The sequence below is a fragment of the Lichenifustis flavocetrariae genome (assembly GCF_026130545.1).
Classification (GTDB): Bacteria; Pseudomonadota; Alphaproteobacteria; order Rhizobiales; family Beijerinckiaceae; genus Lichenihabitans; species Lichenihabitans flavocetrariae.
In genome coordinates this window covers 57,185-113,279 of the sequence record NZ_JAMOIM010000007.1, presented here as the reverse complement: position 1 = coordinate 113,279, position 56,095 = coordinate 57,185, and the positions used below count along the sequence as shown (strand labels likewise).

Genomic DNA, 56,095 nt, shown 5'->3' with positions numbered 1-56,095 from the left:
GCTTCGATGGGACAGGGGGTGGCTTCCGTGAGAAAGAACCAATTTCCTCCCCAGGCGATGTCGCCGGTCACGGCGCCGAAGCCCTCGACCTCCACGCTCACACGATCCCGATAGAGGAAGCTCGGCACGTTGGCGACCGTGACTGTGTTGCGGTCAAGCAGGTCCACGGTCACGATGCCGACGGGGGTCTCGAACCGATGGGTCCCCGGCCTGAGCCGTCCCATATGGGCGAGCGTGGCCGCGGCCCCGATCGTGCCGTGCCCGCACATGCCGAGATAGCCGGCGTTGTTGAAGAAGATCAGCCCGGCCGCGCAATCGGGTGCTGAAGGCGCGCAGAGCAGCGCACCGACCATCGCGTCGAAGCCACGCGGCTCGTTGAGCGCAAAGGTGCGCAAGCCGTCGTGCCGCTCGGCCAGGATCCGGCGCCGCTCGAAGAGCGGGCCCGACCCGAGATCCGGGCCGCCCGCCACGATGAGCCGGGTCGGCTCGCCTTCGGTATGGGAGTCGATGATGTGCATGGAGCCTCAGGCCGCCTTGCCGAGCGCCCGGGGTGCCGCGGTTTCCTGCGACCATTCGGCGTACCAGGTCTCGAACAGTTCGAGTTGCGCCTTGGCGTATTGCGCCTGGGCGGTCGAGAGTGCGTCGCTTTCGTTGAAGTGCAGCGTATATTCGGCGTTGCCGCGCAGCACCATCAGGTACTTGTAGTGGAGCACGAGGTCCGTGCCCTCGTCGAAGGAGGACAGGGTCCCGAGCGCCTGCTCCAGCTCGACCGCCCGGCGCCGCGCCGCCACATCGCCCTTGGAGGCCCGCGCGCAGAGGTCGACGAAATGCAGCACCTCGCGGGGCAGCACGTTACCGATGCCCGTGATGGCGCCGGTGGCGCCGCAATTGACGAAGCCGTTGACCACCTGGGTGTCGACGCCGACCATCAGGGTCAGCGACGGATCCTTGCCGGTGATGTATTCGGCCGCGTAGCGGAGCGAGGCGGCCCCGCCGAATTCCTTGAAGCCCACGAGGTGAGGATGGCGCGACCGGATGTCGAAGAACAGCTCCGCGCCCGTCTCATAGCCGTAGTAGGGAGAGTTGTAGATGACCGACGGCAGGTCGACGGACGCTTCGAGCACGGCGTCGAAATGGGCGCGCTGCGCCGCCGCCGACGAGCCGCGTGACAACACCCGCGGGATGATCATCAGACCCGCGGCGCCGCAGCGCTTGGCGTGAGCCGCCAGCGCCGCCGCGCGGCGCGTATTCTGAGCTCCCGTGCCGACGATGACCGGCACGCCGGCCGAGACCAGCTTCTCCACGCCCGTCATGCGCTCCTCGTCGTCGAGCAGCGGCCAATCACCCATCGAGCCACAATAGACGACAGCCGACATCCCGAGGCCGACGAGTTCGGTGCCCTTGCGGACGAGGGCGTCGAAGTCGGGCTTGCGCTCGGGCGTGCAGGGAGTCATCAGCGCCGGGATCGTGCCGGTGAATGGATTGTTGATCATGGGCACCTTGCTTCTCGTCAAAGGGGGTGTGGGAATGTCATGTCTCACCATCATGGTCGCATCGGCGGTCCCGATCGTCTTGGCCGAAAAGCCAGTACGGACCACGGATTCGGCAAGGATGTGCGGAGGCTCGATCGATGGAGCCGCTTGAAGGTCTCGTCGCGCTGCTCGATCGGCCGTTGGTGTGCGGCGACCTCTTCGACGGAGTGCCTGACACGATCTTCTTCGTGAAGGATGCGGCCGGGCGCTACGTCGCGGCCAACCAGGTGCTGGCCGAGCGCACCGGTTTCGGCCGGAAGGAGGCCTTGATCGGCCTGACCGCGGACCAGGTCTTTCCCGGCGCCCTCGGCCGCCGCATCGCGTCGCAAGATCGTGCGATCCTCGACAGCGCTCGCTCGCTCAAGGGAGAGTTGGAGTTGCACCTCTACCCGGGCGGCGAGGAAGGCTGGTGCCTGACCTGGAAGGAGCCGCTCTTCGATCAACGCCGCAAGGTCGTCGGTCTCGTGGGCCTTTCGCGCGATCTGCGCCCCGCCAATGCGGTGCCTGACGAGACCGCCGCCCTGTCACGCGCCTTGCAGAGCGCCCAACGTCGTCCGGACGCCAGCCTGAAGGTGAGCGACCTCGCCGAGCTGGCGAACCTCTCCACGTTTCAGTTGGACCAGAGGATCCGGGCGATGTTCGGGCTCTCTGCGGGGCAGTACCTGACTCGCCTCCGGATCGATCAAGCGAGCGAGCTCTTGCGGCAAAGCCGTGAGCCGATCAGCCAGATCGCCCTCGATTGCGGTTACGCCGACCAGACGGCCTTCACGCGACAGTTCACAAAGCTCGTGGGATTATCGCCCGGTGCCTATCGGAAGTCGCAGGCGCATTCATTTAGACAGTAATCCGATCAAACAGCGAGTGTCTGGCATGAACATGTGGTGCGGCGGCTCCGATAGCGATCACGAACTGGCGAGTTTCGCCGATCGGACGGCGGGCGTCCTGCCGATCGGACCGGCCGAGTACCTTGCGCGCCGGGCCGGCCTCGTCGAAGCAATGCGACGTACCGGGGTCGCGACGGTCTACCTCGATGCGACCCATAACCTGACCTATTTCACCGGGGTGAAGTGGTCCCCCAGCGAGCGCCTTTGCGGTGCCGTTCTGACTGCCTCCGGGGCGCATATTTTCGTGGTTCCGGCCTTCGAGCGGGGCACCTTCACCGGCCTTGCCGGAGCCGAGGCCCCGATCCTTACCTGGGAGGAGCACGACGCGCCCGAGCGCGCCCTGGTCGATTGGCTTGCCGGACACGGAACGGGTGACATGCGTCTCGCGCTTGACCCCGAGACTCCCTTCTTCCGGGCCGAGCGCCTGAGGGCCGCCCTGCCGGACCGCTCGACGATCGAGTCGGCGGGGCCGTTGATAGAACCCTTGCGGGGTCGGAAATCGCCGGCCGAGATCGCGTTGATGCAGCGCGCCTTCGACATCACGCTCGAGGTTCACCGGGCCGCGGCGGCGATCCTGCGGCCCGGGATCACGCCACGCGAGGTCTCAACCTTCGTGGACAGAGCCCATCAGGCGTGTGGCGTCACGTCCGGCTCCTCGTTCTGCATCGTCCTGTTCGGTCCCGACACGGCCTTTCCGCACGGCGTCGATGTGCCGAAGCCGCTCGATCCGGGCGACATGGTGCTCATCGACACGGGATGCATCCTGCACGGTTATCATTCCGACCTCACGCGGACCTATGTGTTCGGCGCGCCAACGGCGCGCCAGCGTGAGGTGTGGCAACACGAGCGGGCGGCCCAGGACGTCGCGTTCGAGGCCGCTCGTCTCGGCCAGCCCTGCGCCGCCGTCGACGAAGCCGTCCGCGGCTTCCTTGCGGCCGAGGGGTATGGACCGGGCTATAGATTGCCGGGCCTGGGGCATCGCACCGGCCATGGTCTGGGCCTCGCCATCCACGAGCCGCCCTATTTCGTTCGCGGCGACGAGACTCCGCTCGCCGAGGGCATGTGCCTCAGCATCGAGCCGATGCTGTGCCTGCCCGGCGAATTCGGTGTACGTCTGGAGGATCATATCCATATGACCGTGCAGGGACCGGCCTGGTTCACGCGGCCGGCGATCTCCCTGGACGAGCCGTTCTAAATGGCTGCGAAGCCCTCGCGCCCGTAGCCAATCCGGGAGGGATCACGCTCCTGCCCCTTCGTCTGGCGCCCTCGATTGAATACCAGTGGGAGGCACGTCTCTCGCGCTGCGCGCCCCGCAATCGCCCTTCGCTATACCTAAGACGAGCGGCTGCGGCTGCATCGCGCCGTCCGGAACGGGGCACTCCGCCCGAGGTCCGTCGCACCATCCTGGAGGCTTTTCTCACACGGAGTGAGGGACAACGCGCTGTAGGCGCCCAACCGTTTACGCGTTCCCGGTCACCGGCTTTGCTTGGTTCATGCGGCCAGGAACCGCCTATAGTCGGTGGTCGAAGCGCGTGAGGCCGAGCCCCTGCGCTTAGCCTCGGCAGAAGTTCCGCACAGTCCCGTCTTACGCAGGCCAAGCCTGCCTCGTGCTCTCCAAGAACCTCCGGAAGGTCACGCCATGGTATCCCCGATCCTCCCGCCGAGCGGAACGACACCAGCGGCCAAGACCGCGATCGATGCGTTGATCGCCAGGGGCAAGGTGGATCCCACGGCCGTTCGCACGTTACGCTGTCGGACGGTTGCCGAGGGACGGTTCCGTCAGCTCAACTACATCCGGGACCTCCCGCCGCAAGCCGTGATGGAATCCGAGACCGGCAGCCTGCTGAGCGAGACCCTGGCGCCGAACGCCTCCGAGGCCTTGCTGGCGGCCTTCGGATCCTGCCTGGCGGTCGGCATTCACGCCAATGCGATCGCGCAGCGGATCCCGATCAAAACCTTGGAGGTGGAGCTCGCGGCCGACATCAACACCACGGCGGTGTGGGGGGCAGGTGATCTCAACCCGAAGACGATCGGATTCGAAACCATCCAGGTTCTGGTGCGGATCGAGGCCGATGCGCCCCGCGCGCTCCTTGAAGCGCTCGTGGCTCACGCGAGCCTCTGGTCGCCGGTCGCCAATACCCTGCACAATCCCGTGCATCTCGACGTGTCCCTGGCGTAAGCGCCTAGCGGCTCGTGCCGGGACAACCTATCGGCTGACGCGCCATCGGTGCGGGAGAGAAGGAATGGAGATGCGATCGCGGAGGCCGCTGGGAGGACCGATGACGAACATCACGATCCCACAGGTCGATGTCGATGACCGGAACGCCATCGGGCCGACGTCGGATCGCGCGGTCTTGACCAAGGCGGATCAGCCGCAGGGTATCGCCGAGACGTGTGAACCCAGGGCCGGGGTGACGGATCCCGCCAAGGCGATGGCGCTCTTCGTGATGATCGTTGCGATCCTGTATTTCGGACGGGAGATGCTGGTTCCGATCGTGCTCGCCTTGTTGCTGGCGTTCATCCTGGCCCCGCTTGTCGCCTTCCTGCGCCGGCTCCACCTCGGCCATGTGCCGTCTGTCTTTTTCGGCCTCGTTCTTGCCCTCGCAGTGATCCTGACGATCGGCACGGTGATCGGCTCGCAGGTGGCGCAGCTTTCGGACAACCTGCCTCAATATATCGACACCATCGAGACCAAGGTCGATGGTGTCCGCGCCTTTACGGTCGGCCGACTGTCGGACATGGCGGCGCGGGTCGGTTCGCAACGCGCCAAAATCGCTGGCCATGATGCCGCGGCAGCGGCGCCGGAGGTCGCGGCAAGTGCATTGCCTGCCCCATTTTCTTCGATGCCGCCCGCGACCGGTTCTGCTCTTCTGGAACTCGCCCAGCGCTATATTTCGCCCGTCCTGTCACCCCTCGTGACGCTCGGCCTCATTTTCGTCGTCGCTATCTTTGCCCTTCTGCAACAAGAGGATCTGCGGGACCGGCTGATCCGCCTGTTCGGCGCCGACGATCCTGGCCGTACAACATTCATCATCGATGATGTCACACGGCGGCTGAGCAAATATTTCCGCACTCAGCTCAGCGTGAACACGGCGTTCGGACTCGTGGTCGGAACGGGTTTGCTGGTGATCGGCGTGCCGAATCCCGTTCTGTTCGGGATCCTATCGGCGTTGCTGCGGTTTGTTCCTTACATCGGGTCGCTGGTTGCCGCCCTGCTGCCGATGGCCCTCGGGGCGGCGGTCGACCCGGGATGGTCTCTCGTGCTCTGGACCGCGTTGCTCTACCTCGTGGTCGAGAGTGCGACGGGTCAGGTCATCGAACCCTTGATCTATGCCCACAGTACGGGGCTCTCGCCCTTCTCGGTCGTGGTTGCGGCCATCGTCTGGTCGTGGCTGTGGGGACCGATCGGGTTGATCCTGTCGATCCCCCTGACGATGGGCCTAGTCGTGATCGGACAACATGTCGCTCGGCTGAAGTTTCTCGACACCCTCCTCGGCGATCGACCGAAATGAGCCGATGTCGCGCAGGGTGGAAGGAGATTGTCCCAGATAGACAGAGTCATGAAGAGGCGTCGAATTCTCTGCGAGGCGCTAGCCGCGCGTTTTCGGATGAAGAACCATCTCGAGCAAGCCAAGCAGACGCACGTGGAAAACCTACCGAGCGCCCCTGCGGCTCATTCGACAAAGAAAGCATAGCCCTCGTTGCGGATCGTGCGGATCGGGTCCGGTCTTCCTTCGTGACGCAGTGCGCTCCTCAGCCGGGCGACGCGGACATCAATCGCTCGGCCTGTTGCATGCGCATCTGGAGATCCCAGACATTCGGCCAATCGTGCCCGCGTGACGGGCCGACCAGCTCGTTCCATCAAACATTCAAGCATCAGAACGTCCGTGGACGCCACCCTCATTTCGTGCCCGTCGCGCCAGACACGCTTTGTGTCGCGATCGAGCGAAATATCCCCGACCTTCAAGACGACGCTGGACGATCCGCGAAATTCCGCCCGTCGCAGACATGCCCGGACGCGCGCAATGAATTCAAAGCCGGAAAGTGGCCTGACCATATAGTCGTCGGCGCCTGCATCCAATCCTCTGACGCGGTCATCTTCGTGATCGCGGGATGAGACGATGATGATTGGAACCGTGCGGGTGCTCTCTTGTGCACGGATGTTTTTGCAAAGCAAAAGTCCCAGCTCTCTCGGCGGAGGAAGATCCAAGATGATGAGATCGGGGCAGGCCAGGACCAACCGAGCCTCTACGTCTTTGCTCCCGCCGATGATATCGGTCGTGAATTCCTGGGTCTGCAACAAACCCGTCAGGTCGTGTGCCGCCGGTCCCTCAGCTGTGACCACCACGACGTGCGGCATCGGAAGCCTCGCTGATCGGCATCAGCCAGCCTTCACAAATGAAGGCGACATGCTCGTGACGTCGGCTCCATGTTGAGAAGAATACGGCCACCCAGGCCTGATGAGAATCCAGAGGGGCGCCTTGCGCCGCCCGGCGAAAGCGCCCAGCGTGGGTTACCAGCCTCAGTAACTCCAGTCCCTTGGCCGATTGATCAACAAGACGTCGCTGGCCACCTTCGTCTCATCGATCCAGGCTCGAGCCGCGGCGGTGAGCTTTTGCACCTTGTCGGCCTTGAAGCGCTTGCTGGTCCTTTCAAGATCCAAGGTCGTGATGACGACGAGAATGTCGTGCGGTGCTCCTTGAAGCCCCGCCAATGGCCAGACCTTCGCCTCACGGGCGAGCGGATGAGTGAATTCGGCCATCATGTCCTCACCAGGCTGCGACAATCCAGCCTAACCTGCTCGTTTTTTTATGACAACCGCCGGCCGGTCGCCGTTTGATGAGGTCATGGCTGACATGTCGGCGTCCCGGCGCGCCAAATCTTTCGACCGAAACGCACCAGGAGACTGCGTGACGTAAAGTCTCACGCAGTCTCCTGGTCGGGGCAAATGGGCGGCGAACCGACATTGCTGGATGATGTGGCCCAGGTGTCAGGCGTTCCTTGCGCCGCGTCGTGCAAATGCCGCAAAACCAAGCCCGATCAGGGCCGCACCGAACATCGGCAGGCCAGAAGGCAGCGGCACGGTGGAGACCGTCTGCGAGATGGAGCTTGGTACGAAATTCCCGAACGTTCCATCGGCAAGTTCGAAATGAGTGAATCCCGTGTCGGCCGAAGACGATTTGTAGGTGAAGTTGCCGAAAACGGAGTCGAGTGGCGCTCCGTCGGCAATCGTCAACGTACTATTGGCGTAGTCGCTACCGGCTTGTCCAGCTTCATGATCCTGAAAACCAGAACCCAAAACTGCATCCCGGCTCTCGGTAATCACACCATAGTCAGCACCACTGAAGGAAACACTCTTCCCGTTGATCGTGACCGTGGCACTGACTGCTGGAGACTGAGGCGGAGCAAATATGCCCCCACCTGAGTAATTCACAAAGCCAGATGAACTCGCCGTCGTGTCCGGCGTGTTAAACAGGTAGCTGACCGTGACATCTGACCCAGCAAGCGATGTCCCAGTAACAGGTGTAATCGCTCCAGTTGTGAAGTCATTACCCTGGTCGAAGCCATTTCCGGCATCTATTTTGCCAGAATATTTGACATTCACTATAGTTGTAGCGTCTGCCTCTGTTGCGAACGCCGCAGCACTGAGAAAAATACTTACAACAGCCAGCTTAAGCATGAACTACTCCCCTATGAGCGTCAGGTTAATGATCTTTAATCATCTGTGAGTGACGGTCATATAACAGCGTCGTTTTTCGCGGATCGGCTCCCTTCCGAAAGGGATGACGGAATTTTGGCGGCCTTCGACCGTGAACCCCTTCGCGGTTCGAATGCGAGGCACATAGATGCCGTCATCAGAGGTTCACACGCTCTTGCGTAAACGACTTATGAACCGCGACCGCACATCACTCCTTGGAGCATTCGGACATCTGAAGACCTACCTTTTCAAGGGGCTCGCGGCAGTGTCGCGCGCCGGAGCCCGCCCTTGAAGCGCGGGCTCATCCTAATGCTCATGAGCTGCGTCGGCATATCGGGTTGTGTGATCACGGAACCGCAGGTTCAGAGGCTTCCGTCGACCCAGATGGACCTGCGGGTCGACACGAGCGCGCGTCGTCCACAGGCGATGAGACCGGCCGCGAACCCGGCCGTGCCGGTCGACCCCAAGGATGATGCGCCAGGCCGCCGGTTCGACATGGGGCCGCAGTCCGGTCTCGTGCCGCCACGACCGACCGATCTTGCGTTGTTCGGCCGCCTGCCAGCCAATGCCGGCGCCTATGTGGCGCTCGACACGAACAGCCAGGATGCACCAACGGCTGCTCCCGACCCGGAGAACACCTACCGGCTGAATTTCGAGGATGCGGACGTCCGCGACGTGCTCCAGGCGGTTCTCGGCAAGGTGCTGAAGCTGAACTACACGGTGGCGCCCAATGCCACGGGGCGGATCACGATCGCGTCCACCAACCCTCAGGACAAGTCCGAACTTCTTTCCACGCTCGAAACCGCCTTGGCCACGCAGGGCCTCTCCATGATCCGGTCCGGATCGACCTACAACATCACGGCGGCGGGTGTCGGTGGTGGCGCCGTCGATGGCGAGAAGCCGGGCCACGGCTATGGCATTTCGGTCGTTCCGCTTCATTATACCTCGGCCGCCACGATGTCGAAGCTTCTGGGCGGCCTCGTCACCGAGACCGACAGCGTCCGGGTCGACACTGCGCTCAATGCCATGGTGGTGCGCGGCCCCGCCCCGCGGCGGGCCGACATCGTTCTCGCCATCAAGAGCTTCGACATCGACTGGATGCACCGGCAGTCGACCAGCGTCTTCGAATTGCGACGGGCGAAACCCGAAGAGGTCGCGGCGGAGCTTGCGCATATTTTCGACACCGAAAACAACGGCGCCAATACCGGATTGGTCGATATCAAACCCGTGCCGCGCCTGCGTGCGGTGATCGTGACGTCGCAAAATCCCGCCCTGATCCGCCGCGCGGCCCTCTGGATCCGCCGTCTCGACAGCGCGGACGAGAAGGTCTCGCACAACGTCTATGTGTTCCGGCCGAAATATCGCGACGCCCGCGAACTCGTGAAGCTCGTGAAGGGTCTTTTCGGTGGCGGAAGCGACGGCGATGGGACACAGGACGCGGCGCAGGACACGCTCGCGCAGCCGGGCTTGAGCGCCGCTCCGCAATCGGGCGAGATGGCGGCCTCCACCGTGGCCGGCACGTCACAAACCACCAACCAGCCTGGCGCGGGCACAGCGGCACCATCGTCGTTCGGCAGCTTGACGGGAGGTCCCGCGCGAGCGGCCACTTCAGCCGGCGGCACGACCACGGAGCCCATCGATGCCGGGCAGCAGCCGGGGGCAGGCGGCGGCAACAAGCTGTCGCTGACCGCCGATGCCGCCAACAACAGCATCGTGGCCTACACCGACGGGACCACCTACGCGAAAGTGTTGAGCGTGATGCGCCAGCTCGACGTGCCGCCGCTGCAGGTCGCCGTGAATGTCGTGATCGCCGAGGTGCAGCTCAACGATGAGTTGAAGTATGGCGTGCAGTTCTTCCTCACCCATAACAACAAGACCGCGGGATTGAGCGGCTCGCCCACCAGCACGGCCGATGCGCCGTCCTATCTCTCCTCGGCGCTCCAGGGTTTCAACTTCCTGTTGGGTAAGAGGCTGGCCCCGGATCTTGTGATTTCCGCCCTCGACAGCGTGTCCCATGTGGAGATTTTGTCGTCGCCCTCGATCGTCGTCATGGAGAACAAGCCCGCGACCCTGCAGGTCGGCGACCAAGTGCCGGTGACCACGCGGACGGCGCAAAGCAACCTCACGGCCGATGCGCCGACGGTCAATTCCGTCGACTACAAGGATACGGGCATCATCCTGAAGATCCAGCCCCGGGTCGGGCAGGACGGATCGGTCGCCATGGAGATCGACCAGGAAATCTCGTCCGTCTCGAACGGTTCGAGCACGCTGACGCCGACCATTTCGAAACGGCGGATCGCCAGCGACATCTCGGTCCTGAGCGGCCAGACCGTCCTGCTCGCCGGACTGATCAGCGACCGGTTGCAGAAACAGAAAGGCGCCGTTCCGTTCCTCAGCCAGACGCCTCTGGTCGGTCCGTTGTTCGACACCAAGGACGATCAGGCGGCGCGCACCGAACTCGTCGTTTTCATCCGCCCGGTGGTGATCCGCAACAGCAGCGGCGCCGAAGCCGTCGCGGAGGATTTCAAGAGCCATCTTAAGGCCGTCCGGGTCCGGCCGCCGCCGGTGTACAAGCCATGACGGCTCTTGTCGGATCGCCGTTCCGGACCCGTTGGCGTGGCGGCCTCGCGGCCGTCTTCGTGGCGGGGTTGATCGGGCTCACAGGCACCCCGTCCGCCATCGCGGTCGCGCTCATGGTGATCGTGGCCTGGATCGTCTGGCGCGACGTGGAACGTTTCACGATCCCCGATGCGGCGAGCGCCTCCCTTCTGACTCTCGCAGTCACGAGCCGTTTGGCGTCTGCCGAGACGGGCCTTCTGGGCGAGACTGTCTTGTCGGTCGCCGTCGATGCGGCGCTGCCGGGTCTCTGTCTATGGTTGTTCAGGGAGCTCTATTTCCGCCGCAAGGGTTTTGACGGGATCGGGCTCGGTGACGTGAAACTCGCCTTCGCGGGTGGGGCGCTTGTGGGGCTGCTTGGTTTCGCCGATGCGCTTTTTGGCGCGAGCGCGGCGGGGCTCCTGTTCGTGGGCCTTAAGCGAGGCTGCGAGCCGGTCGACCGAATAGCCTTCGGGGCAGTGCTAGCGCCGGCGCTCGGGCTGGTTTGGGCGTGGCAGCAGGCGTCCAGCCTCCTGCCGTATGGGCCGGGGTAGGGCGGTGCCGAGCTTCAACTACGAGGCCCTCGATGGCGCCGGGCGTCGCCTGACGGGCACGATGGACGGCGACACGCACGCGGCCGTGTTGAGCGAACTCGACCGCGCGGGGCTCCTGCCGATCCGGGCCGTCGAAGCCAAGCCGCGCAAGACACGGACCTGGCGTCAGATCCTCACGCCGGAACCCAAAGCCGAAGACATCACGGCCATGACGCTCGACATCGTCATGCTGCTGAAGGGAGGCGTGACGCTGAGCGAGGCCTTGACGCTGTTGACCCAGATGGGAGGCAGCCGCTGGCGCACCCACGTGCTCGACGACCTGCGGCTCGCCCTCTCGGTCGGCAAGCCGTTCTCTCGGGCACTCGCCGAACATCCCCGCCTGTTCCCGCCCATGTATCTCAAGATGGTCGAGGTGGCCGAAGCGACGGGGCGGCTCGAAGACGCGCTGACGAGCCTCGCCGAAGAGCGGCAGCGCGTCGAGCGTCTACGCAAGCGGCTGATCGGCGCGATCTCCTATCCGGCTTTCCTGATCGTGTCGGCCCTCAGCGCCACCGTCTTCATCTTCCTCTACATCATCCCGCAATTCGAGAACGCGCTGGAAGGCTTCCGCGACAAGGTCGACCCAACAGCTCTGATGGTCTTCAACGCCTCGGCTTTCCTGCGCAGCCATCTGCACACGATCGGTATGACGCTCGGCGCGGCGGTTGTCGGCTTATTTCTGGTGAGTAAACTCGCCGAGGGCCGTTGCCTCTGGGTGGGGCTTGCCGGGCGTCTGCCGGTCGTCAAGACCGTTCTCACTCACGACACGACCCTCAAATTTTGCCGCACCCTGTCGGTTCTGCTCGCCAACGATGTCGACATCTCCAGCGCGCTGCGGCTGCTACGCACGATCATCCGGGTGCCGGCAGCCGCGCGGGCGATCGATGGCGTCATCGCGGACGTGCGGAAAGGCCGCCGGCTGAGCGAGGCGCTCGAGAGTCATCCGTTCCTTCCGAAGCACGTCACCCAGATGCTGCGGGTCGGGGAAGAGAGCGGGCGACTCGCCGATAGCGCGAGCCGCGTGTCGGTCTTCTACGAAGCCAGGCTCGACACAGCCTATTCCCGGCTGATCGCCGTGATAGGGCCCGCCACCATGATGCTCGTCAGCATGCTTATCGCCTGGCTCATCATTTCGGTCATGACGGCGCTGATGAGCGTCAACGACCTGCTGAAATAGGACTTTGCCATGACGCTCCGCGACATTGCACGATCACGCCGCTCGGCCCAAAGCAGCCGCGCCACCGAGGGCGGCTTCACGCTCGTCGAATTGCTTGTCGTGTTGGTCATCCTCGGCCTCGTCATGGGCCTCGTGGGGCCGCGCGTGCTCGGCTACCTGTCGAGCTCGCGCGAGCGAACCATGCGGCTGCAGGTCGAATCCTTCGCCTCCGCGCTCGACCTCTATTATCTCGACATGGGCCGCTACCCGACCAATGCGGAGGGGCTCGACGCGCTGATCAAGCCGCCGGCCGGCGCCGCGGGCCGCTGGGCCGGACCCTATCTGAAGCAACCCAAAGTCCCCGAGGATCCGTGGGGAAACCCCTACACGTATCACGTGCCCGGTAAATCCACCCCCTATGCGATCGTCTCGCTGGGGCCGGACGGCAAGGGCGGCGCCACGACCGACCAAGCCGACAGCCGGAGCCCCTAGACCGTCATGGAGGTCCTGCACCTAGCGCTCTCATGGCGTTGTGCGAAAGCGCTCATGCCCGTGCTTGAGCCGAGACTGAATGCGGGTGGTTCCCGACACGACCACGATGGGAAAAACGCGGGCTTCACGCTCTTCGAAGTCCTGCTCGGGCTACTGCTGATGGCGCTGATCGCCGCCCTCGTCCTACCGGGTCCGCAGCGGCCCACCGGGCCGGCCGCCCTCCGGACTGCGGCAAACGAGGTTTCGGCCCTGCTGCGCAACACGCGCACCGCGGCGATCGGCTCCGGGCGGCCGACGCGTGCGTCGATCGAGCCTGCGAGCAACCGCGTGCAGTCGCCGGTACTGGGGACGCAGGTCGAGGTGCCGGCCGGGGTCTCGGTCGCATTGCTCGATCGATCGAACCAGATCATCGACTTCGCGCCAAACGGGACCTCGTCGGGAGGCAACATCTTGTTGCAGGGTCCGGTCTCGCGGGTTGTGATCGCGATCAACGCCGACACGGGAGCGATCCGCCTTGCGCTGCCGTGACCGAGATGGCGATCGCCAGGATGGGTTCACCCTGATCGAAGTGCTGATCGCCATGACGGTCCTGGCGATGCTGTCTGCGGTGCTGCTGCACGGGGCCGTCGATCTGCGGGCGAATGCCGCCTGGTTCGACGATCGGACGGCCGCCACCCTCGTGGCCACGACCCTTCTCGACGAGACGCTGGCGGATCGTCGCCTGCACGACGGGACCTATCGCGGTACGCGGGATGGGCGTTCCTGGACCGTGACGGCGTCGTCCGTCGACCTCGCGAGCCAATTGCCGAAGAATCCTGCCCCCGGCCCCGACACAGCAACAGCGCCGACGGCACCGGTCTGGCGGCCCCAGCGCGTCACCGTGATTGTCGAGGCGCGGAGCCATCCTCTCACGGTCGAGACCCTCAGATTGGTCGCGTCCCCATGAGGATGCCACGCCGAGGAGAGGCCGGATTTCTCCTGGCCGACATGCTGGCAACCTTCACGATCAGCGCTTTCGTGCTCATCGGCTTGACGGCGATCGGCGCGGTGCTGCTCCGCACCGCCGACCGAAGTGTCGCCCGCGTCGCGGCGACGGACGATCTCGGCCGCAACCTCATCACTTTGGCTCAGTCGATCCGATCTGCGGCGCGCGCGCGCTTCGCCGGGGTCGAGCCGCAATCCTTTGTGTTCAATGGCGACAGCCATCGGCTCACGTTTGCTCTCCCGGATACGACGCCCGGCCATCCGCAGATCACCCGTGTGGTCACGCTGCGGAGCGAAGCCGATGGACGATTGCTTCGCGCCGATGCCCCGCTGCCGGCCAGCGCAACGGCGCTCGCAGACCTGCATTTCAGCACGCCGCATCTGACTTACGCGGGTCCGATCCGCTTCCGGTTCGGCTATGCGGGTCCACGAGTCGGCGCCGCGCCGGCGGTGCGCTCCTCGGTCTGGCCCGTCGGACCGCAGATGCCCGGCTCCGTGTCCATTGAGGCCGTCGACCCGGCCACGAACCATGTCGTGGCCAGTGTACAGGTGTCGCTCGTTGCCAATGCCGAGGTCGGTTGTCTCAATGGCGGCTTCTGCGGTCGTTCCGACATGCCCTCAAAATCCCCTGCCTCTCCAGGGCCGGCCGCTGCCGCGCCGATCGCGAGGCAATTGTGAAACGGCGGGCCACCAGCGACGGCTATGTCCTGGTCGCCGTTCTGAGCGTCCTGCTGGTTCTCGCGGGGCTGATCGCATCCTCGTCTCTGGTGGCGCAATCGGCCCTGCGCAGCGCACGCGTCGACGCGGATCGGACGTCGCTTGACGGTCTTCTGCGCGGCGGCCTCGAGATGACGGCCTACCAACTCTTTACCCTCAAGCTGCCGGCTGCCCTCGTAACGGGACGACCCCTTCGGTTTGGCGAGGGATCGGTCGTGCCTCGGCTGACCGACGAAGGCGGCAAGATCGACGTCAACGCTTCCGCGTCGGCTGTGCTGGCTGGCGCCTTCCGCGAAGCCGGAGTGGAGGCAAGCCGCGCGGCGGAACTCGCGGCGCGGATCACGGCACTGCGGGGTTCGGCCCCAGCGGACAACGCGGGCTTTGCACCCCCCGACGCCGTGTCGCCAGCACCAGCCACTGGGTCCGGCACGCCTCCGTCACCCAGCGGCCCGCGCCGGACGGGCTTCCGCTCCGTGGCGGATTTCATCGCCTTCACGGGCGTCGATCATGAGGAGGCTGCCGCTTTGAACGGGATGCTGACCGTCGCGAACCCGGATGGCAAAGTCGATGTGCTGACGGCCAGTCGGCATATCCTCATGGCGTTGCCGGATATGTCCGATGCCTTGGCCGACAGCCTTATCGCCGATCGCGGCGCTTCGACCTCCGACGATGCGGGACGCCTGAAAGGCACGCTCGACCGGCAGTTGGACTTTATCAAGTTCGAGCCTGGCCCCTGCTACAGCGTCAAACTCGACGCTCGGAGCGCATCGGGACATATGGCTTCGGCCGGCGCCGTGATCGCGGCTGCGAAAACGCCTGACGAACCCTTCTACATTCTGCAATGGGAGTGAGTCGTGTCCGCCACATCTCGCTTCAAGGGGAAGAGCCCCGCGCCGCACGTGACGGAGCGTTTGCATGAGCCGGCATGAAAGCCAGCCTTCCCTCCGTGTAAACTTTCACAAGATGCATGGCTGCTCCGCGTATGGTCAGACCACTTATGACGACCTTTTCGGCGCGTCTCTCACGGCTGCCACCTGTGAAGACGGGCTCGCCAAACTGGCGGCAGGGCCGACCTCCGTCGGCGAAGTGCAGCGGGGGGTGAGTTGATGGCACGCCGCGCGCTTTTCACCCAATGGTTGTCGCGGCTGGTCGGACTGGCAGTCACGTGGTTCGACAAGGCAGCATCCAGTTTCGGTGCCTGGGGCCGGCGCCAGCCGCAACTGCGCGCCGTCCTTTCGGTCTGGTCCCGGCTGCTCGACGAGGCATGCGGATTGATCGACCCGTTGGTGCAACGGATCACGCCCGATCGGCGGCTCGTCGCGGTCATCAATCAGGGAGGCGGGCTCGACTTCTACGCGGCGGTTCGCGGAACCGCGCAATCGATCCCTGACCCGGCGTCCCTCGCGAATGCCAAAGATCGGACGTTGTGGCGCACCGTTGAACTGCGCTTGCGGGCCGACCAACTGCTCCAACGTAACCTGACGCTGCCGGCGGCCAGCCGTGACTATCTTGCTCCGATCATCGAACACCGGCTCGATCGCCTGACACCTTGGCATCGAGACAAGGTGCTGCATGGATTCCGCGTCATCGGGGCCACTGAGAGCGCGGGTTCGATCGAAGTGGCTCTGCTCCTGACGTCGGCAGATCTCATCGCGGCCCCGCTCGCGGTGCTGCGCGAGCGGGGCCTCGCGCCAACGGCGATCGGCGGCCAAGCCGATTCCCCCGCGGAGCCGCTGCGGATCGATCTGCAGCGCGGTTCTGTCGAACCCTTGCGGCCTGCCTTGCACCGCACCCTCGGCCGCCTGTGGCTTGCCGCCACCACCGCGCTCGCGGGGCTCGCCGTCGTCGCGCTCCTCTGGTCTTCGGCGGCGGAAAACCGTCGCGCCGACGCCGACCGCCACCTCGTCAAGGCACGGCGCCTCATCCGCGAAGTGGCCGGCCAGGATGGCAGCAGCCGCGAGCAGGTGCTGATTGCCGAGAAACAGCCGGACAAAGCGATGGTGGTGCTGATCGACAAGCTCGCGACCGTCATCCCGGCGAACAGCTTTCTCCATGAAATGGCTATTTCCCCCACCGAAGTGCGGCTTCTCGGCACATCGAGCGATGCCGCCGCCCTGATCCCGCTCCTGGAAGGCGCCGGCTTCTTCAACGTTCGTTTCACGGCGCCGGTGACGCGTGACAACGACCGGATGGATGGATTCGAGATCACGGCCGACCGCGTGGCCGTCAACCCCGAGGCGCAATGATGACGATCATCGCGGCCGCAAGACCATCAAGATCGGCCGGCCAGGGATGGCGGTTGGCGGCGATCGGGCTCTTCCTCGGATTGCCACTGCTGCTCGCCGTCGTCGCGGGCTTGAACCTTGCGGCCGCCTCCGATGCGTCCGAGTCGGCGGACAGGGCCGAGGCCACGGCGCGGACGATCGTGCGCCAAGTGGAACGCGCCCGGACGGGCCCGGAAAACGCCTCGGACCTCTCGTCGATCTATCTCGCGAGCCCGAACGTCAGCCTCGCCCGCGCTGAACTGCAGGCCATGACGGCGAAGCTTGTCGAGACCGCCGGGGCCCACCTGATCGAAACGCAGTCCGTTGAGGCGACGGAGCAGACTGCGGCGGGTCGCATCTCGGTGCAGTTGACGCTCGACATTTCCAATCCGGGCCTGCTCGATCTCCTCTATGCCATCGAGACCAGCGTGCCGCTGCTGACGGTCCCGGATCTCAATGCACGCGCCGAAGCCGATCCCGAAAGCAAGGCGGACGGGAGCGGTCTTCTGCGCGTAACCATGACGGTGCAAGGCGCCTGGAAGGCCTTGGCGCCATGAGTGCCGGACGTCGGATCGCTGCGGCTGTCGTTCTGGTCCTGGTGTTCCGCGATGTCGTCCCACCGGCGCGGGCCGAGGGGGATCTGAACGGATCGGCCAACCCGATGAGGGCGATCTCCAAGGACCATCTCTCCGGGTTCCGGCAACGGCCTTTGTTCAATCCGGCGCGAGCCGAACCGCCTGCACCGGCTGCCGTGCCGGAGCCGGTCGCCCCGGCCTCCGCGCCACCGCCCCCACAAGAACCGCCGCCGCCGATCCACTTGGTTGGGATCATCAACGGCGCGCAGAATCTGGCGATCATCCGCTTGGAGACCGGGGGCAAAACCTCCGTTGTGAGCACGGGTGACCGGATCGGCGCCTGGACCGTGACCGTGTTGCCGACCGGCCTTCGCCTGCGGAACGATCAGCGCAACGCCGACTTCGCACTTTTCGCCCATGCGGCGAAACCGCCGGGCGATCCGCCGCCGTGAGCCTGGGCGGCGGTCGACGTGTCAGTCTTTATGCGCCACGAAGAGGGAGCCGCCTTCGGCCGGTGCCGCATTCAAGCCCGTGGGCAGGTCGAACGGCGATCGATCGCCCAGCGACCGCTGGAACGCCAAGGAATAGCTGCCCACGGTCTTGACGACCTGCATCTGCCAGTCCGGAGCGAGACCGAGGCCCGCTCCGTCGACCGGCATCGCCCGGAGGCCGTTCGCGTGATAGCGCGACTCCTTGGCGTCGGCGTTCTTCAACGTATCGATGGTCCAGGCCACGATGGCGGCCCACTGGGAATCGCTCTTGATCGGAGTCGCGGCGACGATCGGGAAGATGGAGAGATGCTCGGGCAGCAGGCGGCTCCTCAAATGATTGATGCCGCCATCGAGGGCAGCCTCGGCCAGGGTGGTCGACTCACCTGCGACAGCCTGGCAGTTCTGCACCGCATAGCCGTCGTACATCTCGCCGTCTTCCTGGTAGCCGTGCCGGATGATCGGGATATGGCGGTCCTCGAACCAGGCGTCCACGCTCTCGTTGGCGGGACTCTCGTTCATGAAGCAGATCCCTTTGCCGGAGAGATCGGCGGGACCACGGGCCGGAGAGTCAGCGGCGACGAGAAGATCGTGGCTTTCGAGGAAGACCGTCGGGCCCGGCAGCAGTTTATCGGTCAACGACTGCGCGGCCATTTCGGAGAAGGTCACGAAGGAGACCTGATCGGTGCCCTGCCGGGCCGCGTCGAAATCCTTGTCGGATCCATATTCGTGGTAGGCGAAGCGTCCGGTCGGCCCGAACACCGCGACCGCGATCGCTCGGCACATTTCGACTTCGAGACCGGACCATTGTCCTTTGTCGTCGGCCTTGGCGAGCCCCGGGCGCTCGACGCTGCCGCACTGCACGAAACCTTGGGCCTTGACGGCATCGAGCGTGCTCTGCGCCGCGGCGGGCTGGCAGAAGGCAAACAGGCCGCCGCATGCGGCGGTGGCGAGAAAACGGTGATGTTGGCGCAACGCGCACTCTCCTCTGTGAGCCGTTCGGGCTCGGAACCAGCTTGATCACGAAAAGACCCGCGGGCAGTTGGCGCGCGGGTCTTCGTTGGTCCTAGCTTCGGGTGTTCAGGTTCGTGCCGTGATCAGGGCGACGGGATGTTGTACTGTGGCAGCGTCGACGCCATCGTGTTGAAGTTGGTCGGCGGGTTTGCCGTGATGCCCTGGCGGCGGTCTTCCGTCGTGATGCCGATGGCCGAGCAGCCGTTGCCGTTATAGTGCGGCAGCGTGTTCACGACATTGTCCGGGATCATGGCGTAGGAGCCCGGCAGGATCGGCGCGAGGCCGCGCAGGCGCTTCGGGTCGAAGGCCGACAGGAGGCTGTCGGTGATCGGCGAGTTCGTATCACGCGGGCCAAGGTACTTCTGCTGGAAACCAGCCGGACCGAATTGATTGAAGGCCGCTGAGTTGCCGGCCGCCAGCGCATCGGCTTCGTCCGGCAGGCTCGACAGGGCCGGCAGGTTGAAGATGGCGTTGATGGTCTCGATCACCGCATTGTGGTCGCCTTCCGCATGCGACACCGTATGGGCGCGAGCATAGGGCGAGATCACGAGGAGCGGCACCCGGACACCGCGTGACAGCGGCAGGCTGTCAGGGCCGTAGGACAGGATGCGCGGCGGCACGTGGTCGTAGAACCCGTCGGATTCGTCGTAGGTCATGATGATCGCGCTTTGCGACCACAAGGTCGGGTTCGCCGCGATCGCGTTGATGATCCGCGCATCATTGGCTTCGGTGATCTGCCGGTCCGAATAGCCCGGATGATCATCATCGCCGTTCTTGGAGACATCGATCGTGGTGATGTCGGTGCTGGTCAGAGCGGCCGGATAATTGGGGTTCTGGATCGGGGGCACGAAGCCCTTCTGGTTGTTGTAGCCACCCCGGATGTAGATGATGCCGCCGTTCGCCGGGAGCTTGTTGCCGGCGATATCGTCAAAGAAATCCGTTTCGCCGCGAAGGTTCGGAATGGTGTTGTTGTTGTTGGCCAGGTAGCCGAAATACTGCGGGCCCTGGTGATGCGCGACGTAGTTCTGGTGCGTCGCCACGCTCGTCGGGTCGTTCACTTCGTGGTCGTAGCCGCTTTGATACCAGCGCCACTCGACCGGCTTGGCACCGGACGCGGCGATCGCCGGGATGTCCTTCTGAATGTCGGCCTCGTTGCTGGCCGCATTCTGGTCGCCGGACAGCGTCGACTTGATGCCCGTGCCCATCGCGGTCAGCGGTACCGTTGCGAAGGTGAGGTTTGGCGCGACATTGGACGGCGTGTAGTTTTCCTTGGGAGACGTCGGCTGACGGTTGACCGTCGTCGTATCGAACTCGGAGCCCCAATAAGGGTTCGGATCGTTGACGATCGGCAAGCCGGCCGTCGTCGCCGTGCCGGAATAGCTGATGCCGTTGATGGTTCCCGAGACGGGGCCCGTGGTGCCGGCCGGTCCATGCTTCACCCATTGCGTCTCGCCCGACTGGCCGGCGATCATGGCGATCGCGTTCGGGGTCGACGGCGTGTCCTCGGTGGCGAAGATGTTGTCGAAGATCGTGAAGCGGCTGGCATAGCGCCAGAAGAACGGGATGGTGTCGCAATCGATATGCGACATCACGAGGTTGGCGAATTGGCGCCCTTTCGCCTCAGCGGCCTGGCTTGCGGGAGCCGATCCGGCCTTGCCGGTGAATTCGTCCTGGGCGAAGCCGTCCATCTTGGGCGTGCCGTTCACCACGTCGAGCTTCTTGGCCAAGCCGGTGTGACTGTGATCGACCGAGTCCATGTATGTGCTGTTCTGGCTCGGCCCGAGCAGGAACGGATGCACGGTGTTGGCCGTGTTGTTGAAGGCGTCGAAATAGGTCTGGTTGAAGCCCGGAGTGGCGGCAGCCGAGCGCGGCGCCTGGCCGGTCGAGTAGATGCCGTTGACGCCGGGGAACGTGCCGTATTCGTGATCGAACGACTCGTTCTCGTTAAAGATCACGAAGACGTATTTGATCTTCTGCCGCAGCAACTGCGCCATCTGGGCGTTCGTGAGCTGGGGGTTCGACGCGGGGTCGATGAAATTCTGCGTAACAAGCGGGTCCGAAGCGGTCGGTTGCGCCGTGACGGAGGCCGCCGTTTCCGCGAAAGCCAAGGTTAGAAAGGCCGGCTGAAGCAGGGAAGCGACCGTCACCAAGGCAGAACAGCGGGTCAAGAAAGTTTTGAGCACAGCAATTCCTCAGAAAGGACAGACCCGTGCGTCTGATCATAGGCATGTCTCAGCGAGATGACGAAAGTGTAACCTTTCTCCGACTTCGGCTCTGGAAACGTCCCAATGTTCGTGGGTCATCGGAGCTGAAAGTGACTCTGTAGCGAGTCCAGCGATCTTCCACGGGCTTCTCAAGCGAAGCATGCGCAGCAAGACTTCGCGACAGATGTGGGCGCCATTATAGTGACGACCGCCATGAGCCCATGTGCGTGCCGCACATTGCGGTACATCGTCCAAAGAGACGAGCTTTCCGGCTGGTTCGATTGTTGCGGCGATTCAACCAGCGTCTTCTCGCCGTTCGCTGGCCAGAGCCGCCTACACCCACATGGTTTAGCGCGACGCCCTGTAATCGTGAACCACGCGGCCATAGGGAAGCGTGAGATCGGCGATGAAATGGGTCGCCCCGATGATGCGGCGCACCGGCAGGTCGGCGACGGGAGCATTGACGTGTGGAATGAGATGCAGCCGCGCCGGCCCGCTCCAGGATCCCTTGATCGTGATGTCCTCGATATTGAGGGCGACGAGTTGGCAGATCTCGGCGTCCCCGTCGATGCCGGGAATGACCTTCAGGTTGATCTGCGTCTTTGCCAAGGACGTGTGAGTGCGCTCGCGGCTGCCCTCCATGGAGACATGCTTGTAGGCCATCGTGCCCATCGCGACCTGCTGGCCGGCATATTCCAAGGTCCCGGTGAGCGTGTCCTTAACGAGCTGCAATTTGGGATGCGCGTATTTCTTGGGGAAGCCCCAGATCTCGCGGCCGGCGGCGATCGGTGCCTGATCGTCGAGGTACATCTGGGAGACGTAGCTCACGTCCTCTCCCTTGAAGGTCGCCGGGATGACGAGCCCGGATTCCGTGTAGTCGCCGAAGCCTGACGAATCCGGCATCTTGATCCACTCGTAGACCACGATGTTTTCGGCATTGGGCTCGATCGGCTCCGGAAGATGCTCGCGGATCAGCGCCGGGTCGGTCTCGTAAGTGATCGTCATGTATTCGCGGTCGACGAACCGGTAGGGGCCGGCGGGATAGCTCGGGCTCGACAGCGGTGTCGACCGGAGTCGCAGGATATCTTCGGCTTTCATCGGTGTTTCCCTCGTGGCGCGATTATTCGGCCGTCCATCCACCGTCGATGGGGATGATGGCGCCGGTGATCGACCGGGCCGCATCGGAGCACAGGAAAACCGCAAGGCCCGCGACTTCCTCGACGGTGACGAATTGCTTGGTTGGCTGGGCGTGCAGAAGCACGTCGTTGATGACCTGCTCACGGGTCAGGTTGCGGGCCTGCATCGTCTCGGGGATCTGTTTCTCGACCAGGGGGGTCCAGACGTAACCGGGGCAGATCGCGTTGGCGGTCACGCCGAACGTGGCCGCCTCGAGCGCCACCGTCTTGGTCAGTCCCGCGATCCCGTGCTTGGCCGTGACATAGGCGGATTTGAAGGGCGAGGCGACAAGCGCATGGGCCGAGGCCGTGTTGATGATCCGGCCCCATTTGCGGGCCTTCATGCCCGGCAGCGTCGCCCGGATCGCATGGAAAGCGGCCGACATGTTGATCGCGATGATCTGGTCCCACTTTTCGACCGGGAAGTCTTCGACAGGTGACACGAACTGAATGCCCGCGTTGTTGACCAGGATGTCGATGGCGCCGAACGCGTGCTCGGCCTCAACCACCATGGCCTCGATGGCCGATCCGCGGGACATGTCGGCACCCGAATAGAGCGCCTTCACCTTGAACTCGGCCTCGATGCCGGCGCGCTCGCGCTCGATCGCATCGGCATCGCCGAAACCGTTGATCATGACGTTCGCGCCTTCCTTGGCGTAGGCGCGCGCGATGGCCAGACCGATGCCGCTCGTCGAGCCCGTGACGATCGCGGATTTGCCTTGCAACATCATGATTCTCCTCTGGAGCAGCGGCCCCGATGGTCCACGACCGCACCTTGGAGCACCCTCCTGGCGCACGGATCTGACCGGATGAAGAACCTTTCCTGACAGCGCCGTGACGATACGGGGTCAGGAGCCGTCATTTGGTTGTAGTGGTCCGCATCCTAGACTTGCGCGCTCTCGTGGGCAGTCGGTCGATGTCCACGTTGACCACTCGCCTGTAAACGCCGACCTCGAAGCGCATCCACCATATGAACGCACCGCTGCTTTCGGCTGCCCCCGGTACACACACCACGAATTGGCGGCCCGACCGTTGCGACCGCATCGCGCTCGTTCTTCAGGGCGGAGGCGCGCTCGGCGCTTACCAGGCCGGCGTCTATCAGGCGCTGCACGAGGCGGGCGTGGAGCCCGACTGGATTTCGGGCGTCTCGATCGGCGCGATCAATGCCGCGCTCATTGCCGGAAACCCGCCGGAGCGCCGGCTCGAGCGCCTGCATGCCTTCTGGGACCGGATCACCGCGCGCAAGGTGTGGCATTATACGCCGGACGGCGACGTGTTTCGCCAGGCCCGCAATGCCGCCAGTTCGATGTTCACGATGATGTTCGGCCAACCCGGCTTTTTCGAACCCCGCAAGGTCAATCCCTGGTTGAGTCCCGCCGGCGCCCAGGACGCCACCAGCTACTACGACACGGCGCCGCTTCGAAAAACGCTGCTCGACTTCGTGGATTTCGATCTGATCAACTCGACGTCACGTCGCTTCTCGGTCGGGGCCGTCAATGCTCTTACGGGCAACTTTGTCTATTTCGACAATGCGAAGATCCGGATCGAGCCCGAACACGTCATGGCGAGCGGCGCTCTGCCGCCGGCCTTTCCCACCGTGCGGATCGGCACGGATTATTTCTGGGACGGCGGCCTGGTTTCGAACACGCCGCTGCAGCATCTGCTCGCCCAGGACGACAGCATGAACTCGCTGGTCTTCCAGGTCGACCTGTTCAGTGCGCGCGGTCAACTTCCACGCACGATCCAGGATGTGGCGGCCCGGCAGAAAGACATCATGTATTCGTCCCGGACCCGCAACACGACCGATATGTTCAGCCGATTGCAGCGCTGGAAGAAGCGAACCTATCAGGCCTTGCTCAAGGTTCCGGAGGAGTTGCTGACCGAGGACGAGCGAGCCATGCGGGATAAGCTGGCGAGCTCGCCGGAAATGACGATCCTGCAACTGATCTACCAGCAGAAATCCTATGAGGGCGACGCCAAGGATTATGAGTTCTCCGGCACGTCCATGAAGGATCATTGGCAGAGCGGCCATGAAGACACCAAACGGACGCTCCAGCGCGAGGATTGGCTGGCGATCCCGCCTTCGGGCACCGGTATCTTGACTCACGACGTTCATCGCGACTTCGACGCCTGATCGCTGCCTGGAGAGTGACGCGCCATGCTTGACCTCGTCGACTCACACGGTCTCGTCTGCGGTTACCGGGTCGATGCGTCGGGGGACATGAGTGAGGTCGAATGGAGCGACATGGATGCGGCGCTGGCGGCCGACGATAGTCTCGTCTGGCTGCATTTCGATCAGGCCGATGCACGGGCGCGAGATTGGATCAGCGCCTGCTCGCATGTTCCGGCGGCCGCCAAAGCCGTTCTTCTCGGCGCCGATGCCCATATGCGGATTGAGGCCGCGGGTTCGGGCCTCGCGGGCGTCGTTGGCGACCTGCACCACGAATTCTCCCAAAAATCCGACCAGCTCGACGTCCTGCGGCTCTATCTCGACAACCGCTGCCTGATCAGTGTGCGGAGAAAGCCCCTGGCAGGGGTGGAAAAGCTCCGCGAGGCGCTCGGGGAAGGCCTCAAGGTCGACCGGCCGATCGCGCTTGTCACGCAATTCCTGCATCATGTGACCGACACGCTCGGCGACCTCATTCTCGAACTCACAGAGAACGTCGACACCGTCGAAGAGGACGTGCTTGAAGAGCGGGGCGGGCGCCCCGGGGAAGAACTGGGGCGGCTCCGGCGTATGGCCGCGCGCCTGCGGCGCCACATGGTGCCGCAGCAGCACGCCCTGCTCGGTCTTTTGTCGCGACTGCCACATTGGATCGAAGAGCAGGACGCGGCGAAGCTCCGCACTGCGATCGAGCGGCTCGGCGCGCTCGGCCACGACCTCGACCTTGTTCAGGAGCGCGCGCGGCTGCTGCAGGAGCAGGCCTCGGCACGTCTGATGGAGGCCACGAACCGCAACCTTTACATTCTCTCGATCGTCACGACGATCTTCCTGCCCATGAGCCTGATCACGGGCTTGTTCGGCATGAACCTCGGCGGCCTGCCGGCGCAACAGGATCCGTTGGGCTTCTGGTACGGGATCGGACTGATGCTGATCACGGGCGTCGGCACACTCGTTCTCCTGAGGCGAGGCCGGATGCTGTGAAGCGGGATTGACGAAAAGGCCGCACGACCAACAGCGCGTGAACCCCAATCGACAAGCGAAGCCACGGTCGATCGGAACATGCGGCAATCTCAGGCATATTCCTCCGTACCTACAACGGAGGAACACTGATGAAGTCCGGCTTTATGTTCACTATCGTCGCTCTTTTCGCCAGCACCATTGTGGCTACTGCCAAGGTCAGGCAACCGACCGAGGACGATGTGCTCAGAGCCGCCTGCTTTCCGGATGTCCAGAGGCTGTGCAAAGACGCGATACCGGACGAGGGTAAAATCAGGGCCTGCATGGATGAAAAGAAAGCCATGATCAGTGCCAAATGCACACGTGCCTACAAGAAGGTCCACGGCTGAGCCGGGACTGTTCCGCCGCGCTCGCATCTGGGCGATCGCACAAATCGGCGCGGCAAGCCGAACGACGACCGCCTTGATCCCTTCGCCATAATGTGCCAGACACCGCTCCTCCAATCCCAGCGAGCGGCTTGCATCTGCATGCACCCGCGCAAGTGACGGACCAAAATGGCACGTGAAAGAGAACACGGTCGCGACCGTGAAGAGCGCGACAATGAATTCGTGGACAAGCTCGTCCACATCAACCGGGTCGCCAAAGTCGTGAAGGGCGGCCGCCGGTTCGGCTTTGCGGCCCTCGTCGTCGTCGGCGACCAGAAGGGTCGTGTCGGTTTCGGACACGGTAAGGCGCGCGAAGTGCCGGAAGCGATCCGCAAGGCGACCGACGCTGCCAAGCGCGGTCTGATCCGCGTGCCGCTCCGCGAAGGCCGTACCCTTCATCATGATGTCCACGGTCGCCATGGCGCCGGCAAGGTGATTCTGCGTTCGGCTCCGGCCGGCACGGGGATCATCGCGGGTGGCCCGATGCGCGCCGTCTTCGAAACGCTCGGCATGCACGATGTCGTGGCGAAGAGCCAGGGCTCGTCGAACCCCTACAACATGGTGCGCGCGACCTTCGATGCTTTGAAGCAGGAAGATTCCCCCCGCGCCGTTGCGGCTCGCCGCAACATGAAAGTCTCCGTTCTGCAGGGACGCCGTCAGGGCGTCGATGCAGATGCGGTCGACGCGTGATCAGGGAGGACATGGACCATGGCTTCTCAAGACACCGTCACGATTGAGCAGACCCGCAGCCCGATCGGCCGTCCGGCCGAGCAGCGTGCCACACTCAAGGGCCTCGGCCTGAACAAGATCGGGCGCCGTTCGACGCTCGAAGACACGCCGTCCGTCCGGGGTATGATCGCCAAAGTGGCGCACATGATCCGCGTCATCGACGCGAAGTAAGGGAGGGCTGATCATGAGACTGAACGATATCGTCGACAACACCGGCTCTTCCAAAGATCGGATGCGCGTCGGCCGGGGCATCGGCTCGGGCAAGGGCAAGACCGGCGGACGCGGAGTCAAGGGCCAGAAGGCCCGCACCGGCGTGCGCATCAAGGGCTTCGAGGGCGGCCAGATGCCGTTGCATCGGCGTTTGCCGAAGCGCGGCTTCACCAATGTCTCGACGCTCGATTACAATGAGGTCAACCTCGGTCGTATCCAGGCCGCGGTCGATGCCGGCAAGCTGTCCGGTGCCGTCACGGTCGCCTCGTTGATCGAGGCGGGCGTTGTGGCCAAGGCGCGCGACGGCGTGCGGATCCTCGGCATGGGCGAACTGACGGCGGCTCTGCAGTTCGAAGTCGCCGGTGCCTCAAAATCGGCCCTGGCCGCGATCGAAAAGGCCGGTGGTTCGGTGAAACTGCTCGTGGCGAAGGCTGCGAAAGCCGTAGCGGGCTGACATTCGCGGGTCACGGTCGTGCTCCGGCTCGTGACCAAGCGGATTGACCCGGCTTCCGTGCTCGGGCCATGGCCTGGCCGCTAAATGTGGCGGTTGTCCGCTCACAGTCGGCCGACCGTCATGAACTTAGGCGTGGTGCTTTCTCGGCCCTCACGATAAATCCAAGGCGGGGCGAAGGGTCTTCCCATCGATCCGCCTTTTTTGTTTGACACCCGGAACGGGATGGGGCGGGCACCCGCCTCCTGGAGCGCCTCATGGCATCGGCAGCGGAACAGCTCGCGGCGAACATCAATTTCTCGGCGTTCAGCAAGGCCGAGGATCTCAAGAAGCGCATCTGGTTTACGCTGGGCGCTCTGGTGATCTATCGGCTCGGCACCTACATTCCGCTGCCCGGGATCGACCCCGCCGCGTTCGAGGCGAGCTTCACCGGCCACAAGCAGGGCGTGTTGGAACTCTTCAACATGTTCTCGGGCGGCGCCGTCCAGCGCATGGCGATCTTCGCCCTGAACATCATGCCGTATATCTCGGCGTCGATCATCATTCAGCTGATGACCTCCGTCATCCCGTCGCTCGAAACCTTGAAAAAGGAAGGCGAGTCCGGCCGCAAAGTCATCAACCAATACACCCGCTACCTGACCGTCATTCTGGCCTCCTTTCAGGCCTATGGCATCGCGGTCGGACTTTCGTCGCAACAGGGTGTCGTCACAGAGCCCGGACCATTCTTCGTCATCTCGACCGTCATCACGCTCGTGGGCGGCACGATGTTCCTGATGTGGCTGGGGGAGCAGATCACCTCGCGCGGCATCGGCAACGGCTCCTCGCTCATCATTTTCGCCGGTATCGTGGCGGCCTTCCCGGCCGCGATCGCCAACACGTTGGAGCTCGGGCGCCAGGGTGCCATCTCAACCCCGCTGATCTTGCTCGTGGTCGTGATGGCGATCGCGGTCATCGCCTTCATCGTGTTCATGGAACGGGCGCAGCGCCGGCTCGTGATCACCTATCCGAAGCGCCAGGTGGGCAATCGGGTCTATGAGGGGCAGACGTCGTTCCTGCCGCTGAAGCTCAACACGTCCGGCGTCATTCCGCCGATCTTCGCCTCTTCGCTGCTCTTGCTGCCGACCACGATTGCGAATTTTTCAGCCAATGCCGGAACCGGTGGCGTGTTGGGCACGATCACAAGCCTGTTGGGCCACGGCCGCCCGCTCTACATCGTCATGTATGTGGGGATGATCGTCTTCTTCGCCTTTTTCTACACCGCCGTCGTCTTCAACCCGGTCGAGACGGCTGACAACCTGCGGAAACATGGCGGCTTTCTCCCCGGTATCAGGCCCGGCGAGCGCACGGCCGCTTTCATCGACAAGGTCTTGACGCGCATTACGGTGCTTGGTGCCGGTTATCTGGCGATCATCTGCGTGCTGCCGGAACTCCTTATTTCCTACGCCGCCATGCCTTTCTACTTCGGGGGGACTTCCCTGCTGATCGTTGTCAGCGTTACGATGGACACTGTTGCGCAGATTCACGGCCACCTCCAGGCACACCAGTATGAGGGGCTGATCAAGAAATCGCGCCTGAGAGGGAAGAAACGATGAGGATCATTCTCCTGGGGCCACCCGGCGCAGGGAAGGGCACACAGGCGACCCGGCTGATCGCCACCCATGGCATTCCTCAGCTTTCGACGGGTGATATGCTGCGCGCCGCGGTGGCGGCTGGGACGCCCACCGGTCTGAAGGCCAAGGACGTGATGGCGGCCGGCGGGCTCGTGTCCGACGAGATCGTGATCGGCATCGTGGCCGACCGCATCGAGGAAGAAGACGCCAATCGGGGTTTCATTCTTGACGGATTTCCGCGCACGGTCGCTCAAGCGGAGGCGCTCGATGCGATGCTGAAGAGCAAGGATAAGCCGCTCGATGCGGTGATCGAACTCGGTGTCGACGAAGCCATCTTGGGCGCGCGCATTGCCAAGCGCGTCGCGGAAACGATTGCTTCTGGCGGAACTGTTCGGCCCGACGACAACGCGGATGCCTTTAAAACCCGCCTTGCGGCCTATCGCGAACTGACAGCGCCAGTGTCCGATTACTACCGGCAGACGTGCAGGCTTCAGGTGGTGGACGGGATGGCGCCGATTGCGGATGTAAGCCAGCAGATCGACCGCTTGCTCTCGGCACCTTCCTCTGAGCCGATGCGTAAACAGGCCTGAGACATCGGAAACCGCTCGTCGTCGTGGCGAGTCGGCTAGGGGCTGAACAAACACAGACGCACGTGGCTAACGCCGGCATGCGTGTGTGCTTTCCTCCGCCTTGTGATGCGCGCGATATGACTGCGCACACATTGAGCAACGAGTGATCCAAAGGCCGAAGTCTTTTGTGCCTTGGTGCATATGCACCATTCGTGCCGCGACCGCATCCTGTAGAGCTTTGCCGCAAGCTAACAATCTTATGCATCCCACGAGGATGCATCTTGGATCGGCAAATGAACCTAAAACTTAGCTTTCTTGGTCACTTTTCGCTGGCTTCGGCGGTCGGACTAACGGCCTCGCTTCTACTTGGAATGCCCAGCGCGGGAGCGGCCGTGATTAGTTTAACCGCGATCAACGCTCAAAGTGACATCTACCAGGCTGGCGGGGCAGATGGATCAGGCGGTGTCGCTCCGACCATCCTTGACGTGACAGGCCTCGCGTCCGTGAGCTTTTCGATTCCCAGCTCCATCACCGTCGCGCTCAACAGCGGTGGCAACTACAACGACGCCGACGGCGTGGGCTCGGCGGACTCGGATTCCTACAACTCGGGGGCCAACCATATTGCGGGTCTCACGGCCCCGAACGACGGCTTCCTAGCTGGCGTGTTTCTCGGTTCGACGATCTCATCGACAACGCCGTCAGCCTTGACGTTCACATCCACGAACTTCACCTCCCTTGCGCCGGAGCTGCAGCAAGCCTTTTTCATTGGCGATGGCTTGACGGGTGATGGAACCGGTGCTGTGCAAACTTTCTACGTTCCAACCGGCGCTACACGACTGGTGCTCGGCATTTCGGATGCCTGCGGGTATCACGGCTCGCCAGGTTGCTACAGCGACAACTCTGGGACATTTACGGCTCTTACGGTATCGGGAGTGACAAGTTCCGTGTCCGCGGTTCCCCTTCCCGGCGCTGCTCCCATGTTTGGCGCTGCCTTTGTGGCGCTTGGGGTGGTCGGTTACGGCCTGAGGCGGAAAAAGGAAGCTGTCACGACGGCCTGATGGATCAAGCTGTGGCTTGCGCGCCCGCGGCATCTGCTGCGGGCGTTTTTTCTGGGACGTTCGAGCTGTTCTGCGATCGACCCTCAGGTCATGTTGACGCGCCGGTTTTAAGACTCTATAGGCAAGCGAGCTGAAACGGATGCGCTTGACCGAACCGGGGTTCTCTACGGAGACCCCGGTTGTTTTCGCTTGAAAACCCCTCGTTTCGATGATGGTGACGGAATCGCCTGAGCAGCGATCGCCGGATGGAGTGAACACGTGGCCCGTATCGCAGGCGTCAATATCCCGACCAACAAGCGCGTTATTGTCGCGCTTCAATATATTCACGGCATCGGCGGCAAGAAGGCCGAGGAAATCTGCGAGAAGGTGCAGATCCCCGCGGAGCGTCGCGTCGCCCAGTTGACCGACGCCGAGGTTTTGCAGATCCGTGAGACGATCGACCGCGACTATCTCGTGGAAGGCGATCTTCGTCGCGAAACCTCGATGAACATCAAGCGATTGATGGACCTTGGTTGCTACCGCGGCCTTCGTCATCGCCGTCAGCTTCCGGTTCGTGGTCAGCGGACCCACACCAATGCCCGCACCCGCAAGGGTAAGGCGAAGCCGATCGCCGGCAAGAAGAAGTAATCCGACTCCCCAGCGCCTGGCATTACGGGCGCGCCTGAAGGACCAAGAGAGACATGGCAAAAGAAGCAGGTCGCGTGAAGCGACGCGAACGCAAGAATATCGCGTCGGGCGTCGCCCACGTGAATTCCTCGTTCAACAACACGATGATCACCATCACGGACGCGCAGGGCAACACCATTTCGTGGTCCTCGGCCGGGACGATGGGGTTCAAGGGCTCGCGGAAATCGACGCCTTATGCGGCCCAGATGGCTGCCGAAGACGCTGCCCGCAAGGCGGCCGAACATGGCATGCGGACATTGGAAGTCGAAGTGTCGGGACCTGGCTCGGGTCGCGAATCGGCTCTCCGGGCCTTGCAGGCGGCGGGCTTCACCGTCACATCCATCCGTGACGTCACGCCCATCCCGCACAACGGCTGCCGGCCGCGCAAGCGCCGCCGCGTCTAACCAACTCGCGTCGCCCCTCGGGCGGCGCTTCGTCGTGTTCGGCGCGGGTTGAGCGTGAGGCTCCCCGGCCGAATTCGCATTTCAGAAGGTGTGTTCCGTGATCCACAAGAACTGGCAAGATCTGATCAAGCCCAACAAGCTCGAAATCACGGCGGGTGACGATGCCAAGCGCACCGCCACCGTCGTCGCCGAGCCGCTCGAGCGCGGCTTCGGGCTCACGCTCGGTAACGCGTTGCGCCGCGTCCTCCTTTCCTCGCTGCAGGGTGCGGCCGTCACGGCCATGCAGATCGACGGCGTGCTGCATGAATTCTCATCGATCCCCGGCGTGCGGGAAGACGTGACGGACCTGGTCCTGAACGTGAAGGACATCGCCATCAAGATGCAGGGCGACGGCCCGAAGCGGATGGTGCTGAAGAAGCAGGGCCCGGGCCAGGTGCTGGCAGGCGACATCGGCACGGTCGGCGACGTCCAAGTGCTGAACCCCGATCTCGTACTCTGCTCGCTCGACGAGGGCGCGGAGATCCGCATCGAATTCGTGGTGGCCACGGGCAAAGGCTATGTGCCGGCTGACCGCAATCGCGCCGAGGATGCACCGATCGGCCTCATCCCGGTCGACAGCCTCTATTCGCCGGTGCGCCGGGTCAGCTACCGCGTCGAGAACACCCGTTCGGGTCAGGTGCTCGATTACGACAAGCTGATCATGTCGGTCGAAACCGATGGCAGCATTTCGCCCGAGGACGCGGTCGCCTATTCGGCTCGCATCCTGCAGGACCAGCTGAACGTCTTCGTGAACTTCGAGGAGCCGAAGCGCGAGGAAGTCACCGCCGCCATTCCGGAGCTCGCCTTCAACCCGGCGCTGCTCAAGAAAGTGGACGAGCTTGAACTGTCGGTCCGGTCGGCCAACTGCCTGAAGAACGACAACATCGTCTACATCGGTGACCTCATCCAGAAGTCCGAGGCCGAGATGCTCCGGACACCGAACTTTGGCCGCAAATCCTTAAACGAAATCAAGGAAGTGTTGGCCCAGATGGGTCTTCACCTCGGCATGGAAATCAATGGTTGGCCGCCGGAGAACATCGACGAGCTCGCCAAGCGGTTCGAGGAACACTACTGAGCGTCCATGCGAGGAGCATGACGGAAGAAGGCGTCGGGCCGATCAACGGCACGACATTAAGAGAGCGGCCGGCCCTTGGCACGGCGGCCGCACAACAAACAGGAGAAAGCCATGTATCACGGTCGCAAGAAGCGCCGCTTTAATCGCACGGCCGAGCATCGCAAGGCGATGTTCATGAACATGAGTCAGGCGCTCATCCATCACGAGCAGATCGTCACCACGTTGGAGAAGGCCAAAGACCTTCGCCCCGTCGTCGAGAAGCTCGTCACGCTCGGCAAGCGCGGTGATCTGCATGCCCGCCGTCAGGCCATTGCGCAGCTGCATGACGTGGTTCTCGTTCGCAAGCTCTTCGACACGCTCGGCCCGCGCTACAAGGAGCGTCAGGGAGGCTACACGCGGGTGTTGAAGGCCGGGTTCCGCTATGGGGACAATGCCGCCCTCGCCGTGATCGAATTCGTCGATCGCGATGTGGATGCCAAGGGCAAACCCTTTGGCCCCACCGAAGAGGCCGAAGCCGCCTGATTTCCTTCACATCAGCATTGCAAAAGCCGGGCTCGTCCCGGCTTTTTTGTTGATCGACGCCGCTTGCGGCGAACCCCGAAAGGCGTATCGACTCAGAGTTTGAGATGATTCGATCTTCGTCGCCTTGCATATCGGAGCCTGACATCCCGTGACTCTCCTTGCGCGCTTCGCCGCCGTACTTCTGGTGACGTGCGGCCTCACGACCCTGGCCCGTGCCGCCGGCGACGAACCCCGGCAGGTGCCGCAGACGCGTGCCGATGTGCTGTTGTCCTTTGCACCGGTCGCCAAGCGGGCGCAGCCCTCGGTCGTCAACGTCTATGCGTCCCGGGTGGAAAAGCGGCGACGCAACCCGTTGTTCGACGACCCCATTTTCCGGCAGTTTTTCGGCGACGGCGGCCAGCCGCGCGCTGGCGGCCCGAGCGCGCAATCCCTTGGCTCCGGCGTGATCGTCGACCCGACCGGCCTCGTGGTGACCAACCATCACGTGATCGATGGCATGAACGAGATGAAGGTCGCGCTGGCCGACAAGCGGGAGTTCGAGGCCACGGTCCTGGTCGACGACCCGCGCACCGATCTGGCGGTGCTGCAGATCAAGGGCAAGGAAAGCTATCCGGCTATGGAACTGGGCGACTCGGATCTGGCGCAGGTCGGCGATATCGTGCTCGCGATCGGCAATCCGTTCGGTGTCGGCCAGACGGTGACGCAGGGCATCGTCTCGGCGCTCGCCCGCACGACGCTCGGCGGGAGCGACTATCAATCCTTCATCCAGACCGACGCAGCCATCAATCCGGGTAATTCGGGCGGGGCGCTCGTCGATATGAATGCGCGGCTGGTCGGCATCAATTCCGCCATCTATTCACAGACGGGAAGCAGCATCGGGATCGGCTTCGCGATCCCGGTCAATCTCGTGAAGATCATCGTGGCGGCCGCCAAGCGCGGCAGCCATGAGGTGAAGCGTCCCTGGCTGGGCGCGTCGTTGCAAGGTGTCACGCATGACATCGCCGAGGGGCTGGGCCTTGACCGACCGGCAGGCGTCCTCGTATCCGAGGTCCTGGACACGGGCCCGGCCGCCGATGCGGGTGTGAAGCAGGGCGATGTCATCACCAGTCTAGACGGGCAGGATGTCGATACGCCGGATGCCTTCGGTTACCGCCTCAGCACGCGCCCGCTCGGCGGCACGGTGCCGCTGGTGGTGCGGCGGAACGGCAAGCCATTGGATCTCAGCCTCAAACTCGTCAGCGCACCGGAAGTGCCTGCCCGGGATCCGGTGACTATCCACAACCAGTCGCCCTTCTCGGGCGCGACGGTCGTCAACCTTTCGCCTGCCGTGGCCGAGCAGTTCTCGCTGCAGCGAGCCCGCAACGGCGTGGTCGTGACGGAGATCGAAGATGGGTCGGCCGCCGCCACCACGGGCTTTCAGAAGGGCGACGTCATCCTTTCGATCAACGATGCGCGCATGACCGACACGAAGATGTTCTCGCGGGCCACAGCCGCTCGCGACACGGATTATTGGCGTCTGACGCTTGTCCGCGGGGGCCAGGTCGTGCAGACGGAAGTCGGTGGCTGAGGATCAGGGAGGTTCGGTGAGCGACCTCTTCTCGGCCGCAGGCTTGCACAATGATGTGGCCAGACCGCTCGCCGACCGCTTGCGACCGGAGCGCCTCGACGATGTGGCTGGCCAGGATCACCTGATCGGTCCGGAAGGGGCGCTCACACGGCTCGCGGCCGGGGGCAGCTTCGGCTCGCTGATCTTCTGGGGGCCGCCCGGCACGGGCAAGACCACCGTGGCGCGTCTTCTTGCGCGGACCACCAAGCTCGCTTTCGTGCAGGTCTCGGCCATCTTCTCCGGCGTGGCCGAGCTCAAGAAGCTGTTCGACGAGGCGCGTGGTCGCCGCCGCACGGGGCAGGGGACCCTGTTGTTCGTGGACGAGATCCACCGCTTCAACCGTGCCCAGCAGGACAGTTTCCTCCCCGTCATGGAAGACGGCACGATCACGTTGATCGGCGCCACCACCGAGAATCCCTCCTTCGAGCTGAATGCCGCGCTTCTGTCGCGCGCCAGGGTGCTGACCTTTCAGGCGCTCGACGCGGCGGCGCTCGACCGCCTGCTGGCGCGCGCCGAACAGCTCGAAGCCAGGCCGATGCCGCTCGATCCTGAGGCGCGTGCCGCCCTCGTCCGCATGGCGGATGGCGATGGCCGGGCTCTTCTGACGCTGACCGAGGAGATCTGGCGGGCGGCGCGGCCCGGCGAAGTGTTCGACACAGCCACGCTGTCCGAGATCGTGCAGCGCCGCGCGCCGCTCTATGACAAGAGCCAGGACGGCCACTACAATCTGATTTCCGCGCTGCACAAGGCGGTGCGCGGCTCCGATCCGGATGCCGCGCTCTATTATTTCGCCCGCATGCTCGACGGTGGCGAGGACCGGCTGTTCATCGCCCGCCGCCTCGTCCGCATGGCGGTCGAGGATATCGGCCTCGCCGACCCGCAGGCTCTCGTGGTCACGACGGCCGCCAAGGACGCCTATGATTTTCTCGGCTCGCCCGAAGGCGAATTGGCGCTGGCCAATGCGGTGATCTACGTCGCCACCGCGCCCAAATCCAACGCGGCCTATAATGCCTTCAAGGCCGCGCAAAGGCTCGCCAAGGACGGCGGCTCGCTGATGCCCCCGAAGGTCATTCTCAACGCCCCGACCCATCTGATGCGGGAGCAGGGGTACGGCGGCACCTACCGCTACGATCATGACGAGCCGGACGCGTTCTCGGGGCAAAACTACTGGCCCGAGAAGTTGGGGCGGCAATCCATCTACCATCCGGTCGAACGCGGCTTCGAACGCGACATCGCGAAACGCATGGAATGGTGGGCCAAGACACGACGGGAAAGGGGCGAACCGTAGGAACCCGCAGGCATATTTTGCCGCGGGCCGCTTCGACTACAGAATAGCGGCTCTCACGATCCAGAAGATCAAAGGCGTTTCGAAAGTCACGCCCACTTGGTTCTGACCGGTGGCGCCATACATTCCTCCATGAGACTTGTTTTCGCGGGTTCACGATTGAGCTTTGAACTTCGTCTAACGAAATTGCCTGATCGAGAAGATTTCGGGCATTTCCGCCTCGCCATCGGCAACCGCCGGAAGCTCGGTTTCTCACCGCATTTTTTCAGCAAGAGCCGGCCTTTCGCCGTCTGCCATCACGGGAATGGACGATGAACTCGACCCTGTCTTTCACTTTGAACGGGATGCGCCGCGAGGTCGCGATCGATGACCCGCGGATCACACTGCTCGACCTTCTCCGGGAGCGGCTCGACCTGACGGGCACGAAGAAGGGATGCGACCGCGGCCAGTGCGGAGCCTGCACGGTGCTGTTGAACGGACGGCGCGTGAACGCCTGCCTGACTCTGGCACTCAGCTGCGACGATGCGGAGGTGCTGACCATCGAGGGACTTTCGGAAGGCGATCACCTTCATCCCGTCCAGGCCGCCTTCATCGAGCATGACGGCTTCCAGTGTGGTTTCTGCACGCCGGGCCAGATCATGAGCGCCGTGGGGCTGATCCAAGAGGGGCAAGCGGGCGACGACCCCGAGCGCGTGCGGGAGGGCATGAGTGGCAATCTCTGCCGCTGCGGGGCCTATGCCGGCATCACGGCGGCGGTTCTTGAGGCACAGGCGCAGCTGCATCGGCAAACCCAGGGAGAGGCGGCATGAACAGGTTCGACTATCTGCGCCCGGCCTCGGTCGCCGAGGCGATCAGTGCGGGCCGGAAACCCGGTTCCGCCTACCTGGCGGCAGGCACCAACCTGCTCGACCTGATGAAAGGTGGCGTCGCGCGTCCGGCGCTTCTGATCGACATTACCCGCCTGCCGGGCCTCGATGGGATCGAGGTGTTGCCTAACGGCGGCATGCGGGTCGGCGCACTCGTTCGCAACAGCGACCTCGCCTACCATCCCGTTTTCTCCAAGCGCCATCCCGCCGTGGCCGAAGCGCTACTGTCGGGCGCCTCCGCGCAATTGCGCAATGCCGCGACGGTGGCCGGCAATCTGCTTCAGCGCACCCGCTGTGCCTATTTCTACGATACCGCGAGCGCCTGCAACAAGCGTGAGCCCGGCGCGGGTTGTGACGCGCGCGACGGCGAGAACCATCTTCATGCCGTGTTGGGCTGGAGCCCCGAGTGCATCGCCACCCATCCGTCGGACTTCTGCGTGCCGCTCGTGGCGCTCGATGCGAGCGTCGAGATCGAGGGGCCTACTGGGTCGCGCGTGGTCCCGCTCGACAGCTTCCATCGTCTACCCGGCAGCGAACCCCAGCTCGAAACGGTTCTTAGTCCGGGCGAGCTTGTCGTTGCCTTGCATCTGCCGGCGTCCGCGGCGGGCTACGCGGCGCATTCCCGCTATCTGAAAGTCCGAGAACGCACGTCCTACGCTTTCGCGGTGGTCTCCGCCGCGGCGAGCTTGCGCCTCGAAGGAGGCGTGGTCAGCGAGGCCCGGCTTGCGCTCGGCGGTGTAGCCTTGAAGCCCTGGAGGGCCCGCGCGGCCGAACAGGTTTTGGCTGGACGTGCCTGCGATGAGGCGGCCTTTGCCGAGGCGGCAGAGGTTGCGCTCGCCGACGCAAAGCCCTCGGGCGACAATGCCTTCAAGATCGAGCTGGCGCGCCGCATCCTCGTGCGGGCGCTCGGACTTGCTGCGGCGGGCACGCCCGATCGTATGCCGGCCCTGCCTGGATCCGTTTTCGCCCAGCCGGAAGGACTTGCCCTCCATGCCTGAGACCGCACCCGTTCACATCCGGCAAGGCTCCAGCATCGGTCAGCCGCTGACGCGGCGCGAAGCGCTGTTGAAAGTCACGGGTCGCGCCCGCTATGCGGCCGACAATCATCCGCCCGGCATGCTTTATGCCGTTGTCGCCGCCAGCAGCATTGCGCGCGGACGTGTCGCGTCGCTCGATGTCACCGCCGCCAAGTCCCATCCCGGCGTGGCAGAGGTGATGACGCCCGCCAACGCTCCGAAACTCGCACAGGACCCGGACGAGAAGGCCAATCCCTTCACGTTCCGGCTCGACCTGCTGCAGAACGACCGCGTCCGCTACGCAAACCAGGCGATTGCGGTGGTGATCGCTGAGACATTGGAGGCCGCGACCGAAGGCGCCCTTCTCCTACGGCCGACCTACGAGACCGAGCCGGCACATGTCGTCTTCGCCTCAGCGACCCCATTCGTACCACCGTCGGTCGGTGTCGGCGATCAGCCGAAAGCCAGCCGTGGCGATGTCGAATCCGGGCTGACGGGCGCCGAGAAGCGGGTCGATGCGACCTACGAGACGGCCGCGCAATATCACAATGCCATGGAACCCCATGCCATCGTGGCGCAATGGGATGGCGATCGGCTCGTCATCGACACGCCCAGCCAGGGTATGGCCATGGCGCAAAGCCGCATCGCGGGCCTGTTTGGAATCGATCAGGCCGACATCCATATCCGCAGCCCGTTCCTGGGCGGCGGGTTTGGCTCGAAGGGGTTGATCTCCGGCCCACAGGTGCTCGGCATCATGGCGGCCCGCCTCGTGAACCGACCCGTCAAGCTCGTGCTGCGCCGGGAGCAGATGTATGGGCCTGTCGGCCATCGTGCCGCGACACGTCAGAGCTTCCGGATCGGCGCCAAGGCCGACGGTACGTTGACGGCCCTCGATCATCACACGGTGACGGCCTCCTCCAGCTTCGACGATTTCTTCGAGCCGAGCGGCGGCGTCAGTCACACGCTCTATGCGACACCGGCCCTGTCGACCACCTATGAGGCAGTACGGCTCGACATGGGAACGCCGTTGTTCATGCGGGCACCCGGCGAAGCCTCGGGCAGTGTCGCTCTGGAAGGAGCGATCGACGAAATGGCCGAGTCCTGCGGTCTCGACCCGCTGGAGTTTCGCCTGAAGAATTATGCCGAGGTGGAGCCGCTGACCGGCAAGCCGTTCTCCTCCAAGGCGCTGCGCGATTGCTACGTGCAGGGCGCAAAGCGCTTCGGCTGGGCGTCGCGCCCGCTCGCGCCGCGATCGATGCGCGACCCGGCAGGCCTGCTGGTTGGTTGGGGCATGGGCACGGCGACGTTTCCGGCCCTGATGTTCCAGGCCGAAGCCCGCGCGGAGTTGCGGGCGGACGGGACCGGAACGGTCGACATCGGAGCCCATGACATGGGTCAGGGGGCCTGGACGGCGCTGGCCCAGATCGCCGCGGATGGCGTCGGCCTGCCGCTCGATAGGATCACCTTCAATATGGGAACGTCGGATCTGCCGAATGCCGGAATTGCCGGAGGCTCGGCCCATACCGCGACGGCCGGCAGTGCGATCCACAATGCCGGGGCCTCCGTCATCGCGGCGCTGGCGGCCCTTGCCACGAATGATGAGCGCTCGCCCTTGTTCGGGGCCGGCAACACGGGTGTCTTGGCGCGCGATGGCCGGCTGATGCGGCGCGACGATGAGAGCCGGGGCGAAAGCTATTCCGACATTCTCAACCGGGCCGGTCGTCACTCGGTGGAGGGAAAGGGCCAAGCCGCGCCCAACCCCGGCACGCAGCAGAGCTACGCCATGCACGCCCATGGCGCCGTGTTCGCCGAGGTCAAGGTCGACCCGACACTCGGGCAGATCCGCGTCACGCGTCTCGTCGGCGCGTTTGCGGCCGGACGAGTGATTAATCCACGCATGGTGGAGAGCCAATATTACGGGGGGATGATCTGGGGCATCTCCTTTGCGTTGCACGAGCAGGCCATCACGGACGCGCGATCCGGCCGCATTACCAATGCCAACCTTGCCGAATATCATGTGCCGGTGAACGCCGACGTGCCATCGGTCGAAGCGATCCTGGTGGACGAGCATGATCCCCACGTGAACGCGCTCGGCATCAAGGGCGTAGGTGAGATCGGTGTCACGGGCACGGCCGGCGCGATCGCCAATGCGGTGTGGCACGCCACCGGCCATCGGGCGCGCAAGACGCCGATCACGCTCGACACGCTCATCCGGTAAGGCCGGTCGGCCGTCGATAGGGTGGCGCCACGGACAGCCTGCGTGTAGTTTCGGGAGTTCGAGACAAAAGGGCTTGGATCGAGCAGGAGGTCGTTCCGTAAATTGGGCCTTCAGCAAGCGACATGCAGGTGAGAGAGTGTCAGCAGGGCAGAACCCCGAACGATTGCGAGCTTGGCGCTTTTCCGTCGCCCCGATGATGGACTGGACGGACCGACATTGCCGGGTCTTCCATCGCCTTCTGTCACGTCGAGCACGGCTCTACACCGAGATGGTGACGGCCGGCGCCGTGATTCACGGGCCGCGCGACCGGCTGCTCGGCTTCGACGCCGTGGAGCACCCGGTGGCGGTGCAACTGGGCGGCAGCACTCCCGCCGACCTCGCGACGGCCGCCCGGATCTGCGCCGATTACGGCTATGACGAGATCAACCTCAACGTCGGCTGCCCTTCGGACCGGGTGAAGAACGGCAGCTTCGGGGCATGCCTGATGCGCGAGCCGGTGTTGGTTGCCGAATGCGTGGCTGTGATGGCGGCGGCCGTGGCCCTTCCAATCACGGTCAAATGCCGCCTCGGCGTCGACGACCAGAACCCGGAGGAGGCGCTCCCCGCGATGGCGGAGGCCGTTCTGTCGGCCGGCGCCGCGGCCCTGATCGTCCATGCCCGCAAGGCCTGGCTGCAGGGTCTTTCCCCCAAGCAGAACCGCGACGTGCCGCCGCTCGATTATGCGCTCGTGGCCCGGCTCAAGGCCGCCCGGCCAGGCGCGGTGATCGGCGTCAACGGCGGCTTCAAGACGGTGGCGCAATGCGAGGCGCAACTTGGGCTGGTCGATGGCGTCATGGTGGGACGGGCCGCCTATCAGGACCCCGAGATGCTGCTGTCGGTCGATCCCGTGCTCTTCGGTGCGCCCGCCCCCCTGGCCGATGGGTTCGCGGCCGTCGAGGCCTTCATGCCCTATATGGGCGCGCGGTTGGCCGAGGGTGTCCGCCTCCATGACATGACCCGACATCTTCTCGGCCTCTTCCCCGGCCTGCCGGGCGCGCGGATGTGGCGACGGCAACTTGCGACCGAGGCGCCGAAGCCGGGTGCTGGACTCGACGTCGTCCGGGCAGCGCTCGCCCATGTGCAGCGTCCGGCAACCTCAATGGCCGCGTAGAACCAGCTTGTCGTTCATGAAGGTGAAGCTCGCGAGCCGATTGAGGAAGCTCATGCCGAGCAGGTTCTCGTGCAGCGCGCCCGGCCGGGCCACCAGGGCCTCGACATCCGCTTCTAGAATGGACCCGACCTGCAGGCTCGGCAGGACGATGGCGGCCGTCAAGGCGTGGCCGTTCGCGGTGGCGACCGGAATATTGTATTCCAGGCGCCGGAGCGGCAGCCCGACCCGCTGGGCATCCTCGGCGCGTAGCACGACGGTTGAAGCGCCTGTATCGAGCACGAAGGGCAGCCGCGTCTTGCCGATGCTGGCCGTAATCGAGAATTGTCCGTCCCGCTGCCGGAACACGGTCACCTCGCGCGTGCCGGTTTCGACCACGGTGCCGGGAAACACGACGGCGAGAACGCGTTCGCCGATACCATGCAGTTCGAACCGATACGCGTAGCCGACGAGCGCGACCACGAAGACGGCGCTCCAGGCGAACAGCGACAGCACTCCTGCCAGGAGACGTCCCCGGAACAGTCCGGGCACCGCCTGGGCGAGGAACAGCCCGATACTGCCGTAGACTAGGATACTCGCCCAGTCCTCGCGCGTCAGTTCGCCGAAGTTCATGGATCGATCCGGGCGACGCGGACGTCAGCCCGTGTCACGACGATTCCGCAAGGGCGCGGCGGCGATCGTGCCGGCCGGTCTTCGTCGGTGTTTCAAATCGTGCGGCGGCGAGGCGGCCCGGCAACAGTCGCATGATCGCCAGCCTGGCCGGCTCGTCGAGCGATCCCCAGCCGCCGATCTCATCGAGCGTTCGGCCGCAGCCCTGGCAGAGGCCGGACGGCGCATCCATCAGGCAGAGTTTGATGCAGGGAGTCGAACCGGCTGACATGAGATCCTTGATCGTGAAGTCGCAGAACCACTTGTTCAGGAGCGGGCCGCATAGGCGCAGAGCGTCAGCAGAAACGCCAGTTCGGCCGCCTGTTGCGCGGTGCCGACCACGTCGCCCGTCACGCCTTTGATGTGATGGCGCGCCAAGCGGCTGATGCCGAGCGCCGCGGCGGCGCTGAACAGCAGCGCGGCGACGATCTGTAGCCCGTCCGGCACGGCCCGGAAAGCCAGGAGCGACGACAGTGGGAGACCGACCGCAAGCGCCGATGCGAGCGGCGCCGTGCTGTCCGGGGCGGCCGCGCGCGCGAGGCCATCGGCCCGTGCGGGTGGCAGCAGGGTGAGCGGAACGAGCATCATGGCACGGGAGAGGACCGCGGCGGCGAGCAGCGCCAGGGCCGCATTCCAGGGACCGCACCGTTCGACGAGGGTCTGCAGGCAGGCCACGCGAAGCAGCAGGCTCGTGCCGAGCGCCAACGCCCCGAACGTCCCGATCCGGCTGTCCCGCATGATGTCGAGTTTGCGGCCGAGGTTCCGGCCGCCGCCGAACCCATCGGCCGTGTCGGCGAGGCCGTCCTCGTGAAGGGCCCCGGTCGCGAGCAGAAGAGATCCAATGGCCAGAGTAGCGGCGACGAGGCTCGGCAGCCCGGCCCGTATCGCGAGGACCAGCAGGAGGGCCGGCCCCGCTGCGATCAGGACGCCGGCAAGCGGGGCCGAGCGGAGTGTCGTCGCGAGCGAGGGGGGAATCGCAGTTGTTGCCGGCACGGGCAGACGCGAGAGAAACCGCGTCGCATCCAAAGCCTGCCCGGCCTGGTCGCGCAGCCACTGCATAGACATGACGGCCCCCAGAGCGCGGTCGCAAAGCGTCACTGTAGCGAAAGCAATGCCGCCGCGCGCGGGCTTTGATGGCGCATCCGACCCGGGTTGCGTCGCGCCAGTTAGGAGCCTAGTTGACGCTCGAACCCGAGCCGCCCGGACCATCCCGGCGCCCGAGACCCGTTTCCTCCAGCCAAGGCAAGTCGATGCCCACCGGCCTTCCCTTCGACGATATTCGCACGCTTCTGTCGGATCTGCCGCCGCTCGATACGGGGGCCGTCGCGGCGATCGCGGCGCGTGACGCGACATTGACCAAACCGCCGGGCTCGCTGGGACGTCTCGAATCCCTCGTGGCCTGGCTCGGCGCGGTTCAGGGGCGCGAGCGACCGGTGATCGACCGGCCTGTCGTTACGGTTTTCGCGGGAAATCACGGCGTGGTGGCCCAGGGGGTCTCGCCCTATCCGGCCTCGGTGACACAGAGCATGGTGGCGAATTTTGGGGCCGGCGGTGCCGCCATCAACCAGATCTGCGGCACCTTCGGGTTGGGGCTGAAAGTCTTCGAACTGGCGCTCGAAATTCCGACCGCCGATATCACGGTCGGGCCTGCTCTCGAAGAGGCGGCCTGCGCGGCCACCATGGCCTACGGCATGGAGGCTGTCGCCAACGGCACCGACCTGCTGTGCCTCGGCGAAATGGGGATCGGCAACACCACGGTCGCGGCCGCGATCTATCACGGGCTCTACGGCGGCGCCGCGGCCGACTGGGTCGGGCGTGGCACGGGGGTCGATGATGCCGGTCTCGCACGCAAGATCGATGCGGTCGAGCGCGCCGTCGCTCTGCACGCCGCTCATCTTGGCGATCCGCTTGAAGTGTTGCGGCGCCTAGGGGGGCGCGAGATCGCCGCCATGGTCGGGGCGATCCTGGCGGCCCGGATCGAGCGCGTGCCTGTGATCCTCGACGGCTATGTGGTCTGTGCCGCCGCCGCCGTGCTTCACGCCCTCGATGCGCGTCTTCTCGATCATTGCATCGCCGGCCATCGCTCGGCCGAAGGCGCCCATTCGGCTGTTCTGGCACGACTTGGCAAGGAGCCGCTTCTCGACCTCGGGCTCAGGCTGGGGGAGGGCACCGGCGCCGCGCTGGCTGCCGGAATCGTCAAGGCGGCGCTGGCGACCTTCAATGGCATGTCCACCTTTTCAGAGGCGGGCGTGGCCGACAGGGCGGACGACTCAGGCCGCTGACGAGAAGGGGTGTCGGCGACGCGAGCCGCCACTCTGCGCCCCGGCATCCATTTGCGGCATCGCGTCGATGACACGCTCGGGCGGCAGGACCACGATCACCTCCGTGCCCTCCCGAACCTTGGACTTGAGCGTGAAGCTTCCCCCGTGCATCTCGACGAGGCCCTTGACGATCGGCAGACCGAGGCCCGAGCCTTCGTCGGCATTCTTCTGCGCCAGGGTGCCGCGGCCGAAGGAGGACATGACGATCGGAATCTCGGCTTCTGGAATGCCGGGGCCTGTATCCTTGATCGAAACATATTGGCCCCGATCCACGGTCCAGCCGACCTTGATCGTGACACTTCCACCCTGTGGGGTGAATTTGATGGCATTCGACAGAAGGTTGAGCACCACTTGCCGGATCGCGCGTTCGTCCGCCCAGATGCGGGGCAGGTTGCGCTCCACCGCCTCCTGCAGCCGGATCTCCCGCTTGTTCGCCCGCAGCGTCATCAGGTGGCGGCACTCCTCGACGATGCCGCCCAGACTGACAGGTTCCTCGTGCAGATCGTAGCGGCCCGCCTCGACCCTCGACAGATCGAGGATCTCGTTGATCAACATCAGCAAATGCTGGCCACTGGAATGAACGTCGTTCGAGTATTCCTTGTAGACCGGTACCGAATGTGGGCCGAACAATTCCCCTTTCATGACTTCCGAAAAGCCCAGGATCGCGTTCAGTGGCGTTCTCAGCTCATGGCTCATGGTGGCCAGAAAGCGCGACTTGGCGAGATTGGCCTCCTCGGCGCGTCGTCGTGCCTCGTCGGAATTCAGTCGGGCCTGCTCCAGTTCGACAATGCTCGTGTCCCGCTCGGCCTTGACGGCAAGAACCGCCAATTCGACCGTGTAGAGCCGCCGCGCCACGATGAAGCAGAAGACCTGTGCTGCGATCGCGATCACGGCCTCGTATGTCCCATTCGCTTTGAAATCGTACAGGATCAGTCCGAGAAGCGCGCAGGATGTGGGGAGAGCGCCGGCGTAGAAGGCCCAGGGCAGGCTCGCGCACAGCAGCGCCACGGTCGCGGAGACGCTCAGCAACAGGAGGGGAATGCCCACGTCGACTACGGGGATCGCGCTTCGCGCGAAAAGGCCGGCAAAGAGTGCCCAGACGGTCGATTGCGCGAATTGCGAGAGGACAAACCGGTTTCGCCATCGCTCGATGACGATTGTGGGAAGGTCGGCTTGTTCGAACCGGCGCACCAGCAACAGCGCGCAACCCAGCCCCGTCAGGGCGCCGGCGAGCCAGGGAACCACCAGGATCCAGGAGAGCCAGCACGACAGGACGAAGGCCGAAGCGCAGACCATCACGGCCTGAATGACAATGACGGTGCGCTGGTTCTGGCCAAAGAGGCGCAGCAATTCGAGGTCGAACGTCCGCTGGCCGGTGCCCGACGAGGTCAGCCGTTCACGCGCGGCGCGCATCTTCTGCGCATTGCGCTTTCGCTGTGCGCTCGCAGCGAGCGACCCGCTCCGGCCTTCCTCAATCATTTCGGCCGTGATTTGACTCATCGACAAGACGCTCGACGCAACGCAGCCGCGGGCCAGGGGACAATTGCAAAAAACTCTTAACGTGGGGCTCACGGAACCGATAAAACCCAGGCCGATCGAGAACATGCTCCCGGTGTCTGCGATATCGCGTGCGGCCAGACCGAGGGTGTGGCCGTGATGCACCAATCGCCCCCGGCCGTCGGTACACTCCTCTGTCTGGCGGAGGCCGCTGCCGGATGTCGCATTTGCCGGGAGCGACCCGACGGATTGCCGTTGCCGCACGAGCCGCGTCCCATCTTTCGCCTGTCGGGCCAGGCCCGCGTGGTGATCGCCAGCCAGGCGCCGGGCCATCGGGCCCATGTCAGCGGCGTGCCGTTCGACGATCCCTCCGGGGTTCGTCTCAGGGCCTGGATGGGGCTTTCGCCGGACCGCTTCTACGATCGGGAGAGGGTCGCCATCGTGCCCATGGGTTTCTGTTTTCCAGGGCACGACCGGAACAAGGGTGATCTGCCGCCGCGACCGGAATGCCGCGACGCCTGGCATGACAGGATCTTCGCAGCCATGCCGCAAGCGGAGCTCATCCTTATGATCGGCCTCCATGCGATCCGCTATCATCTCGCCCGGTTCGGCATCCCGCTCGCCCGCAACGCCGGCATGGCCGAGATCGTGGCCGGGTGGCGCGATTTCGCGACGACGACGCCCCGCCTCATTCCCCTGCCGCATCCTTCCTGGCGCAACACCGCTTGGCTGAACCGCAACCCCTGGTTCGCCGCCGATCTTCTGCCGGAGCTCCGCGCCGAGGTGGCGCGGCTGACGGCGTGACAGTGATTGCCGCCGACGATGCGAGACTGCGATAATGCTAGGGGCAGCCACGGCGCCGTGTCCAGGCGGCAGGAGCAAGGCAAAACCGCGTCGGTCCACCCGGGCGTGTCTCGTCTGCCTCAGCTTCCACTCGCGCCACTGGCGGCGGACCTCGTGGGCCGCCTTCCAAGACTCGTCGAGGGTGTCCTAAGGGAGCAGCGTCGCCGCAAGGGCGGGCCATTCCTTGATGAAGGCGGCACGGGCGCGAATGCCGGGCGCATCCCTCTCCTTCCGCTCATCCTGATCGAGGCGGGCAAACAGAAGCGTGCGATCCCCTTTTTTCATCCAGCCCACATACCATCCGTAACCGCGCGCTTCATCGAAGGTGCCATCCGGATTGCGCGGGAAGGCCGCCCCCGTCTTGCCATGTGCGTTCCAGCCTCCGTCGGCCGGTGACGTTTCGACGATGCTCAGGGTTTCATCCATCGCGCCGGGCGAGACCGGAAGCTGCCGGTCGACCAGCTTGCGCAAGAAGGTCACCTGTTCGAGCGGCGAGACTTTCAGGGACGACATGATCCATGCCCGATCGAGACCGTTGGTCTTGCCCGGATCACCGGAGAAATCGGCGTTCCCAAAGCCAAACGCGGACGCATAGGCGGTCAGTTTCGGCTCGCCAAGCTGATGCGTCACAAGCTGGGAATACCAGACGACGGAATATTTCAGCCACCGGGTGGGATCGGTCGGTTGCTTCCAGTTTTCGCCTCCCCAGTCCGGATAGCCTTCCTTGAAGGGAAAGACCGGCGAATGCGCATCCTTCAGGAAACCGCTGTCGAAACCCATGACGGCGAGCGGGATTTTGAATGTCGAGGCTGGTGTCACACGCGTCCGGCAATCTCCCCGTTCCAGCAGGACCTTTCCATCGACGCCATCGGACACGATCGTGCAGAGGGTCTTGGCGCGGGTCGGGCCTGGCATTGTCACGATCAGAACCGCCAGCACGGCGGAACGGACCCCGGCACTTTTCACGACGACCCTCATCAAGCTCCGCTCCGTGGATGTTCGAAAGACGTTCGTCGCAGGGGCTTTCAGGCCACCAGCATTGCCCGGATGGCTTCGGCCTGTCGGGCCAAAGTAGCGTGATCGGCCACGGGACCCGCCGGAGGGCGAAGCGCCACCCCGTGCCGACGCGGCAGGATGTGGAAATGCAGGTGGAAGACCTCCTGGCCGCCGGCGGCTTCACTGAATTGCTGCAACGTCAGACCGTCCGCCTCGGTCGCCGCGACGGCTGCCTTCGCGACGCGCTGCACCCGCGTGATCAGTTGCGAAAGAGCATCCGGCGCGATGTCGAGGAGTGTTCGCGCAGGGGCTTTGGGAATGACCAGGCAGTGCCCATCGCAGCGCGGCATGATGTCCATAAAAGCCAGAGCGACCTCGTCCTCGAAGACCTTGTGGCAAGGAATCTCGCGCCGCAGGATCTTGGCGAAGATGTTGGAAGGGTCGTAGCTGTCGGTCATGGCGCATCCACCTCTCGAATCCCAGCCGCTTTTAGCGGAACCTGGGCGCAGCGCCAAAAGCAGAAGCCGCCCAAAGGCGGCTTCGACGAGGCACGCGAGCGGCGTGGTGGGTTCAGCGTTCGGTGATCGGCACGAAATCCCGACGCTCGGCGCCGATATAGAGCTGGCGCGGACGACCGATGCGCTGCCCCGGATCCTCGATCATCTCCTTCCACTGCGCGATCCAGCCGACCGTGCGGGCGAGGGCGAACAGCACGGTAAACATCGAGACCGGAAAGCCCATCGCCTTGAGGGTGATGCCTGAATAGAAGTCGATGTTCGGATAGAGCTTCTTCTCGATGAAATAGTCGTCGTGAAGTGCGATGCGCTCAAGTTCCACCGCCGTCTCAAGCAGCGGATCGTCCTTGATGCCGAGCTCGCGCAACACTTCATGGCAGGTCTTCTGCATGATCTTGGCGCGCGGATCGTAGTTCTTGTAGACGCGATGACCGAAGCCCATCAGGCGGAACGGGTCGTTCTTGTCCTTGGCCTTGGCAATATATTGCGGGATGCGGTCGGGCGTTCCGATCTCGGACAGCATCTTGAGTGCCGCCTCGTTGGCGCCCCCATGTGCCGGCCCCCACAGGCAGGCGATACCGGCCGCGATACACGCGAAGGGATTGGCGCCAGACGATCCGGCGAGGCGCACGGTCGAGGTCGAGGCATTCTGCTCGTGATCGGCATGAAGAATGAAGATCTTGTCGAGCGCGCGCGCCAGGACCGGGTTGACCTTGTATTCCTCGCAAGGAACCGCATAGCACATGTGCAGAAAGTTAGCGGTATAGTCGAGTTCATTCTTCGGATAAACAAAGGGTTGGCCGATATTGTATTTGTACGCCATGGCGGCCAGCGTCGGCATCTTGGCAACCAGACGCATCGAGGCGATCATCCGCTGGGTCGGGTCCGAAATGTCGGTCGAGTCATGGTAGAAGGCCGACAGGGCGCCGACGCAGCCGGTCATCACGGCCATCGGATGCGCGTCACGGCGAAAACCTTGGAAGAAGCGGGCCATCTGCTCGTGGACCATCGTGTGGCGGCTCACACGATAATCGAAATCGGCTTTCTGTGCCTTGTTGGGCAGTTCCCCGTAGAGAAGCAGATAACAGGTTTCGAGGAAGTCGCCATGCTCGGCCAGTTGCTCGATCGGATACCCCCGATAGAGCAGAACGCCCTCGTCGCCGTCGATATAGGTGATCGAGGATTCGCAGCTCGCGGTCGAGGTGAAGCCGGGATCGTAGGTGAAGACGCCCGTTTGTCCGTAGAGCTTGCTGATGTCGACAACCTGAGGACCGATGGTTCCGGTCTTTACCGGAAGTTCGATCGATTTGTTGTCGACGATAATCGTGCCGGAATTCGCAGTCATGAAGGCAGCCTCGAAACCCTGATACGGCTGACGCACGAGAGCGCCCCGCGCGGCACAAAGATGGTGCAGTGCAAGACGCTATAGCGTTGCATGATCTTGTTCAAGATGGCGGCCGCGCCTTGTCGGGATCGCCGGTCGGGAACAGAGTCATTTCGATAATCAGGAGTTACAGATCGTGGCGCGAGGCATTGCGGACATCTCATGCCAAGGCCCCTCGAACACCAGAATGCCTTCGCGGAACGCCGTTCCATTTCGTCTCGGCCGGGCATCTCGTCGCCGGTGAAGCGGGACGGACTCGGCCCGGCCGGCATTGTCGCCTTCTCGTCAGTGTGCTCCTGCCCCGCCGCTCTGCGCCTTCTTGGCGAACAGAAGGGCGACGACGGCGATGGCCAGCAGCACGCCGATCACCCCGAATGTGTCGCTGAAGCCCATGATCAAGGCCTGGCGCTTGACCGTCTGTCCCAGCGCGACGACAGCCTGCCGGGTCGCCTCGGCGCGGTCGGAGACGCCATGGGCCATGAAGTAGCTCGTCATCGTGTCGATCCGCTGGCGCACGATCTCGCGCGACAGCGTCACCGACTGGCCGATGATGTTCGAGCTGAACTGCTCGCGTTTGGTCAGCACGGTGGCGAGCGTCGCGGTGCCGATGGCGCCGCCGAGATTGCGCATCATGTTGGAGAGGCCCGAGGCCGCGCCCGCTTCGCTCGGGGCGATGCCTGCGGTGGTGATGGCGCTGATCGGCGTGATGATCAGCGCCTGCCCGATGGCCCGGACGATGTTGGGCAGCCAGAACTGGTCGCCGGAATTGTCGAGCGACAGCGTCGTGTTCATGAAGCAGCTCGCCGCGAAGATCGCGATGCCGAGACCGCCGATGTAGCGGGCGTCGAAACGCTTCATCAGCTTCGGCACGAAGGGGATCAGGATCAGCTGCGGCAGGCCGGTCCAAGCCAGCACGTTGCCGATCTGCTCGGCGTTGTAGCGCTGCACCTGCCCGAGATACTGCGGCAACAGGTACACCGTGCCGAACAGCGCGAAGCCGACCAGCACGTTGACCAGCACGCCGATGCCGAAATTGCGGCGGGCCAGCAGCCGCAGATTGACGAGCGGCTTCTCGACCGTGAGCTCAATCACGACGAAGGCGGTCAGGAACACCGCCGCCACGATGGCGAGGCGCAGGATGAAGGGTGAGGCGAACCAATCGTCCTTGTTGCCCTCCTCCAAAACCGTCTGGAACGCCGCGAGGCCGATCGCCATGGTGCCGATGCCGAACCAGTCGCCCTGCTTCAGGAGGCCGAGCTGCATCGGGGCGGCGTCGAGGGTGAGCGCGAGAGCCAGCACCATCACGGCGCTCGGCACGGCGTTGATGTAGAAGATCGTCTGCCAGCCGTAGTTCTCGGTGAGATAGCCGCCGATCGTCGGCCCGATGGCGGGCGCGAAGGTGACCGAGAGGGCAAAAATGGCGAGGCCAACGGGCTGCTGGAACTTCGGCAGCTTGGTCAGCACCATGGTGAAAGCCATGGGGATCAGGATGCCGCCCGCGAAACCCTGCAGGCCGCGCATGACGATCATCGAGCCGAGGTCATGCGTGAAGGCGCAGCCGATGGAGAACAGCGGGAACAGGACCGCGTTGACGAGCAGGTAGCGCCGGAACGAGAAGACGCGGCTGAGGTAGTCGGTGAGCGGGATCACCACGATCTCGCCGATGAGATAGGACGTCGAGATCCAGGCGCCGTTGTCGACGCCTGTCCCGATGCCGCCCTCGATATCGAGCAACGAGGCATTGGTGATTTGGATGTTCAGGATCGCCATGAAGGCGCCGATCATGCAGGCGCCGACGGCGATCCAATCCTTTGTGCTCGCTCCGGCCGGTGTGCGGGCCGGGATAGCGAGGGTGGCATTGGCGGTGATGCTGGTCGACATCTTTCGGCCCTCCGGGCCCGTGGTGGTTTGCGTCACGTCCGCCGGGACGGTCAGTCCGCGTTCGCCTGCTTGGCGGCTGGCGCCTGCTTGGTGTCGATGCTCGGCGTCACCGACATGCCGGGCCGCAGGTCGCTCGAACGGGCGTTGCCGCCGTCGAGCGTGATCTTCACGGGGATGCGCTGCACCACTTTGGTGAAGTTGCCGGTGGCGTTGTCGGGCGGCAGCAACGCGAAGGTCTGGCCGCTGGCGGGCGCGAGACTGTCGACGTGGCCGTGGAAGCTGCGGCCGGGAAACATGTCGACGTCGATCTCGACCGGCTGGCCGCGCCTGACATCGGTCAGCTGCGTCTCCTTAAAGTTGCCAACCACGTAGGCCCCGTCGGACGGCACGACCGACATCAGCTGCGTGCCCGCCTGCACATATTGGCCGACCCGCAAGGTGCGGTTCCCCACGACGCCGTCGACCGGCGCGACGATGCTGGCATAGCCGAGGTTGAGTTCGGCCTGGTCCTCGACAGCCTGGGCATGGCCGAGCGCGGCGTCCGCCTGGGCGAGTTCCGCCTTCTGCAGCGCGACCTGCTTCACGGCCGCGGCCAGTGCCGCCGTGTCGCGCACGATGCTGGCGCGAGCCGCGGCGATGCGAGAGGCGGCGCCCTGCTGGTTCTGCACCGAGCCGTAGCCGGAGGTCGCGAGCGCGCTGTAGCGGATGTTCTCCTGCTCGGCGAAGGTCTGGTTGGCCTCGTCGACCGTGATGGTCGCCCGCGCGCTGTCGATGATCGACTGTTGCGCGTCGATGGTCGCCTGCTTGGCCGCGATCGTGGCACGCGCGGCGGCGACGTCGGCCTTGGCTTGTTCGAGCGCCACCTTGTAGTCGCGGTCGTCGATGCGGGCCAGCACCTGACCAGCCTTCACGGTTTCGTTGTCACCGACCAGCACGGCTCCGAGATAGCCGGAGATCTTTGGAGCGATCGTGATGTTGTCGGCCTGCACATAGGCGTCGTCTGTCGCGACGTGGAAGCGGCCGACCGTCCAGTAGTCGTGGCCGTAGTAGGCGCCGGCCGCGATAGCGGCGAGGCTGGCGCCGACGAGCAGAATGCGCCGCAGCGGCTTCTTTGCCGGAAGCGCCGGGGTGGACACGGCGGGAACCGTTTCGGCGGGCGTCTCGCCTTTGGCTCGACCGAGCACCTCTTCCGCCTTGATCTCACGCTCGATCTCGAATTGTCCGGGATGCCGTGTCATCGCCATCACTCCTGGGAGACAGACGGACCAACGGGACCGTTGTCATCAACATTAGGAAACTTGATATTCTCCAAAATAGACGTCATCTTTGGTTTGTCAACGGCCACTGGATGGTTTCGATGAACGTCATGGACAGCACACGCCGGCCGCGAGGCCGCCCCCAAGCGCGACCCGACGCGGAGACCCGCCATGTCATCGCCGAAGCGGCCCGTGCGGAGTTCATGGCCAACGGCTACGCGAGCACCGGCATGGATGCCGTGGCCAAGCGCGCGGGCGTCTCGAAGAAGACCCTCTATCGCCTGGTGCCGACCAAGGCGGCGCTGTTCAAGGCGTCAGTGGCGGACCGGATCGATAGCTTCCTGCTGGCGGTCGACCCAGACATCCTGGCCCTGTTGGACATTGAGGCCGGGATCGAGCGTATCCTGCACGAGTTCGGGCGGCTGACGCTGGCCGTGGACACGATCGCCATCCAACGGCTCGTCCTGGCCGAGAGCGACCGCTTTCCGGATCTCGCGACGGATTTCTACGCCGCTGCGATCGTCGCGACCCATACGAACATGACGCGCTATCTCACCCGTATGCGGGACGAGGGCGCGCTCGTCCTCGACGATCCCCATGTCGCGGCCGGGATGTTGCGCGGCATGATGATCATGGAGCCGCAGCGTGCAGCGATGCTGGGCCAACGAGGAGCGCCAACCGAGAGCGAGATCGCCGCCCGGGCAACGGCCTGCGCCCGCCTTTTCCTACACGGTTGCCGGCCTTAGCCCAGGCCCGCGCGGCGAAGTCGGTGGAACCGCCCGACCTCGCTCGATCACGCATCTTGTCGGGCGATTCCTATCAGGTTCCCCGTTGCAGCGGCGCCAGCCCGACCGCGAAGAAGTCTTCGAGAGGCCCATTGTCGTTCGTGACTTTCATGCGGACGACGGCACCCTGCCAGCTATTTATGAGGAAGCGTGCGGTGCGCTCCGGATCGATGTGCCCGTGGATGTCGCCCGCGGCCTGACCGTCCCGAATGGCCGTCGCGGCCAGGCCGGTCCAATGGTCGAACAGTTGGGCGACGGCGTTTCGGATGAGCGGCGTCTGATCTGAGGCTTCGGTCGCGAGCGTCTCGAAGAGACACCCCGTGCCGTACCCGTATCCCTTGTAGCTCGCGGCCATGAACGCGAACTGGCCGCGTAGCCGATCCATCGGCGCAATGCTGGCGTCGGCGAGCATCTCCGTCCGCACCCCTTGCGCGTAGATGCCGAGGACTTCGAGCGCGAGCAGTTCCTTCGATTTGAAGTAGTTGTAGAAGGAGCCCTTCGGCACGCCCGCCTGCTCGACGATGTTCTGCACGCTGCAGGCGTTGAAGCCCAGCACGTGGAAGCGATCCAACGCGGCGTTGACGATCTTCTCTCTGACGCTCGACGCCATTGTCCCGGGCCTGATCCGCCTGCTCTGAGAGGCAACGACCGGCAGCCGGTCGGTCCGTCTGTTTAGGCGAATACGCGAAGAGCGCAATTCGTGCCTTGACACACGTCGGTCATCTCAAACTAATATGACCGGTCGTCTTAGTATCGGCTGCCGCGCCGATCGTCTCTTTCCGCCGACATGAAGGTCGCACGCCATGGGTGGAGGCCTCAAAGCCGAACTCGGCTCCTACGGCGATCGGATCGCCGAGGCCTTCCATCTTGACGCCGCTCCCACATTGCGGGCTCGAACGCTGCACGGAGCGCCGATCGCCGTCACCGAATTGCGATGCGACCGCGATGGCTTGGGAGTCACATCGCCCCTCGTGCCCGAGGAGGCGTTCGTCGTCGCTCTTCAGCTGCAGCCCTATCATGGTCGCCTTTGGGTGGCTGGACGCCGCATCTCGACCGAGCCGATGCAGGCGGGCGCCATCGGCGTCCATGATATCAGCCAGAGCACGATCGCGGATCTCCAGACCTCGTTCCACTGCCTGCAGTTCTACCTGCCGCAGACGGCCTTGGACAAAGTGGCGCGCGATGCAGGCCATCGGGCGGGCGGAGGGCTGAATTCCTCACGGTCGGGGGGCATTACAGACCCCGTCCTTCACACCCTTGGGCTCAGCCTCCTGCCATCGCTGGAGGAGCCGGCGACGGCCGATCCGCTTTTCGTGGATCATGTCTCGTGGGCGCTGACCGCTCATGTCTGCCGCTTCTACGGTGGGCTCCCAGTCCATCCCAACCGCCGCACTCCCTGCCTTGCGCCGTGGCAAGAAAAGCTCGTGAAGGAGGTGATGGCGGCGCGGCTTGACGGCGCGCTGACACTGACCGAGTTGGCTGCCCTCTGTCAGCTCTCCGTCAGTCACTTCACCCGGGCGTTCGGCAACACGGTCGGCACGCCGCCCTATCGCTGGTTGCTCGACCGGCGTCTGGAGCGGGCGATGGCGCTGCTGTCCGGGGCGGGTTTGTCCTTGATAGAGATCTCCCTCGCCTGTGGTTTCGCCAATCAGAGCCATTTCACGCGGACGTTCACCCGATACATCGGGGTGAGTCCCGGCGAGTGGCGTCGACAGCAGGCCCGCAAGCCATGAAAACCTCGGGTCTCGGCGCTGCGGGCGCAGGATCGGGCAATCCAGGATCGCATCGGGAAAGACCTGCGCGCCGTGATCGCTAGGGTCGTGGCTGTCGCCCCAAACGGGCGCTCTCAGCATCGCCGCTCCTTCGACGGGTTCCAGCCGCATGACGACAAGCCGACCCGTCCTCGTCACTGGTGCGACCGGTGGGTTCACCATCGCGGCGCTCAAGCCATATGCGGTGCCGATCCGCGCGATGGTGCGCCGGGACGACGTGGGAAATCTCTTCTCTGTGGTCCGTGGCCACTACAGCCGTCCGGACCTGCTCAGCCTGCTGATCGATCGCGAACCGCGCATGCATTTGCGGGGGCGAACTCGGTCACACCGGCAAAGAGCCACCGAGGATGGCGGCTCCGCATCGCTGCGGCGCCTCGGCTTCGAAACGGTGCGCGAGCTCCTGTGAGCCGACCCTCGATGATCGATCTCCCGTCCGCGAAGCCGTCGTGAGCCGGCCCACGATCCTGGTCACGGGCGCGACCGGCAAGACCGGACGCGCGGTCGTGGCCCAATTGCGCGAGAAAAACTGGCCGGTGCGCGCCGTCGTGCGAGCCCGTGACGGGCGCAGCGAAGCTCTCGACCGGCTCGGAGCCGAAACCGTCGTCGCCGACATGTTCGACCCCGACCAGATGCTGGCCGCCGTGCAGGGATGCACGCGCGCCTACTATCTGCCGCCCTTCGACCCCTACATGATCCAGGCCGTCGCGGTCTTCGCCGTGGCGGCACGCGCGGCCAGGCTCGAACACATCGTTGGCCTGACCCAGTGGACAGCGAGCCCGGCCCATCCCTCGCTCGCGACACGCCAGAAC

59 protein-coding genes (2 of these 59 cut by a window edge) are annotated in these 56,095 nt (G+C 64.4%); 40 read left to right on the top strand and 19 right to left on the bottom strand.

Features of this window, described 5'->3' with window-relative positions; genetic code table 11:
* A protein-coding gene (locus M8523_RS12530) for a 4-hydroxyproline epimerase (RefSeq protein ID WP_282585210.1) crosses the window boundary here: on the bottom strand, positions 1-518 show its 5' portion. Its footprint begins 418 nt before the window's first position; only the first 518 of its 936 coding nucleotides appear in the window; the start codon lies at positions 516-518; the stop codon falls past the left edge of the window.
* 6 nt (positions 519-524) lie between these two features.
* Positions 525-1,493, bottom strand: coding sequence for a dihydrodipicolinate synthase family protein (locus M8523_RS12525; protein ID WP_282585209.1), 969 nt, complete (start codon positions 1,491-1,493; stop codon positions 525-527).
* Positions 1,494-1,630: 137 nt separating this feature from the next.
* Between M8523_RS12525 and M8523_RS12520 the strand changes: the two genes are divergently transcribed.
* The 4 genes from M8523_RS12520 (at position 1,631) to M8523_RS12505 (ending at position 5,928) form a co-directional block, all read left to right on the top strand.
* Complete coding sequence (locus tag M8523_RS12520; protein ID WP_282585208.1) at positions 1,631-2,377, top strand: AraC family transcriptional regulator; 747 nt, start codon at positions 1,631-1,633, stop codon at positions 2,375-2,377.
* A gap of 25 nt (positions 2,378-2,402) precedes the next feature.
* Entirely contained in the window at positions 2,403-3,611 is a 1,209-nt protein-coding gene (locus M8523_RS12515) for a M24 family metallopeptidase (RefSeq protein ID WP_282585207.1), read from the top strand.
* 444 nt (positions 3,612-4,055) lie between these two features.
* On the top strand, positions 4,056-4,595 hold the full coding sequence (locus tag M8523_RS12510) for an OsmC family protein (protein WP_282585206.1): 540 nt from the start codon (positions 4,056-4,058) through the stop codon (positions 4,593-4,595).
* Positions 4,596-4,695: 100 nt separating this feature from the next.
* Positions 4,696-5,928: an AI-2E family transporter gene (locus M8523_RS12505; RefSeq protein ID WP_282585205.1), complete on the top strand. Its 1,233-nt coding sequence runs from the start codon at positions 4,696-4,698 to the stop codon at positions 5,926-5,928.
* A gap of 161 nt (positions 5,929-6,089) precedes the next feature.
* Here the strand turns inward: M8523_RS12505 and M8523_RS12500 are convergent, their stop codons facing one another.
* The 3 genes from M8523_RS12500 to M8523_RS12490 all read right to left on the bottom strand — a co-directional run bounded on the left by M8523_RS12500 (position 6,090) and on the right by M8523_RS12490 (position 8,096).
* Complete coding sequence (locus M8523_RS12500) at positions 6,090-6,776, bottom strand: winged helix-turn-helix domain-containing protein (protein ID WP_282585204.1); 687 nt, start codon at positions 6,774-6,776, stop codon at positions 6,090-6,092.
* Between the two features lie 162 nt (positions 6,777-6,938).
* Positions 6,939-7,178 (bottom strand): hypothetical protein, encoded by a 240-nt coding sequence (locus tag M8523_RS12495; protein ID WP_282585203.1) that lies wholly within the window; start codon positions 7,176-7,178, stop codon positions 6,939-6,941.
* Between the two features lie 228 nt (positions 7,179-7,406).
* Positions 7,407-8,096: a hypothetical protein gene (locus M8523_RS12490; RefSeq protein ID WP_282585202.1), complete on the bottom strand. Its 690-nt coding sequence runs from the start codon at positions 8,094-8,096 to the stop codon at positions 7,407-7,409.
* A gap of 306 nt (positions 8,097-8,402) precedes the next feature.
* Here M8523_RS12490 and gspD point away from each other — a divergent pair, with 306 nt between their 5' ends.
* The 11 genes from gspD (at position 8,403) to M8523_RS12435 (ending at position 17,942) form a co-directional block, all read left to right on the top strand.
* Complete coding sequence (gene gspD, locus M8523_RS12485; RefSeq protein ID WP_282585201.1) at positions 8,403-10,694, top strand: type II secretion system secretin GspD; 2,292 nt, start codon at positions 8,403-8,405, stop codon at positions 10,692-10,694.
* The gene (locus M8523_RS12480; RefSeq protein WP_282585200.1) at positions 10,691-11,263 is read left to right on the top strand and encodes a prepilin peptidase; all 573 of its coding nucleotides are present in this window, start codon (positions 10,691-10,693) and stop codon (positions 11,261-11,263) included. Before gspD ends, M8523_RS12480 begins: the two co-directional genes overlap by 4 nt.
* Positions 11,264-11,267: 4 nt before the next feature.
* Complete coding sequence (locus M8523_RS12475) at positions 11,268-12,479, top strand: type II secretion system F family protein (RefSeq protein ID WP_282585199.1); 1,212 nt, start codon at positions 11,268-11,270, stop codon at positions 12,477-12,479.
* Between the two features lie 9 nt (positions 12,480-12,488).
* Positions 12,489-12,950, top strand: coding sequence for a type II secretion system major pseudopilin GspG (gspG, locus tag M8523_RS12470; protein ID WP_282585198.1), 462 nt, complete (start codon positions 12,489-12,491; stop codon positions 12,948-12,950).
* A gap of 54 nt (positions 12,951-13,004) precedes the next feature.
* Entirely contained in the window at positions 13,005-13,478 is a 474-nt protein-coding gene (locus M8523_RS12465; protein ID WP_282585197.1) for a prepilin-type N-terminal cleavage/methylation domain-containing protein, read from the top strand.
* Positions 13,465-13,896 (top strand): type IV pilus modification PilV family protein, encoded by a 432-nt coding sequence (locus M8523_RS12460; protein WP_282585196.1) that lies wholly within the window; start codon positions 13,465-13,467, stop codon positions 13,894-13,896. The genes M8523_RS12465 and M8523_RS12460 overlap by 14 nt, the downstream gene beginning before the upstream one ends.
* Positions 13,893-14,612, top strand: coding sequence for a PulJ/GspJ family protein (locus tag M8523_RS12455; RefSeq protein ID WP_282585195.1), 720 nt, complete (start codon positions 13,893-13,895; stop codon positions 14,610-14,612). The genes M8523_RS12460 and M8523_RS12455 overlap by 4 nt, the downstream gene beginning before the upstream one ends.
* Positions 14,609-15,502, top strand: coding sequence for a type II secretion system protein GspK (locus M8523_RS12450; protein ID WP_282585194.1), 894 nt, complete (start codon positions 14,609-14,611; stop codon positions 15,500-15,502). The genes M8523_RS12455 and M8523_RS12450 overlap by 4 nt, the downstream gene beginning before the upstream one ends.
* 255 nt (positions 15,503-15,757) lie before the next feature.
* A complete protein-coding gene (locus M8523_RS12445) occupies positions 15,758-16,897 on the top strand; it encodes a PilN domain-containing protein (protein WP_282585193.1) in 1,140 nt (379 codons plus the stop codon).
* Positions 16,894-17,472 (top strand): type II secretion system protein GspM, encoded by a 579-nt coding sequence (gspM, locus tag M8523_RS12440; protein WP_282585192.1) that lies wholly within the window; start codon positions 16,894-16,896, stop codon positions 17,470-17,472. The genes M8523_RS12445 and gspM overlap by 4 nt, the downstream gene beginning before the upstream one ends.
* Entirely contained in the window at positions 17,469-17,942 is a 474-nt protein-coding gene (locus M8523_RS12435) for a hypothetical protein (RefSeq protein ID WP_282585191.1), read from the top strand. The genes gspM and M8523_RS12435 overlap by 4 nt, the downstream gene beginning before the upstream one ends.
* A gap of 21 nt (positions 17,943-17,963) precedes the next feature.
* Here the strand turns inward: M8523_RS12435 and M8523_RS12430 are convergent, their stop codons facing one another.
* From M8523_RS12430 to M8523_RS12415, 4 genes are all read right to left on the bottom strand, one after another.
* Entirely contained in the window at positions 17,964-18,953 is a 990-nt protein-coding gene (locus tag M8523_RS12430; RefSeq protein WP_282585190.1) for a type 2 periplasmic-binding domain-containing protein, read from the bottom strand.
* A gap of 122 nt (positions 18,954-19,075) precedes the next feature.
* Positions 19,076-21,175, bottom strand: coding sequence for an alkaline phosphatase family protein (locus M8523_RS12425; protein WP_282585189.1), 2,100 nt, complete (start codon positions 21,173-21,175; stop codon positions 19,076-19,078).
* A gap of 369 nt (positions 21,176-21,544) precedes the next feature.
* Positions 21,545-22,294, bottom strand: a complete 750-nt coding sequence (locus M8523_RS12420; RefSeq protein ID WP_282585188.1) for an acetoacetate decarboxylase — start codon at positions 22,292-22,294, stop codon at positions 21,545-21,547.
* Between the two features lie 22 nt (positions 22,295-22,316).
* Positions 22,317-23,102, bottom strand: coding sequence for a 3-hydroxybutyrate dehydrogenase (locus M8523_RS12415; protein WP_282585187.1), 786 nt, complete (start codon positions 23,100-23,102; stop codon positions 22,317-22,319).
* A gap of 239 nt (positions 23,103-23,341) precedes the next feature.
* Between M8523_RS12415 and M8523_RS12410 the strand changes: the two genes are divergently transcribed.
* The 19 genes from M8523_RS12410 to dusA all read left to right on the top strand — a co-directional run bounded on the left by M8523_RS12410 (position 23,342) and on the right by dusA (position 41,391).
* A complete protein-coding gene (locus M8523_RS12410; RefSeq protein WP_282585186.1) occupies positions 23,342-24,505 on the top strand; it encodes a patatin-like phospholipase family protein in 1,164 nt (387 codons plus the stop codon).
* A 24-nt stretch (positions 24,506-24,529) separates the two neighbouring features.
* Entirely contained in the window at positions 24,530-25,516 is a 987-nt protein-coding gene (locus M8523_RS12405) for a CorA family divalent cation transporter (protein ID WP_282585185.1), read from the top strand.
* Between the two features lie 128 nt (positions 25,517-25,644).
* A complete protein-coding gene (locus M8523_RS12400) occupies positions 25,645-25,881 on the top strand; it encodes a hypothetical protein (RefSeq protein WP_282585184.1) in 237 nt (78 codons plus the stop codon).
* A gap of 165 nt (positions 25,882-26,046) precedes the next feature.
* Positions 26,047-26,607, top strand: coding sequence for a 30S ribosomal protein S5 (gene rpsE, locus M8523_RS12395; protein ID WP_282585183.1), 561 nt, complete (start codon positions 26,047-26,049; stop codon positions 26,605-26,607).
* A gap of 18 nt (positions 26,608-26,625) precedes the next feature.
* Positions 26,626-26,817, top strand: a complete 192-nt coding sequence (gene rpmD, locus M8523_RS12390; RefSeq protein WP_282585182.1) for a 50S ribosomal protein L30 — start codon at positions 26,626-26,628, stop codon at positions 26,815-26,817.
* Positions 26,818-26,830: 13 nt separating this feature from the next.
* Positions 26,831-27,310: a 50S ribosomal protein L15 gene (rplO, locus tag M8523_RS12385; RefSeq protein ID WP_282585181.1), complete on the top strand. Its 480-nt coding sequence runs from the start codon at positions 26,831-26,833 to the stop codon at positions 27,308-27,310.
* 254 nt (positions 27,311-27,564) lie between these two features.
* On the top strand, positions 27,565-28,899 hold the full coding sequence (gene secY, locus M8523_RS12380; RefSeq protein ID WP_282585180.1) for a preprotein translocase subunit SecY: 1,335 nt from the start codon (positions 27,565-27,567) through the stop codon (positions 28,897-28,899).
* The gene (locus M8523_RS12375; protein WP_282585179.1) at positions 28,896-29,507 is read left to right on the top strand and encodes an adenylate kinase; all 612 of its coding nucleotides are present in this window, start codon (positions 28,896-28,898) and stop codon (positions 29,505-29,507) included. Before secY ends, M8523_RS12375 begins: the two co-directional genes overlap by 4 nt.
* 260 nt (positions 29,508-29,767) lie before the next feature.
* Entirely contained in the window at positions 29,768-30,544 is a 777-nt protein-coding gene (locus M8523_RS12370; protein WP_282585178.1) for a hypothetical protein, read from the top strand.
* Positions 30,545-30,802: 258 nt separating this feature from the next.
* On the top strand, positions 30,803-31,171 hold the full coding sequence (gene rpsM / locus M8523_RS12365; RefSeq protein WP_282585177.1) for a 30S ribosomal protein S13: 369 nt from the start codon (positions 30,803-30,805) through the stop codon (positions 31,169-31,171).
* Between the two features lie 53 nt (positions 31,172-31,224).
* Complete coding sequence (rpsK, locus tag M8523_RS12360; RefSeq protein ID WP_282585176.1) at positions 31,225-31,614, top strand: 30S ribosomal protein S11; 390 nt, start codon at positions 31,225-31,227, stop codon at positions 31,612-31,614.
* 97 nt (positions 31,615-31,711) lie between these two features.
* A complete protein-coding gene (locus tag M8523_RS12355; protein WP_282585175.1) occupies positions 31,712-32,728 on the top strand; it encodes a DNA-directed RNA polymerase subunit alpha in 1,017 nt (338 codons plus the stop codon).
* 111 nt (positions 32,729-32,839) lie between these two features.
* The gene (gene rplQ, locus M8523_RS12350; RefSeq protein ID WP_282585174.1) at positions 32,840-33,250 is read left to right on the top strand and encodes a 50S ribosomal protein L17; all 411 of its coding nucleotides are present in this window, start codon (positions 32,840-32,842) and stop codon (positions 33,248-33,250) included.
* A gap of 148 nt (positions 33,251-33,398) precedes the next feature.
* Positions 33,399-34,817, top strand: coding sequence for a DegQ family serine endoprotease (locus tag M8523_RS12345; RefSeq protein WP_428350402.1), 1,419 nt, complete (start codon positions 33,399-33,401; stop codon positions 34,815-34,817).
* 16 nt (positions 34,818-34,833) lie between these two features.
* Positions 34,834-36,144, top strand: coding sequence for a replication-associated recombination protein A (locus tag M8523_RS12340; protein ID WP_282585173.1), 1,311 nt, complete (start codon positions 34,834-34,836; stop codon positions 36,142-36,144).
* 308 nt (positions 36,145-36,452) lie between these two features.
* On the top strand, positions 36,453-36,950 hold the full coding sequence (locus M8523_RS12335) for a (2Fe-2S)-binding protein (RefSeq protein WP_282585172.1): 498 nt from the start codon (positions 36,453-36,455) through the stop codon (positions 36,948-36,950).
* Positions 36,947-38,005 carry an FAD binding domain-containing protein gene (locus M8523_RS12330; protein ID WP_282585171.1) on the top strand — a complete coding sequence of 353 codons (1,059 nt, stop codon included), beginning with the start codon at positions 36,947-36,949 and terminating at the stop codon, positions 38,003-38,005. Before M8523_RS12335 ends, M8523_RS12330 begins: the two co-directional genes overlap by 4 nt.
* On the top strand, positions 37,998-40,241 hold the full coding sequence (locus M8523_RS12325) for a xanthine dehydrogenase family protein molybdopterin-binding subunit (protein WP_282585170.1): 2,244 nt from the start codon (positions 37,998-38,000) through the stop codon (positions 40,239-40,241). Before M8523_RS12330 ends, M8523_RS12325 begins: the two co-directional genes overlap by 8 nt.
* A gap of 136 nt (positions 40,242-40,377) precedes the next feature.
* Positions 40,378-41,391: a tRNA dihydrouridine(20/20a) synthase DusA gene (gene dusA, locus M8523_RS12320; RefSeq protein WP_282585169.1), complete on the top strand. Its 1,014-nt coding sequence runs from the start codon at positions 40,378-40,380 to the stop codon at positions 41,389-41,391.
* On the opposite strand, the gene M8523_RS12315 is transcribed toward dusA, so the two are convergent.
* Genes M8523_RS12315 through cobS form a run of 3 tightly spaced genes read right to left on the bottom strand, consistent with a single transcriptional unit; the run spans position 41,377 to position 43,101 of the window.
* Complete coding sequence (locus M8523_RS12315; RefSeq protein ID WP_282585168.1) at positions 41,377-42,000, bottom strand: TIGR02281 family clan AA aspartic protease; 624 nt, start codon at positions 41,998-42,000, stop codon at positions 41,377-41,379. The two genes, dusA and M8523_RS12315, sit on opposite strands and share 15 nt — an antisense overlap.
* A gap of 34 nt (positions 42,001-42,034) precedes the next feature.
* On the bottom strand, positions 42,035-42,268 hold the full coding sequence (locus M8523_RS12310; protein ID WP_282585167.1) for a DUF1289 domain-containing protein: 234 nt from the start codon (positions 42,266-42,268) through the stop codon (positions 42,035-42,037).
* 35 nt (positions 42,269-42,303) lie between these two features.
* Positions 42,304-43,101, bottom strand: coding sequence for an adenosylcobinamide-GDP ribazoletransferase (gene cobS / locus M8523_RS12305; protein WP_282585166.1), 798 nt, complete (start codon positions 43,099-43,101; stop codon positions 42,304-42,306).
* A 185-nt stretch (positions 43,102-43,286) separates the two neighbouring features.
* Between cobS and cobT the strand changes: the two genes are divergently transcribed.
* Positions 43,287-44,318 (top strand): nicotinate-nucleotide--dimethylbenzimidazole phosphoribosyltransferase, encoded by a 1,032-nt coding sequence (gene cobT / locus M8523_RS12300; RefSeq protein ID WP_282585165.1) that lies wholly within the window; start codon positions 43,287-43,289, stop codon positions 44,316-44,318.
* Here cobT and M8523_RS12295 read toward each other — a convergent pair.
* A complete protein-coding gene (locus tag M8523_RS12295) occupies positions 44,307-45,857 on the bottom strand; it encodes a sensor histidine kinase (protein ID WP_282585164.1) in 1,551 nt (516 codons plus the stop codon). The genes cobT and M8523_RS12295 overlap by 12 nt on opposite strands.
* Before the next feature lie 156 nt (positions 45,858-46,013).
* Here M8523_RS12295 and M8523_RS12290 point away from each other — a divergent pair, with 156 nt between their 5' ends.
* Positions 46,014-46,658, top strand: coding sequence for a uracil-DNA glycosylase family protein (locus tag M8523_RS12290; protein ID WP_282585163.1), 645 nt, complete (start codon positions 46,014-46,016; stop codon positions 46,656-46,658).
* A 186-nt stretch (positions 46,659-46,844) separates the two neighbouring features.
* Here the strand turns inward: M8523_RS12290 and blaOXA are convergent, their stop codons facing one another.
* The 5 genes from blaOXA to M8523_RS12265 all read right to left on the bottom strand — a co-directional run bounded on the left by blaOXA (position 46,845) and on the right by M8523_RS12265 (position 52,711).
* The gene (gene blaOXA, locus M8523_RS12285; protein ID WP_282585162.1) at positions 46,845-47,675 is read right to left on the bottom strand and encodes a class D beta-lactamase; all 831 of its coding nucleotides are present in this window, start codon (positions 47,673-47,675) and stop codon (positions 46,845-46,847) included.
* A 47-nt stretch (positions 47,676-47,722) separates the two neighbouring features.
* Positions 47,723-48,151: an HIT family protein gene (locus M8523_RS12280; protein WP_282585161.1), complete on the bottom strand. Its 429-nt coding sequence runs from the start codon at positions 48,149-48,151 to the stop codon at positions 47,723-47,725.
* A gap of 112 nt (positions 48,152-48,263) precedes the next feature.
* Positions 48,264-49,553 carry a citrate synthase gene (gene gltA, locus M8523_RS12275; protein WP_282585160.1) on the bottom strand — a complete coding sequence of 430 codons (1,290 nt, stop codon included), beginning with the start codon at positions 49,551-49,553 and terminating at the stop codon, positions 48,264-48,266.
* 324 nt (positions 49,554-49,877) lie between these two features.
* Positions 49,878-51,473: an MDR family MFS transporter gene (locus tag M8523_RS12270; protein WP_282585159.1), complete on the bottom strand. Its 1,596-nt coding sequence runs from the start codon at positions 51,471-51,473 to the stop codon at positions 49,878-49,880.
* A 50-nt stretch (positions 51,474-51,523) separates the two neighbouring features.
* Positions 51,524-52,711: an HlyD family secretion protein gene (locus M8523_RS12265; protein ID WP_282585158.1), complete on the bottom strand. Its 1,188-nt coding sequence runs from the start codon at positions 52,709-52,711 to the stop codon at positions 51,524-51,526.
* Between the two features lie 119 nt (positions 52,712-52,830).
* Here M8523_RS12265 and M8523_RS12260 point away from each other — a divergent pair, with 119 nt between their 5' ends.
* On the top strand, positions 52,831-53,475 hold the full coding sequence (locus M8523_RS12260; protein WP_428350395.1) for a TetR/AcrR family transcriptional regulator: 645 nt from the start codon (positions 52,831-52,833) through the stop codon (positions 53,473-53,475).
* A gap of 73 nt (positions 53,476-53,548) precedes the next feature.
* Here M8523_RS12260 and M8523_RS12255 read toward each other — a convergent pair whose 3' ends face one another.
* Positions 53,549-54,124, bottom strand: coding sequence for a TetR/AcrR family transcriptional regulator (locus M8523_RS12255; RefSeq protein ID WP_282585156.1), 576 nt, complete (start codon positions 54,122-54,124; stop codon positions 53,549-53,551).
* A 193-nt stretch (positions 54,125-54,317) separates the two neighbouring features.
* Between M8523_RS12255 and M8523_RS12250 the strand changes: the two genes are divergently transcribed.
* The 3 genes from M8523_RS12250 to M8523_RS12240 all read left to right on the top strand — a co-directional run.
* Positions 54,318-55,247, top strand: a complete 930-nt coding sequence (locus M8523_RS12250) for a helix-turn-helix transcriptional regulator (RefSeq protein ID WP_282585155.1) — start codon at positions 54,318-54,320, stop codon at positions 55,245-55,247.
* A 148-nt stretch (positions 55,248-55,395) separates the two neighbouring features.
* Complete coding sequence (locus M8523_RS12245; protein WP_282585154.1) at positions 55,396-55,692, top strand: hypothetical protein; 297 nt, start codon at positions 55,396-55,398, stop codon at positions 55,690-55,692.
* Between the two features lie 40 nt (positions 55,693-55,732).
* On the top strand, positions 55,733-56,095 hold the 5' portion of the coding sequence (locus M8523_RS12240; protein WP_282585153.1) for an NmrA family NAD(P)-binding protein. The gene runs 735 nt beyond the window's last position; the window shows 363 of its 1,098 coding nt (coding positions 1-363); it begins with the start codon at positions 55,733-55,735; its stop codon lies off the right edge, out of view.

What these genes read in the sequence shown, in the direction of transcription:
- M8523_RS12260 (WP_428350395.1), top strand. Translation starts at nt 52,831, where the DNA reads ATGAACGTCATGGACAGCACACGCCGGCCGCGAGGCCGCCCCCAAGCG.
- M8523_RS12330 (WP_282585171.1), top strand. Translation starts at nt 36,947, where the DNA reads ATGAACAGGTTCGACTATCTGCGCCCGGCCTCGGTCGCCGAGGCGATC.
- cobT (WP_282585165.1), top strand. Translation starts at nt 43,287, where the DNA reads ATGCCCACCGGCCTTCCCTTCGACGATATTCGCACGCTTCTGTCGGAT.
- M8523_RS12405 (WP_282585185.1), top strand. Translation starts at nt 24,530, where the DNA reads ATGCTTGACCTCGTCGACTCACACGGTCTCGTCTGCGGTTACCGGGTC.
- rpsE (WP_282585183.1), top strand. Translation starts at nt 26,047, where the DNA reads ATGGCACGTGAAAGAGAACACGGTCGCGACCGTGAAGAGCGCGACAAT.
- secY (WP_282585180.1), top strand. Translation starts at nt 27,565, where the DNA reads ATGGCATCGGCAGCGGAACAGCTCGCGGCGAACATCAATTTCTCGGCG.
- M8523_RS12480 (WP_282585200.1), top strand. Translation starts at nt 10,691, where the DNA reads ATGACGGCTCTTGTCGGATCGCCGTTCCGGACCCGTTGGCGTGGCGGC.
- rpmD (WP_282585182.1), top strand. Translation starts at nt 26,626, where the DNA reads ATGGCTTCTCAAGACACCGTCACGATTGAGCAGACCCGCAGCCCGATC.
- M8523_RS12445 (WP_282585193.1), top strand. Translation starts at nt 15,758, where the DNA reads ATGGCACGCCGCGCGCTTTTCACCCAATGGTTGTCGCGGCTGGTCGGA.
- M8523_RS12325 (WP_282585170.1), top strand. Translation starts at nt 37,998, where the DNA reads ATGCCTGAGACCGCACCCGTTCACATCCGGCAAGGCTCCAGCATCGGT.
- M8523_RS12335 (WP_282585172.1), top strand. Translation starts at nt 36,453, where the DNA reads ATGAACTCGACCCTGTCTTTCACTTTGAACGGGATGCGCCGCGAGGTC.
- M8523_RS12495 (WP_282585203.1), bottom strand. Translation starts at nt 7,178, where the DNA reads ATGGCCGAATTCACTCATCCGCTCGCCCGTGAGGCGAAGGTCTGGCCA.
- rplO (WP_282585181.1), top strand. Translation starts at nt 26,831, where the DNA reads ATGAGACTGAACGATATCGTCGACAACACCGGCTCTTCCAAAGATCGG.
- rpsK (WP_282585176.1), top strand. Translation starts at nt 31,225, where the DNA reads ATGGCAAAAGAAGCAGGTCGCGTGAAGCGACGCGAACGCAAGAATATC.
- M8523_RS12245 (WP_282585154.1), top strand. Translation starts at nt 55,396, where the DNA reads ATGACGACAAGCCGACCCGTCCTCGTCACTGGTGCGACCGGTGGGTTC.
- M8523_RS12500 (WP_282585204.1), bottom strand. Translation starts at nt 6,776, where the DNA reads ATGCCGCACGTCGTGGTGGTCACAGCTGAGGGACCGGCGGCACACGAC.
- rplQ (WP_282585174.1), top strand. Translation starts at nt 32,840, where the DNA reads ATGTATCACGGTCGCAAGAAGCGCCGCTTTAATCGCACGGCCGAGCAT.
- M8523_RS12280 (WP_282585161.1), bottom strand. Translation starts at nt 48,151, where the DNA reads ATGACCGACAGCTACGACCCTTCCAACATCTTCGCCAAGATCCTGCGG.
- M8523_RS12510 (WP_282585206.1), top strand. Translation starts at nt 4,056, where the DNA reads ATGGTATCCCCGATCCTCCCGCCGAGCGGAACGACACCAGCGGCCAAG.
- M8523_RS12255 (WP_282585156.1), bottom strand. Translation starts at nt 54,124, where the DNA reads ATGGCGTCGAGCGTCAGAGAGAAGATCGTCAACGCCGCGTTGGATCGC.
- M8523_RS12315 (WP_282585168.1), bottom strand. Translation starts at nt 42,000, where the DNA reads ATGAACTTCGGCGAACTGACGCGCGAGGACTGGGCGAGTATCCTAGTC.
- M8523_RS12455 (WP_282585195.1), top strand. Translation starts at nt 13,893, where the DNA reads ATGAGGATGCCACGCCGAGGAGAGGCCGGATTTCTCCTGGCCGACATG.
- M8523_RS12375 (WP_282585179.1), top strand. Translation starts at nt 28,896, where the DNA reads ATGAGGATCATTCTCCTGGGGCCACCCGGCGCAGGGAAGGGCACACAG.
- blaOXA (WP_282585162.1), bottom strand. Translation starts at nt 47,675, where the DNA reads ATGAGGGTCGTCGTGAAAAGTGCCGGGGTCCGTTCCGCCGTGCTGGCG.
- M8523_RS12270 (WP_282585159.1), bottom strand. Translation starts at nt 51,473, where the DNA reads ATGTCGACCAGCATCACCGCCAATGCCACCCTCGCTATCCCGGCCCGC.
- M8523_RS12435 (WP_282585191.1), top strand. Translation starts at nt 17,469, where the DNA reads ATGAGTGCCGGACGTCGGATCGCTGCGGCTGTCGTTCTGGTCCTGGTG.
- gspG (WP_282585198.1), top strand. Translation starts at nt 12,489, where the DNA reads ATGACGCTCCGCGACATTGCACGATCACGCCGCTCGGCCCAAAGCAGC.
- M8523_RS12250 (WP_282585155.1), top strand. Translation starts at nt 54,318, where the DNA reads ATGGGTGGAGGCCTCAAAGCCGAACTCGGCTCCTACGGCGATCGGATC.
- M8523_RS12295 (WP_282585164.1), bottom strand. Translation starts at nt 45,857, where the DNA reads ATGAGTCAAATCACGGCCGAAATGATTGAGGAAGGCCGGAGCGGGTCG.
- gltA (WP_282585160.1), bottom strand. Translation starts at nt 49,553, where the DNA reads ATGACTGCGAATTCCGGCACGATTATCGTCGACAACAAATCGATCGAA.
- M8523_RS12505 (WP_282585205.1), top strand. Translation starts at nt 4,696, where the DNA reads ATGACGAACATCACGATCCCACAGGTCGATGTCGATGACCGGAACGCC.
- cobS (WP_282585166.1), bottom strand. Translation starts at nt 43,101, where the DNA reads ATGTCTATGCAGTGGCTGCGCGACCAGGCCGGGCAGGCTTTGGATGCG.
- M8523_RS12310 (WP_282585167.1), bottom strand. Translation starts at nt 42,268, where the DNA reads ATGTCAGCCGGTTCGACTCCCTGCATCAAACTCTGCCTGATGGATGCG.
- M8523_RS12465 (WP_282585197.1), top strand. Translation starts at nt 13,005, where the DNA reads ATGCCCGTGCTTGAGCCGAGACTGAATGCGGGTGGTTCCCGACACGAC.
- gspM (WP_282585192.1), top strand. Translation starts at nt 16,894, where the DNA reads ATGATGACGATCATCGCGGCCGCAAGACCATCAAGATCGGCCGGCCAG.
- M8523_RS12490 (WP_282585202.1), bottom strand. Translation starts at nt 8,096, where the DNA reads ATGCTTAAGCTGGCTGTTGTAAGTATTTTTCTCAGTGCTGCGGCGTTC.
- M8523_RS12265 (WP_282585158.1), bottom strand. Translation starts at nt 52,711, where the DNA reads ATGACACGGCATCCCGGACAATTCGAGATCGAGCGTGAGATCAAGGCG.
- M8523_RS12400 (WP_282585184.1), top strand. Translation starts at nt 25,645, where the DNA reads ATGAAGTCCGGCTTTATGTTCACTATCGTCGCTCTTTTCGCCAGCACC.
- M8523_RS12525 (WP_282585209.1), bottom strand. Translation starts at nt 1,493, where the DNA reads ATGATCAACAATCCATTCACCGGCACGATCCCGGCGCTGATGACTCCC.
- M8523_RS12420 (WP_282585188.1), bottom strand. Translation starts at nt 22,294, where the DNA reads ATGAAAGCCGAAGATATCCTGCGACTCCGGTCGACACCGCTGTCGAGC.
- M8523_RS12415 (WP_282585187.1), bottom strand. Translation starts at nt 23,102, where the DNA reads ATGATGTTGCAAGGCAAATCCGCGATCGTCACGGGCTCGACGAGCGGC.
- M8523_RS12410 (WP_282585186.1), top strand. Translation starts at nt 23,342, where the DNA reads ATGAACGCACCGCTGCTTTCGGCTGCCCCCGGTACACACACCACGAAT.
- M8523_RS12290 (WP_282585163.1), top strand. Translation starts at nt 46,014, where the DNA reads ATGCACCAATCGCCCCCGGCCGTCGGTACACTCCTCTGTCTGGCGGAG.
- M8523_RS12520 (WP_282585208.1), top strand. Translation starts at nt 1,631, where the DNA reads ATGGAGCCGCTTGAAGGTCTCGTCGCGCTGCTCGATCGGCCGTTGGTG.
- M8523_RS12515 (WP_282585207.1), top strand. Translation starts at nt 2,403, where the DNA reads ATGAACATGTGGTGCGGCGGCTCCGATAGCGATCACGAACTGGCGAGT.